The sequence below is a fragment of the Micromonospora reichwaldensis genome (genome assembly GCF_031845925.1).
GTDB lineage: Bacteria > Actinomycetota > Actinomycetes > Mycobacteriales > Micromonosporaceae > Micromonospora > Micromonospora reichwaldensis.
In genome coordinates, this window is the sequence record NZ_JAVRFL010000042.1 from 1 (window position 1) to 57671 (window position 57671).

The window sequence follows — 57671 nt, forward strand, 5'->3', positions numbered from 1 at the left end:
CCGCCCCGCCCCGCCCCGCCCCGCCCCGCCCCGGCGATCATGCAGTTGTGGCGGGCGGAATGCCAATATTTGCCCCTTTCGTCAGGCACCACAAGTGCATGATCGACCCGTCCTGCCAGGTGCCGCTGCCTTGCTACGGGCCACGAGTCGGCATTCTTGGGGAGTGCCCGTTCCTACCTCCAAACTGGACACAGTCGTCTCGGCGTCGTACATGATGTTCTGCCTGCACTCCCACGGTGCGAACGCGCAGCGGGATCATTCGGAAGCAGGGCGACTGGCCTTCGCTGACGGAGTCGGGTTCGCCGCCAGCGCCGTCGGGGTGCGTACAGCAACCGAGGTCAGCCGGGCTTTCGTGTCGGTGGAGGCCTGGTCACGGATGCCGTGGATCCTGCCGGAGCAGCGCCCGTTCGACTTCGCCTTCGAGGGGGTCCTGGACTTCCCGGATAACTGTTGGCGCATCCACGAGTCGCACGACCACCCTGTCGTGCGCGGCATCGAACTGCCGTCGGGTGCGGGCCGATACGGCGCGCGGGTGATCGCCTACAACCACAACGAGGTCCTCGACCGGTTCGAGATGGCGCAGGCTGGCACGGAGAAGTTCGCCGCCGCATTGGACAAGATGGGACGGCTCATTCCCGAGGCGGCGGAGCGGTACCAGATCCAGCTGTGGCCGCTAGGGCGGCAGGGTTAGACCCACCGCGGGTACCGCCAAGGCTGCCCTGACCACGAACTACGCCCCCGTCGAGCACCCCGGTCCAGATCAGGAGGCGAAGAGCGCCGCGATCGTGGAGATGATGTAGGCAGGGCGGCGGTACAGGTCCAGGTCGGTGAAGTAACGCATGCGCCAGCCATGGGCGGCGAGCCAGTTCATGCGGGAGCGGTCGTGGCGGAGGCGCTCACGGTCGAGGTGCGAACTCCCGTCGTACTCGATGCCGATGCGACGCTTCCGATAGCCGAGGTCCAGCCGGTAGAGGCAGATGCCGTCTTCGTCCCGCACCCACAGTTGGGGATCCGGAGCGGGCAATCCGCCGTCGACCAGCAGGAGCCGGAGCTGACTCTCCTGGCGGCATTCCGCCCTGGGGTCCGCGAGGTCGATCAACTGTCGCGCCTGGCACACGGCTCGGAGCCGGGCATGCCGCGTCACCTCGGCCCGGAGTTGGTCAGGCCGACAGGCACCCACGCGCAGGCACCGATCGAGCAGCGGCAGGGCGTTCATCCGATGCAGCGACCTGGCCAGATCGACAGCGCATCGGGCCGCAGGCGCGCAAGGTACCCCTTCCAGCAGAACCGGCTCCTGGACCGGCAGCACGGACTCGTGCGTCACGACGCCCCGGATACGAGGTACGACGAGCCCGGCCGGCACGATCACGTGGACGTCGTCGCTGGTCTCGGCTCCGAAGCCGTGCAGCCGGGCGCCGGTCTGAAAGCCGACCACGACCCCGTTCGGCAGCCTCCTGAAGATCGCCGTCAGTTGCTGGCCTCGGTCGACCGTTGGACCGTAGACGCCCCTCGACAGCCGGTGGATACGCCCCGTGTCGACGCTCCGTCTCACCTGCGCCCGACTCAGCCCCACGGAGATCAGCTCCGGATACCGGTACAGCCCCTCTGCCATGACAAGTCACCCTGCCGAGCGCGCCCCACTCGCACCACCCGCCCTGATGCCCCCTGTGGACAACGCCCCCTCTGTGGAAAACCCCCACCTCACCCCTGGTGCGTGCTAGCCCGAGCGGCCCCGGCTCCACGACCGACGTGACGGCAACGCCACTCGCCCCTCGTACGGCGGGCTGCACGCGCACACAGCTCCGTCGATCATGCACTTGTGGTGACCAGAACGCCCGCATTCACACCTTTCGCGGGGCACCACAACTGCATGATCGACCGCGCGGGGCAGGGCGGGCGGGGCGGGGCGGGCGGGGCGGGGGTTATGGGGTTCTTTTGGGTCGGCGCGTTCGTAGGGTGGCGGGGAGCACCAGGAGCAGCGCGAGCAGGAACATGGCGGTGCCGATGACGTTGACCTGCGGCGGGATGCCCCGCTGGGCGGCGCCCCAGACGTACATGGGGAACGTGACGGTGGTGCCGGCGTTGAAGTTCGTGACGATGAAGTCGTCGAAGGAGAGCGAGAACGCGAGCAGCGCGGCGGCCACGATGCCGGGCAGCGCCAGCGGCAGGGTGACCCGCCGGAAGGTCTGCCACTCGCTCGCGTAGAGGTCCATGGCGGCCTCCTCCAGCCGGGGGTCCATCCCGGCCAGCCGCGCCCTGACGGTGACCACCACGAACGACAGGCAGAACATGACGTGCGCGACGACGACGGTCCAGAAGCCCTGCGGCACCCCGGCGGAGACGAAGAGGGCCAGCAGCGAGGTGCCCATCACCAGTTCGGGGGTGGCCATCGGCAGGAAGATCAGCACGTCGATCGCGGAACGGCCACGGAACCGGTGCCGCGCCAGCGCGAACGCCATCAGGGTGCCGAGCACCGTGGCGACCACGGTCGCGATGAAGCCGATCTGGACGCTGCGCACCACCGCGTCGCACATGTCGGAGGTGGCGCACGGGTTGCGCCAGTTGTCGAGGGTGAACTCGTCGAAGTCGTACGACAGGCGGCTGGAGGGGCGGTTGAAGGAGAGCGCGGCGACCACGGCGATCGGCAGGAGAAGATAGCCGAGCACCAGCAGCGCCACGCCCACCATCCAACGATCGGCCAGCCAGCGGAAGATCCGCGCACTCACGGTGCCAACCTCTCGCTCGCGACTGCGGGGCTCCGCTGCGCTGCACTCCTCGCGCTCACAGGACCTTCTCCGGGCCGGTCCGGCGCAGGTAGCCGAAGACCACCGCGAGGATCGCCGCCATCAGCAGGAACGACAGCGCCGCGCCCTGCGGGTGGTCCAGCCGGACCAGGAACGCCGAGTCGATGACGTTGCCGATCATGTACTCGTTGGGGGTGCCGAGCAGTTCGGCGTTGATGTAGTCGCCGCTGGCCGGGATGAAGAACAGCAGCGTGCCGGCGACCAGGCCGGGCGCGGACAGCGGCAGGGTGACCCGGCGGAAGGTCCGCAGCGGGCCGGCGTAGAGGTCGCCGGCCGCCTCCAGCAGCCGGGGGTCGAGCCGCTCCAGGCTCGCGTAGAGGGGCAGCACCAGGAAGGGCAGGAAGTTGTACGTCAGGCCGAGCACCACCGCGACGGGGGTGGCCAGCAGCCGGCCGTCGGGGGCGAGCAGGTGCACGTCGCGTAGCAGCCCGACGAGCCAGCCGTTGTCCGACAGGATGGTCTTCCACGCCAGCGTGCGCACCAGGAAGCTGGTGAACATCGGCGCGACCACGCAGACCAGCAGCAGGTTCTTCCACCGGCCGGCCTTGCGGGCGATGGCGTACGCGAGCGGGTAGCCGGCCAGCAGCGCCAGCACCAGCGCGGCGCCCGCGTAGCCGAAGGACCGCCCGAACTGCGGCCAGTACGCGGCGAGCGCGTCCGGGTAGTTGCCGAAGGCCCACGTCATGGCGTACCCGGTGGCGAGCGAGCCGGCGGGGTCGTAGAGGCTGGCGGCGGCGAGTTGGAGCAGCGGCACCGCGAAGAAGACGAGCAGCCACGCCGCCGCCGGCAGCAGCAGCAGGTACGGCAGGAGCCGGTGCCGCCCGGGCGGGCGGGGTGGCCCGGGTGCCGACGGCTGGGCGGCACCGGTGGGCGGGCGCGCGGGGGCGCTCACGAGGGTGCGCCGACCGGCTCGTCCCGCGCCGGCGCGCTCCGGTCCTGCCCACCGGCTTCCCGGGGCAGCAGGAAGGCGTGCCGTGGCTCCCAGTACGCCGCCGCCTCCGCGCCCACCGGCAGCGGACGGGCGGCGCCGCTGTTGGCCACGAACGCGGTCAGCTCGCCGCCCCAGCCGGTGCGCAGCAGGTACTGGGTGCTCACCCCCACGTAGGAGGCGTCGGTGACGATCCCGGTGACGTGCTGGCATCCGGCGGGGACCTGGTCGACGGAGTCGACCAGGTGCAGCTTCTCCGGGCGTACGCCCAGGTGGACCGGCCCCCGGTCGACCCGGGCCCGGCCGGCGGGCACCGAGAAGCGACGGCCGTGCGCCGACACCGCCACCTCGTCCCCGGTCGCGCCGGCCGCCTCGCCGGCGAGCAGGTTGGACTGGCCGAGGAAGTTCGCCACGAACGCCGTGGCCGGGTACTCGTAGAGGTCGGCGGGGGCACCGAGCTGCTCGATCCGCCCGGCGTTCAGCACCGCGACGGTGTCGGCCATCGTCATGGCCTCCTCCTGGTCGTGGGTGACGTGCACGAACGTGAGGCCGACCTCGGTCTGGATCCGCTTGAGTTCGAGCTGCATCCGCCGGCGCAGCTTCAGGTCGAGCGCGCCGAGCGGCTCGTCCAGCAGCAGCACCTGCGGGCGGTTGACGAGGGCGCGGGCCAGCGCGACCCGCTGCTGCTGCCCGCCGGACAGCTCGGCGGGCCGGCGGTGGCCGTGGTCGTCGAGCTGCACCAGCGCGAGCATGCCCATGACCTCGTCGTCGACGGAGCGGATGCCCCGCCGGCGCAGGCCGAACGCCACGTTCTCGAAGACGTCCAGGTGCGGGAAGAGCGCGTAGCTCTGGAAGACGGTGTTCACCGGCCGCTTGTACGGGCGCAGCCGGGTGACGTCCCGTTCGCCCAGCAGCACCTGCCCGCCGGTCGGCTCCTCCAGGCCGGCGATCATCCGCAGCGTGGTGGTCTTGCCGCAGCCGGACGGGCCGAGCAGGGCGAAGAACGAGCCCTGCGGGACGGTCAGGCTGAGGTCGTCCACCGCGGTGACGCCGCCGAACCGCTTGGTGAGGTGCGCCAGCCGCAGGTCGCCGGCCGGGGTCCCATGTCCCGCAGTCGTGGCACCCATCCCGCTCACGCCCCGATGACCCGCTGGAACTTGCTCTCGTACTCGCGTTCCTGCTTCTCGTCCAGCGCCATGAAGACCGCCGTCCTGGCGAGCATGGCGGCGTCGGGGAAGATGAGCGGGTGGGCGGCCAGCGCCGGGTCGATCTTCTCCATCTCGGCCTGCGCCCCCTGGACGGGGCAGATGTAGTTGACGTACGCCGCGAGCCGGGCGGCGACCGCCGGCTGGTAGTAGTAGTCGACGAGTTGCTCGGCGTTGCCCTTGTGGGTGGCCCTGTTCGGCACCAGCATGTTGTCCGACCAGAGCATCGCCCCGGACTCGGGCACCACGAATTTGATCTTGTCGTCTTCGAAGCCGAGCTGGATGGCGTCGCCGGACCAGCCGATGCAGGCCGCGATGTCGCCCTTGGCGAGTGCCGGCGCGTAGTCGTTGCCGGTGAACCGACGGATCTGGCCCGAGTCGACGGCCTTCTTCAGCTTGGCGAGCGCTTCGTCGAACTGGGCGTTGCTGAAGTACGCCGGATCGTGGCCGTTCGACTGGAGCAGCAGGCCCATGGTGTCGCTCATCTCGGCCAGCGCGGTCACCCTGCCCTTGAGGTCGGGGCGGATGAGCAGCTCGTCGACCGTACGGATCTCCTTGGTGACCCGGCCGTTGTAGGCGAGACCGGCCAGGCCGGACTGCCACGGGACGGCGAGGTGGTCGGAGGGGTCGAAGGAGCGGTTGCGCAGCGAGGGCAGCAGGTTGGCCTGGACGTTGGGCAGCTTCGACTTGTCCAGCTTCTGGATCCAGCCGAGCCGGATCATCCGCGCCGCCAGCCAGTCGCTGAGGACCATGATGTCCCGCCCGGTGGGCTGGCACCCCGCGAGCTGGTGCTGCACCTTGCCGAAGAACTCCCTGTTGTCGTTGATGTCCTCGGTGTAGGTGACCCGGATGCCGCTCTTGGCGACGAACGCGTCCAGGGTGGGCCGCTTGGCGGTGTCGGCGTCGTCCACGTCCATGTACTGCGGCCAGTTGGAGAACGTCAGCGTCTTCTCGGTGCCGGACAGGTCCTCGCTGACGCAGCCGGCCTCCGTCTGGGTGGCGGCCCTGGTGCCGCAGCCGGCCAGGGAGCCGCCCGCCGCCAGCAGTGCCGCCGAGCCGAGGGCGCCGGTCAGCAGCCCACGCCGGGTGAGGGGCCGGAGGGGAGTTCGCATGTGACGACTCCTCTGGGTCATCGTCGGCGGGCAGGTGGGAGTGGCGCGCCGACGGGACGTCAGGTGCGGTGAACGACAGATAGTGGCATGGGCCGACGGCGACGACGGACGGCGGGTATCAGCGTGCGCGAAGGGCGATGACGCGACCACATCCTGCTCGACCACGGGAGCGATGCGGATCGTCGCGGGAGCGGTGCGGACCGTCGCGGTGACGGCCCTGTCCCGCCAGTGCGGCGTCCGTCTGCCTCCCGCTGCGGCAGGCGTACGCCTGGGGCACCGCCCCGATCAGCCGGCGCGCCCGTGCCGGCCGGCGGACCCGACGAACGCCCGCCAGGCGTCCGGCGCGAAGGTGAGCACGCCCCCGGCGCGGTCCTTGCTGTCCCGCACGAGCACCCGACCGGGCAGGTTGTCGGCCACCTCGACGCAGTTTCCACCGTTGTTGCTGCTGCGGGTCGCGGTGCGCCAGCGGGCGTCGGTCATGTCCATGTCGTCGCCACTTCCCCGATCAGCTCGATCGACTGCCGTCGCGGCAGCGCCTCACCCGCGACGCTCTCCCATCTCGTGCCCAGGCTAGCAACGTCGGCACTCTCGGTCACCACCTGACCGCGAAGCTGGTTGTCCACATAGGCCGTCTCAGCACCGTCGGGGAGGCGAATGAGGGCGAACGGCCCGGCGAGCCCCGTGTGCCACGGCGTCCCGGCGGGGATCACCCGCACCTGCACGTGCTCCTGCGCGGCGATTGCCAGCAGGTGGGCCAGCTGCCCGGCCATCACCGCCCGCTCCCCCACCCGCCGGCGCAGCACCACCTCGTCGATCACGGCGACGAGCTGGGGCGGGGCGTCCCGGGCCAGGATCGCCTGCCGGGCCAGCCGGCCGCCCACGATCTCGTCCACCTCGGCCGCCGGGAGCAGGCCGCCGGTCGCCAGCACCGCGCGGGCGTACCCCTCGGTCTGGAGCAGGCCCGGCACCAGCGATGGTTCGTAGGACCTGATCGAGACGGCGTCCTGCTCCAGCTCGGCCCACGGCCGGAACCACGGCAGGTCACGGCGGCGGAACGGCTCGGGCCACAGCTCGGCGGCGTCGCGCCCGAGGACCTCGGCGACGGCGATCCGGGTCCTGGGGTGCGGGATCCGCCCCGAGGCGAGCCACCGCCCCGCCGTCTTCGGGTCGACGCCCACCTTCTCCGCCAGCGACTCGGCGGTCTCGCCGTTCTCGGCCATCGCCACCCGAAGTACCTCGTTCACCATCCGACCTCCCGCGCCCGCGATCACACTGGGGCGCACGGTAGCCACGCAGCGTGCCCTTGTCGTGGCGCTGCCGGCGTGTCGCGGCGGGATCTGTTTCGCGCATCCGAGGTGGCCGACGACCGCCCGGAAAAGGCCCTGGACATGCCTGCGCGGCTGCACACGGAACGGGTGGGGCGCAACGGTCCGGTCCCTGCCGCCCGCACCTCGGCCGGCAGGCGGCCGAGTCAGCGCGGACGCCTCGGCGCCCCGCGACCTCGGCCGGAGCGGCGGGTCAGTGGTTCGGGGGGATGACGCGGAGGTGGCCCCGGCGGCCCGTCTGGGGGGTCGAGTTGACGGTCTGGTCGTCCTCGGGCGGGCGCGGAGCCACCGGGCGGGCGGCCTCGCGGACGGCCTCGGCGAGGGCGACCAGATCGTCGGTGGTGGGCGGCGGGGGCTCGAACTCGCCCTCGTGCCGGACCACGTCCCAGCCGCGCGGCGCCGTCAGGCTCCGGGCGTGCGGTTCACAGAGGTCGTACGTGTGCGGCTCGGCGAACGCCGCCAGGGGGCCGACCACCGCTGTCGACTCGTTGTAGACATAGGTCAGCGTGGCGACCGCTTGCCGGGGGCAGCCGTTACGGGAGCAGCGCCGTGGTGACCTCACGGCGGCAGGGTATCTCCATTACCGGGTCCGGCGCACTGCTTCGCGTTGCGACACGCCCGTCACGGTGATCACAATTCGGCCGGTTGCGCGCCGGCCGGCCGCCGGGCGGGCGAGCGCCACCCCGCGGATGCCGACCGCGCCGCGCCGCGCCAGCGGCGCTGCCGCAGGCCAGGTCGGTGCGGGCGCTAACCTTTCCTCATGACGAGCCCGGAACACCGCCGCCCCGGCCCCGGCCGGCGCGCCCACCGCGACCGGCACGGGCGCGGCCTGCGCGGGCGGCTGGTGCCGGCGACGGTGCCGTTGGCGCGGACGAAGGCGGAGATCTTCGACGACCTGGTGCTGGACACGGTCGAGACCCTCGAACGGCGGTTCGCCAAGGAACTGGCCGGGGTCGAGTTCGCTGTGGAGGACGTTCCGCCGGACCTCAACGTCTACGACTCCGATGTGCTGGAGGACGGCGAGGTGCCGCTCGCCCGGCTGCTGCCGGGTCGCCCCGGCCGGCAGGAGGTGCCCCCGCGGATCGTGCTCTACCGCCGGCCGTTGGAGTTCCGTGCGATGGACCGCGAGGACCTCGCGGATCTCGTGCACGACGTGATCATCGAACAGGTGGCCAATCTGCTCGGGATGGACCCCGACGAGTTGGCCTGAGCCGGGCGGCCCCCACCGCCCCGGCCCGGCAAGGCTCAGGCGACCCGCCGCTTGAGCTTGCGCCGCTCCCGCTCGGAGAGCCCGCCCCAGATCCCGAACCGCTCGTCGTGGCCGAGAGCGTATTCGAGGCATTCCGTCTTCACCTCGCAGCGCGAGCAGATCCGCTTCGCCTCGCGGGTCGAGCCGCCCTTCTCGGGAAAGAACGCCTCCGGATCGGTCTGGGAGCAAAGCGCCCGCTCCTGCCACTCCGGCGCGTTTCCGAGCAGGTCGGCCACCTCAAGCTGGCCGTCCATCAGATGCCTCCTTGTCGCGCACCGGCGTCATCGCCGCTGCAACCCCCCACGCGGAAGGCGTGCTTGTCCGTACGGTCCCGATTTGTTGCGTTCCGTGCGAACAACCCCATTCAAATTACACGCGTGTAATGCGTGCGCCGTCAAGCTGAACTTGATAATGGAGTCGTCCTCCCGACAACACTCCGGACGGCCACCCGACCACCCGGCCCCGCAACCTGCCCTATCGATTCAGACCCCGGCCGAGTAACGCCCTCTCCGGCGAGTTGCCCGAGTTTTCTCCCGTGGCGCCTCCCCGCCGACCCGACTGGGAAGGCCGATGAGGACCCTCGGAAGTGACCAACCATGATTCGTTGATCTTGGTGGGGCACAGGTTAACCCGAGTTGGCCCGGACCGCCCGTCGAGCCGGGAACGTCGACGGCGCCGAGCCCACGATGTGGACGCGGCACGGCGGGGCGACCGCGTATCCCGGATCGCGGCGGGCCACCGACACGCTGCTGTGCCGGACGGATCCGGCCGTCCCTCCACTTGCGACAGAAATCCCGCCCACCGATGGCCGCTCGTCCCACCAGGCGGTACAGGCGAGGCGGACGAGTCAGGCCGGTGGCGTGCCGCGCGACGTCCGCTATGGACGAGCGCTGCCGTACGCCGTCGTGCGCCTGCGGGCCGGCCGTCCGGCGGCCGTCGCGATGGCGATCAACTGCTCCTCGGTACGGGCCGAGCCGTTGCCGGAGCCGGCCATCCGGGAGATCGTCTCCTCCATCAGCGTGCCGCCCAGGTCGTTGCAGCCGCCCCGCAGCATCGCCGCCGTGCCCTCGTCGCCGAGCTTCACCCACGAGCACTGGATGTTGTCGATCCGGCCGTGCAGCAGCAGCCGGGCCATCGCGTGCACGACCCGGTTCTCGCGCCACGTCGGCCCCGGGCGGGCGATGCCGGCCAGGTAGATCGGCGCGTTCGTGTGCACGAACGGCAGCGCCACGAACTCGGTGAACCCACCCGTACGGTCCTGCAACCCGGCCAGCACCCGGAAGTGCGCGAGCCACTGGGCGGGGTGGTCCACGTGGCCGTACATCATGGTCGAGCTGGACCGGATGCCCAGCTCGTGGGCCGTGCCGACCACGTCGACCCAGGCGGCGGCCGGCAGTTTGCCCTTGGTGAGCACCCAGCGCACGTCGTCGTCGAGGATCTCGGCGGCGGTGCCCGGGATGGTGTCCAGCCCCGCCTCGCGCAGCCCGGTCAGCCACTCCCGCACGGACACACCGGCCTTCGCGGCGGCGGTGACGATCTCCATCGGCGAGAACGCGTGCACGTGCATCCCCGGCACCCGCGCCTTGATGGCCCGGACCAGGTCGGCGTAGACGGTCACCGGCAGCTTCGGGTCGATCCCGCCCTGGAGACAGACCTCGCTGGCACCGGCCGCCCACGCCTCCTCGGCCCGGTCGGCGACCTGGTCCACCGAGAGCCGGTACGCGTCGGCGTCACGCTCGCGTTGGGCGAAGGCGCAGAACCGGCAGCCGACGTAGCAGACGTTACTGAAGTTGATGTTGCGGTTGACCACGTACGTCACGTCGTCGCCGACGGCCGCCCGGCGGACGTCGTCGGCGAGCCGGCACAGCTCGTCGAGCGCCGGTCCGTCGGCGGCGAACAGCGCCAGCGCGGCGTCGGCGTGCCGGGGCTCCAGCAGCGCCGCCGGGTCGTCGGCCGCGAGCCGCAACCCCGCCCGCAGGTCGCCGTCGGTCCCGCCCCCGGCCCCGGCGGTGACCTTGCCGGCCACCTCGGACCAGTCGCCGTAGACGTGGTCGAAGTCGCCGCGCCGGTCACCGGTGCGCCCGGTGGTGTCGATGGTGGCGTGCAGGTCGGTCCGGCCGCCGTACATCTCGTCGGGCTCCTGCCAGGGCCGGCCCACCGGTCGGGCCGCCTCGACGGCCAGCCCGGTCGCCGGGTCGGCCAGCGCGCCGACGTGCGGCAGCAGGCGCGGGTCCAGCCACGGGTCGCCGGCCCGCACGTACTCGGGGTAGATCGTCAGCCGCTCGCGCAGGGTGAAGCCGGACTTCTCCGTGTGCCGGGCCAGCTCGTCGATCTGCGGCCAGGGGCGCTCCGGGTTGACGTGGTCCGGAGTCAGCGGGGACACCCCGCCCCAGTCGTCGATGCCGGCGCGCAGCAGCAGGTCGTACTCGCCCGCGATGAGGTTCGGCGGGGCCTGGATCCGGGCCTTCGGCCCGAGCAGCACCCGGGCCACCGCCACCGTGGCGGCCAGGTCGTGCAGCTCCGCGTCGGGCATCCCGCGCATCGCCGTGTCCGGCTTCGCGCGGAAGTTCTGCACGATCACCTCCTGGAGGTGGCCGTACTCGCGGTGCGCCCGGCGGATCGCGAAGATCGCGTCGACCCGCTCGGCCGGGGTCTCGCCGATGCCGATCAGGATGCCGGTGGTGAACGGCACGCCGACCCGGCCCGCGTCGTCGAGCACCCGCAGCCGTACCGCCGGCTCCTTGTCCGGGGAGCCGAAGTGCGGGCCGCCCGGCTCCGACCAGAGCCGCGTCGCCGTGGTCTCCAGCATCATCCCCATGCTGGGCGCGACGGGCTTGAGCCGCTGCAACTCCGACCAGGAGAGCACGCCCGGGTTCAGGTGCGGCAGCAGCCCGGTCTCCTCCAGCACCGCCACCGCGCAGGCGCGCAGGTAGTCCAGGGTGGAGTCGTAGCCGCGCTCGTCCAGCCACTGCCGGGCCGCCGGCCAGCGTTCCTCCGGCCGGTCGCCGAGCGTGAACAGGGCCTCCTTGCAGCCCTGCGCCGCGCCCGCCCGGGCGATGGCGAGGACCTCGTCCCGGTCGAGGAAGGCCGCCGGCAGCCGGTGCGGCACGGTCGCGAAGGTGCAGTAGTGGCACCGGTCCCGGCACAGCCGGGTGAGAGGAATGAAGACCTTCTTCGAGTACGTGACCACGCCCGGCCGCCCGGCCTCGCGCAGGCCGGCGTCGCGCACGGCGCCCGCCACGTCGAGCAGTTCGTCCAGCGCCCCGCCCCGGGCGGCCAGCAGCGCGGTGGCCTCGTCGACGTCGAGCGCCCGCCCGCTCGCGGCCCGGTGCAGTGCCCGCCGCACGCTCGCATCGGTCGGGCCGGGCACGGTGCGATCAACCATCCGCCCAGCCTAGGCGCTCATCCGCCCCGTCCCACCTCACCCACCCGGCCCACACGGTGACCCAGCGCACCTCATCCCCCGCGCCGGTCCCTCGGCACCCGCTCCCCGCCGCGCCCCCGGGACAGCTCCCGGGCGCGCCTCCGGGACGACTCCCGGGCGGCCTACGGCGCGACTCCGGGGCGGCCTTCGGCGCGGCTCCGGGGCGTTGATCAAGAGGTTTTGGCCCCAGGGAGCGCCTTTGCAGGCCAGAACCTCTTGATCGACACGGCCTTGGGGGCGCGGTGGAGCGGGGCAGTTGGGGTGGGACGGCGAGCGCCCCGCACGGGAGCCGTGCGGGGCGCTCGGGTGGGGCGGGATCGCGGTCAGCGCGGGGCGTCGGGGCTCTCGCCGGGGTTGATGCGCTGGGTCCGGTCGGTCTCGTCGGCGGCGGGACGCGGAATCGCCTGGGTGGGCTCCGCCGGCTCGACGGGCTGGCGCGGGATCGCCTGGGTGGGGTCGGCCGAGGGCGGCTGGCCGAACGGCGGGGCGCTCTGCGGCTGGCCGAACGGGGGCGCGGACTGCGGGGCCGGGGGCGCCGACTGCGGGGCCGGGGCGAACGGCGAGCCCGGCTGCGGGCCGCCGGCGTACGGCGCGGGCTGCTGACCGTACGGGGCGCCGTAGGGGCCCGGCGCCTGCCAGCCGCCCTGCTGGCCGGGGACCTGCTGACCCGGGACCTGCTGGCCGGGGACCTGCTGACCGGGGACCTGCTGGCCCGGGGCGGGGTAGCCGCCCTGCTGCTGGGGCCAGCCGGGCTGCGGCTGGCCGTACACGCCGGGCTGCGGCTTCGGCTTCGGCACGTAGTAGAGGGTGCGCCAGACCTTGAACACGACGTACGCGGCGACGGCGAACAGCGCCAGCCAGGCCACGCGGCTCAGCAGGCCCAGGAAGGCGTCGAGGATCTCGCCCTCGGCCAGCCGGTCGACCGTCCAGAAGAGGAAGGTCAGCCCGCCGAACAGCGCGCTGACGGCGTACTCGCCCAGGGCGACCTGGGTGATCAGCTTCGCCTTCGGCACCGGGGGCTTCACGTGCGTGGCGAGCAGCACGGCCAGCAGCGGCAGGAACACCGACTCCACGCCGACGAAGGCGAAGAAGGCGCTGCCCGCCCGCCCGCCGATCGTGCTGTACTCGGTCGGCGTCACCAGCCGGATCAGGCCGACGAAGAGGAACACGGCGTTCGCGCCGAGGAGCACGAACGCGGCGAGTTCACGCAGCGGCTTGGTCAGTTGGCTGGCCTGCGTCGCGTCGGTGGACGCGGGCTCGGCGGGGCTGGTCACGGGATCCCCCTCGGGGCGAATGCGGACAGTTGCCGACGTGAGCCTAGTCTCCCGGCCCACACGCGGACCGGAGGCGGCCCGTGCGCGAGGATGGCGGCATGCGCATCGTGGTTCTGACGGGCGGCATCGGAGGTGCTCGCTTCCTGGTCGGCGTACGGGCGTACGCCCGCGAGGTCGGCGCCGAGGTGACCGCCGTCGTCAACGTCGGCGACGATCTTCTCCTGCACGGGCTCAAGGTCTGCCCCGACCTGGACAGCGTGATGTACACGCTGGGTGGCGGCGCGGATCCGGAGCGGGGCTGGGGGCGCGTCGGCGAGAGCTGGACGGTCAAGCAGGAACTGGCCGCGTACGGCGCCGAGCCGAGCTGGTTCGGGCTCGGCGACAGGGACATCGCCACCCACCTGGTGCGGACCACGATGGTCAACGCCGGCTACCCGCTGCACGCCGTCACCGAGGCGCTCGCCGCCCGCTGGCAGCCCGGCGTACGCATGCTGCCGGCGACCGACGACCGGCTGGAGACGCACGTGGTGGTGGACCTCGACGGCGGCCAGCGGGCGATCCACTTCCAGGAGTGGTGGGTACGCCACCGCGGCGACGTCCCCACCCACCGGTTCGTCTTCGTCGGCGCGGAGGCCGCCCGCCCGGCGCCCGGCGTGCTGGAGGCCGTCGCCGGGGCCGACGTGGTGCTGATCGCGCCGAGCAACCCGGTCGTGAGCGTCGCCCCGATCCTGGCCGTGCCCGGGCTGCGCGAGGCGGTCGCCGACGGCCCCGCGCCGGTGGTCGGCGTGTCGCCGATCATCGGCGGCGCGCCGGTGCGTGGCATGGCCGACCGCTGCCTGGCGGTGCTCGGGGTGGAGTGCAGCGCCGCCGGCGTGGGCCGGCTCTACGGCGGCCGGTCGGCCGGCGGGCTGCTCGACGGCTGGCTGGTCGCCGAGGAGGACGCCGGAACGGTGGTGCCGGAGGTGACGGTCCGCGCGGCACCGCTGCGGATGACCGACGAGGCGGCGACGGCGGCCATGGTCCGCGCCGCGCTGGAGCTGACGTGAGGCTTGAGATCCTGCCGGTGCCGGGCATCGGCCACGTGTCCGAGGGCGACGACCTGGCGGCCCTGATCGCCACCGCCGCGCCCTGGCTGCGCGACGGCGACGTGCTGGTGGTGACCAGCAAGATCGTCTCGAAGGCGGAGGGGCGCCTCGTCGACGTCCCGGCGGACGGGCCCGAGCGGCTCGCCGCGCGGGACGAGGTGCTGGCCGCCGAGACGGCGCGGGTGGTGGCCACCCGGGGCGCGACCCGGATCGTGCAGACCCACCACGGCTTCGTGATGGCGTCGGCGGGCATCGACGCCTCGAACGTCGACAAGACCCGGCTGGTGCTGCTCCCCGAGGACCCGGACGCCTCGGCCCGGGCCCTGCGCGCCGCCCTGCGCGAGCGCCACGGCGTGGACGTCGCGGTGATCGTCAGCGACACGATGGGCCGGCCCTGGCGCAACGGGCTCACCGACGTGGCGCTCGGCGTCGCCGGGATGGACGCGATCCGCGACCACCGGGGCGAGGTCGACCCGTACGGCAACGAGCTCCAGCTCACCCAGATGGCGGTGGTGGACGAGCTGGCCGGCGCAGGCGAGCTGATCAAGGGCAAGTGTGACCAGATGCCCGTCGCGGTGGTGCGCGGCTACCTCACCGCGCCCCGGCCCGACGACGGCGTCGGCGCGTCGGCGCTGGTCCGGGACGCGTCGATGGACCTCTTCTCGCTGGGCACCGCCGAGGCGAGGGCCGCCGGGCTGGCCGCCGCCGCCACCCTGGCGGACGGCCTCAACCCGACCCCGCCCGCCCCGGAGGCCGTACGCCGGGCGATCGGCACGGTCGCGGGCGTGGTCGCGCCCGGCACGGTCTTCAGCCTGGTCCCCGACGAGGAGGCCCGCGCCGGGCTGACCTCCCGGGTGCCCGGCTGGCCGGCGGAGGCGACGACGTTGGTGCTCGGATCCCCGGCCACCCCGGCCGGCCCGGTCGACCTGGTCCGCTTCGGCGCCGACCTGCAACGCCTCCGCGCCGCCCTGGCGGCCGAGGGCGTCGCCTCCCTGCTACTCCCCCCGCCCCCGGGCACCACCGCCAGCGCCGCGCTCGCCCTCTGACGGCACCCGGGCGGAGTCACCAGCCGCCCCCGCCCGGGACTGGCTGACGGCACCGGGCGCTCAGGAGTTGAGCATCGCCCGCCCCAACGGGGTCAGGGTGTGCAGGACGGTGTTGCGGTCACGCTGGCTCACCAGGAGGCCGGCGTTGCGCAGCACGGTGGTGTGCTGGCTCGCGGCGGCGGCCGAGATGTTCAGCCGGCGGGCCACCTCGCCGGTGGTGCAGCCGTCGTCGCTGGCCGCCAGCACGGCGGCCCGGGTCCGGCCGAGCAGTGCGGCCAGCGCCTCCCGACCCGGATCCGACGCACCGGGGCCGCCACCCTCGCCGGGGGCCGGCAGCAGGCCGCCGAGCCGGTCCACCGGATAGACGAGGACCGGGGGCAGCGCCGGATCGAGCAGGGCGACCGGCGTGGCCGCGCAGAAGAACGACGGCACCAGCAGCAGGCCGCGCCCGCCCAGGTGCAGCTCCCGGCTGTGCGGGTAGTCGCGGATCTCCAGCATGCCGGCCTCCCAGCGCATGGCGGGCCGCATGCTGGCCAGCAGCCCTTCCACCCCGCCGTCGAGCAGGGCGCGGGCCCGCCGGGACCGGTCGGCCTCCACCGCGGCCTGGATCCGGGTCCAGTACGGGTCGATCGCCAGGCCCCGGTAACGCTCCATCGCGCCGGTCAGACCGCGCAGGATGTCCGGCTCCCCCCGGGCCAGCGCCCCGGCGCCGACGGGCAGGGCGCTGTTGGCGGCGAGCAGCGCCAGGTCGCGTTGCAGCAGGGCCGTGGGGGTGCTGCGGACCGCCTCCATGCCGGCGTCGAACCCCGACACGCTGTCGTACGGGGTGAGGAAGTCGGGGAAGTAGCCGCGGGGCGGGTTGAGCGTCAGCAGGAGGCGCAGTCCCGCCGAGTCACTGACCTCGCGCAGCCCCCGCGTGACGCTACGCCGCCAGCCCGCCAGCAGCGGATCCCGGCCACGGCCGGGCAGCAGGTGCAGGCTGAGAACCAGCTCCCACACCGGATCCGCCGCCGGAGCCACCCGGGTCCGGAGGATATCCTCGGCGGAAAAGTAGATCTTCAGCATGGACGGCTCCCGCGTCGCCCGGCAGAGGGGATGCCTGGCAACCGTTTGCACTGTACCTGGCCGGCACTTATCTCCGTCTTTAAGCGTGGACTGAAAGACCTCGACGCCTCCGGGGGCCGTTCGGCATGCTCTCACTGCCCGTACACGGGGGCGGGCACGTCACCCGGCGCGCCTGGAACCGGGCACCCGGGGGACGGGGAGAGACCGGCGACCGGGCGGCACCACGAGGGTCTGCGGCCGTGTTCCGCGGAGGTGTCGTCCGGCCGCCGGTCCACCTCAACTCAGGCGACCCAGAGCGCCACCCGATGGTCCTCGTCGGTGACGTAGAAGCTCTGCCCGTCCCACTCGGCCACTCCCTCCACGTGGTGGAACGGCGCCAGGTCGGCCACCAGCTCGCCGGGGACCAGGTGCTCGTCGCCGGGTGCGGGAAACCGCACGTGCCGGGAGGTGACCTCGCCGCCGGCCGGATGGTCGTCGAGCAGCACCGAGCCCTTGCCCAGCGCGTCGATCGACCCGACGATGGCCGCGTAGCCGCCGTCGTCCGTGGGCGTGATCGCCCGGAAGCCGGCCAGCGCGCCGGGCGGCGTCACCCCCGTCAGGACGTACGCCCCCGCCGCCCGCGGCCAGTTCGGCGCCGGGTCGAACATCTCCGGCACACCGGTCAGCTCGACCAGGATCGGCTCGCCGTCGGCGGTGACCGGGAACCGCAGTCCGAGCAGGACCCCGCCGGCCGGCGTGAAGGCCGCCGCCTCCACGTTCAGCGGCAGGTCGTCGGGGACGAGCCGGCTGACCCAGCCCTTCGACCGGGCGGCGCCCCGGGCGACGGTCTCCCCGATGAACCGGGCCCGCACCCGCTCGCCCGGCGGCAGCGGGGTGAACGCCGCCGCGAGCAGGGCGTCGTTGACCGCCCGGTGCAGCCGGAACCGGTTGCGCACCACCTGCACCGGCAGGGGGCCCGCCGCCGCGTCGTCCTCGCGGAACCGGGCCACGAAGGCGCGTCGCGGGCGCAGCGGTCCCGCCTTGGAACCGAAGTGGGACCCGAAGACGTACACCCAGCCGTCGTGGTGGGCGAGCGCCTCGCCGTCCTCCGTGCGGCCGTTCTCGGCGCCGGCGTCGGCGGCCACGTGGTGGGCGACCCAGCGGCCGTCGTCCAGCTCCAGCAGCAGGGCCAGGCAGTGCTCCACCGGCCCCTCGTCGAGCACGGTCCAGAAGCCCCGCCGGGCACCGTGCGCCCGCAGCAGCGGCACGGAGCGCACCGGCAGCAGGTCGCTGGCCTCGTTGCCGGCCACGACGAACTCCAACAGTCGCAGGGTCACCGGGCCAGGGTACGAAGCGTCGGCTCGTACAGTGTCGACATGGTCGACTCCCCCACCGCCGCCTCCCGACCGTCGTCGGACGCGGAGCCGCACCCGGCCGCGCCCGCCGAGCCGGACGAGGCGCGGCACGCCGAGGTGTACGCGGCGCTGCACGCCGACGCCGTCGCGACGCTGAGCCGGTGGGAGCCGACCGGCCCGGCCGCCGCCGAGGCCCGCGACCGTACGGTCGCGCTGCTGGCCGCCGGGCCGGTGGCGATGAGCCGGGCGCACCGGCCGGGGCACGTCACGGCGAGCGCGCTGGTGCTCGACGCCACCGGGTCGCGGGTGCTGCTCTGCCTGCACGGCAAGTTCCGGCGGTGGGTGCAGCTCGGCGGCCACTGCGAGCCGGCCGACCGGACCCTCGCCGCCGCCGCCCTGCGCGAGGCCGGCGAGGAGTCCGGCATCGTCGGCCTGCGGATCGACCCCGTCCCGATCGACGTCGACATCCACCCGGTGAGCTGCCAGGGCGGCTCGCTGCACCACGACGTGCGCTTCGCCGTGCTCGCCCCGCCCGGGGCCGTGGAGCGGGTCAGCGAGGAGTCCGAGGCGCTGGGGTGGTTCCCGCCGGACCGGCTGCCGGAGCCGCTGGCCGGCGGGACGGCGCACCTGGTCGCCCCGGCCCTGGCGACGCTCAGACGAGCCCCTCTTCGCCCCGTTCCTTGAGCTCGTCGACGACCTTCTTCACGTCCTGCGCCCGGTCGCGGGGGCAGACCAGCAGCGCGTCCGGGGTGTCGACGATGACCAGGTCGCGCACGCCGATGGCGGCCACCAGCCGCCCGGAGTGGGGCACCACCACCAGTCCGGCGCTGTCCCGCAGCAGCACCCCCGGCTTGGCGTCGGCACCGAGCACCACGTTGCCGTCCGCGTCGGCGGGCAGCACCTCGCCCAGGGTGTGGAAGTCGCCGACGTCGTTCCAGCCGAAGTCGCCCGGCACGGTCGCCACCCGGCCGGCCGTCGCCGCGCCCTCCATCACCGCGTAGTCGACGGAGATCTTCGGCAGCGTCGGCCAGACCGTGCCGAGCACGTCGTCCTGCTCCTCGGTGCCCCACGCCTCGGCGATCGCGACGATCCCGGCGTGCAGGGCGGGCTGCTGGCGGGCCAGCTCGGCGAGGAACACGTCGACCCGCCAGACGAACATGCTGGCGTTCCAGAGGTGCCGCCCGGAGCGGAGGTACGCCTCGGCCACCTCGGCGCTCGGCTTCTCCTTGAACTCGGCCACCGGCCGCAGCGGGCCACCGTCGACCGGGTCGCCGGTCTGGAGGTAGCCGTAGCCGGTCTCGGCCCGCGTCGGGGTGATGCCGACCGTCATCAGCAGGCCCTGCTCGGCGCCGCGTACCGCCTCCCGGACGACCTCCCGCCAGCGCTCCGGGTCACCGATCAGGTGGTCCGCGGCGAAGGAGCCCATCACCGCCTCCGGGTCGCGCCGCGCGATGACCGCGGCGGCCAGGGCGATCGCCGCGCACGAGTCCCGGGGCGAGGGCTCGACCAGGATGTTCTCCTCCGGCAGCCCGGCGAGCTGGCGCGCCACCGCCGTCACGTGCGCGGTCCCGGTGACCACCAGGGTGCGTTCGGCGGTGGTCAGCGGACCCAGCCGGTCCACCGTCGCCTGGAGCAGCGAGGCGGCGGAGCCGGTCAGCGGGTGGAGGAACTTGGGATGGCCGGCGCGGGACAGTGGCCACAATCTCGTGCCACTGCCACCCGCCGGGATCACGGCGTAGATCACCCGCACATCATGCCCGATTCGCCTGACCGGGGACGCCTTCTCGCGCCGCCGGCCACGGCGGTCAGGCCCGGGCCCGGCTCCAGGCGGCGATGTGCACCTCGGCGCTGGACTCCCAGGTGAACTCCTTGGCCCGGTCGAAACCGGCCTTCGCCAGGGACAACCGCCGCTGCTCGTCGTCGAGCAACGCGGCCAGGTCCGTGGCGATCTGGTCGGGCGCCTCGCTGGTGTACGCGACCGCGTCGCCGCCCACCTCCGGCAGCGACAGCCGGGGCGTGGTGAGCACCGGGGCGGCGCACGCCATCGCCTCCAGGATCGGCAGGCCGAAACCCTCCCCGTAGGACGGGTAGGCGGCCACCAGCGCCCCGCCGAGGAAGCCGGGCAGGTCCGCGTAGCGGAGATAGCCGGGGCGGAGCAGCCGCAGGTGCGACGGGACCTCCGCCACCGCACGGTCGATGTCGTCGTCGTGCCCTTGGCCGCCGGCGATCACCAGGGCCGGCGGATCCGCCCGCTCGGCCACCGCGCGGGCCCAGCCGCGGATCAGGTTCGGCACGTTCTTGCGCGGCTCCTTGGCCCCGAGGAAGGCCACGTAGTTGGTGCCGCCGAGCCCCAGCCGGGCCCGGACCCGGGCCTTCTCCTCGTCGCTGGGCGCGTGGAAGGCCGCGTGGTCGACGCCGTGGTAGGCCACGTCGATCCGGGTGGGGTCCGCGTCGAGCAGCCGGATCAGCTCGTCGCGGGTGGCCTTGCTCGGCACGATCACCCGGTTGGCGCGGCGCAGCGACGTCTTGATCGCGCTGCGGAAGAAGGTGCGCCGCGACTTGTCGTAGTGCTCCGGCTCGGTGAAGAACGTCGCGTCGTGCACGGTCACCGTGACGGGGCAGCCGGCGCGCAGCGGGCAGGTGTAGAAGGGCGAGTGCAGCACCTGCGCGCCCACCTGCTGGGCGAGCAGCGGCAGGCCGGTCTGCTCCCAGGCGAGCCGGGCGGGGCGGTGCGCGACGGCCGCCGGGGCCGGGACGATCTCCGCACCGGGCAGCATCCGGGTGTAGCGCTCCAGGTCGGTACGCAGGCAGACGACGGCCAACTCCACCCCCGATCCGCACACCTTGCCGAGGGCACCGAGCAGGCCGTCGACGTATCGACCGACACCACCACGGTCGACGGGGACACTCGTGGCGTCGATGAGCACGCGGGGCGGGCGGCCGGCGGTCACGGGGCGACTCCTTGAACTGATGGAACTGTGGGGAACAACACTCCGGCAAGCCTACGCCGGAGCCCGGCGCCGACGCTGACTGCGACCCGACGGTACGCCGACTTCTCGCTGTCATCGAGTACGGCCACCGGGGGCGTATCGTTCGCGCCGATGGCCGACAACATTGCCCGGGTCTTCGCCGACGCGATCGCGACCGACCCGACCCGACCGCTGCTGACCTGGTACGACGACGCCACAGGCGAACGGACCGAGCTCTCCGGTGCCACGCTGGCGAACTGGGTGGCCAAGACGGCCAACCTGCTCGTCGACGAGGTGGCCGTGGGCCCCGGCGACGTCGCCGGGGTGTTGCTGCCCCCGCACTGGCAGACCGCCGCGGTGCTGCTCGGCTGCTGGTCGGCCGGGCTGACCGTCGCCGACACGCCGGGCGACGTGGACGTGCTCTTCACCGCCGCGACCCGGGTGGCCGAGGCGGACGCCTGGTCGGCGGGCGAGCGGTACGTCCTCGCCCTCGACCCGTTCGCCCTGCCGATGCGCCAGGTGCCACCCGGCTTCGCCGACTACGTGTCGGAGGTACGCGCCCACGGCGACCACTTCAGCCCGTACGCCCCCGGCGGCCCGGGCGAGGCGGCGCTGCTGGGCCGCGCGACCGCCCGCGCCACGGAACTGGGCATCGCGTCCGGCGACCGGGTCCTGATCGACACGGGGAAGTATCCCGATCCGGTGGACTGGCTGCTCGCCCCGCTGACCGCCACCGCCACCACGGTCCTCTGCGCCAACCTGGACCCGTCCACCCTCCCCACCCGCACCACGACGGAACGGGTGACCCACCCCCTCCCCTGACGCCCCACCCCATCTCGGCGTCGATCATGGAGTTGTGGTGGACGGAAGGTGCCGTTACGCCCCTTTTGCGGGGCACCACAACTGCATGATCGACGCGCCGGCGCGATGACGCGCGCTCCGCACTGCGACCCGGCGCAGCGACGCGCACCGGGGCAGCGACGCGCGGGCCGGGGCGGGGGCGGGGTGGAACAGGGTGAGGTGGGAGGGGTGCAGTGGGAGGGGTGCGGGTCAGGGGCGGGGGGTGCGGGTCCGGGCGAGGGTGGCGAAGGCCGTGAGGGACTCCGGGTTGGCCAGGGCACCCCGGGCCGCCGCTGAATCCACCGGGGTGCCCGTGAGGATCTTCTTCACCGGGACCTCCAGCTTCTTCGCCGACAGGGTGCGCGGCACGGCCCACACCTGGTGGATCTCGTCCGGGACGTGCCGGGGCGACAGGGCCGTACGCAGCTCGCGGCAGATCTTCTTCCGCATCGCGTCGTCCAGCTCCAAGCCCTCGGCGAGCACCACGAACAGCAGCAGCTCACCGGCGCCGCCCTCGTCGTCCTCCAGGTGCACCACCACCGAGTCGACGACCTCGTCGAGCCCCTCGACCACCGAGTAGAACTCGGCGGTGCCGAGCCGCACGCCGCCCCGGTTGAGGGTGGCGTCGGAGCGGCCCGTGATCACGCAGCCGCCCCGGTCGTTGATGGTGATCCAGTCACCGTGCCGCCAGACGCCCGGGTAGAGGTCGAAGTACGCCTCCCGGTAGCGGGTGCCGTCCGCGTCGTTCCAGAAGCCGACCGGCATGCTCGGCATCGGCTCGGTGATCACCAGCTCGCCCAGCTCGCCGACGACCGGCGTGCCGTCGGCCGAACGGGCCTCCACCTTGGCGCCGAGCGCCCGGCAGGTGATCTCACCGGCGTGCACCGCCAGCAGGGGCACGCCGCCGACGAAACCGGTGCAGACGTCCGTGCCGCCGGAGAGCGACTGGAGTTGGAGGTCGTCGCCGACCGTCTCGTACACCCAGGTGAAGCCCTCGGCGGGCAGCGGCGCGCCGGTCGAGCCGACCCCACGCAGCGCGGAGAGGTCGGCGGTCTCCTTCGGCACCAGCCCGGCCTTGCGGCAGGCCAGCAGGAACGGCGCGGACGTGCCGAAGTACGTGGTGCCGGTCTCCCCGGCCAGCCGCCACAGGGCGCCCAGGTCGGGGTGGCCCGGGTTGCCGTCGAAGAGCACGATCGCCGCACCCACCGCCGGCCCGGAGACCAGGAAGTTCCACATCATCCAGCCGGTGGTGGTGAACCAGAAGAACCGGTCCGCCGGGCCCAGGTCGTGGTGCAGGGCGAGCATCTTCAGGTGCTCCAGCAGGATGCCGCCGTGGCCGTGCACGATCGGCTTCGGCAGCCCCGTGGTGCCGGAGGAGTAGAGCACGTAGAGCGGGTGGTCGAAGGGGACCGGGGTGAAGGTCAGCGGCTCGTCGGTGTCGGCGGCCAGCTCCGACCAGGCCAGCGCGCCCTCGAACGCGCCCGCCGGCCGGTCCGGAGCGCCGCCGGACGGCGCGGTGGCCGGATCCCCGGCCGGGTCGAGGTAGGCGATGCCGACGGTGTGCTTCACCGACGGCAGGGCGGCCCGGATCGCGGCCACCTCGCCGCGCCGGTCGACCGGCTTGTCGCCGTAGCGGTAGCCGTCCACCGCGACGAGCACCTTCGGCTCGATCTGCTGCCACCGGTCGGTGACGCTGCGGGTGCCGAACTCCGGCGCGCAGGAGGAGAAGATCGCGCCCAGGCTGCTGGTGGCGAGCAGCAGCACGTACGTCTCGGGGATGTTGGGCGCGTAGGCGGCGACCCGGTCGCCGGCGGTGACGCCGAGCCGGCGCAGCCCGGCGGCCACCCGGCGGACCTGTTCGCGCAGTTCGGCGGCGGTGAGGGTGACCGGCGCCCGGGTCTGGCCGTGCGCGATGACCACCGGGTCGTCGTCGGCCAGGCCCGGCATCCGCAGCACGTTCTCGGCGTAGTTGAGGGTGGCGCCGGGGAACCACCTGGTCCCGGGCATCCCCCGGCCGCTCAGCGTGGCGGTCGGCGGGGTGTGCGCGACCACCTCGAAGTGGTCCCAGACCGACCGCCAGAACGCGTCCAGGTCCGTGACCGACCAGCGCCACAGCTCGTCGTAGTCGGCGAAGTCCAGCCCCCGGTGCTCGCGCAGCCAGCGCAGGTAGCTTCCGATCCGGGACCGCTCGCGTACGTCCGCCGGCGGCGTCCACAGCACGTCACCCACAGCTCAACCTCCCCTGGCCCCGCACGACACTGTGAAATGGGCCGTGGCGCCATCTTGCCCTACCTCAGAGCGCCATTCTCCGCACCCGACCTCCGTCGGCGCACGTGCGGAACCCACATGCCCTACCGCCCTGCTGTGTGTGCCGCGTTAGGAAGGGCACCTTCCTAGCGCTTTTTGTAGAGGAAGGTGCCCTTCCTTACACCCGGTCAGCCGGCGCGGTGGGCCTGGATGGCGCGACGGCGGGCCAGCCGGTGGGCGCGGCGGATCTCCGCCTCCCGGAACCGGCGCTCGTCCTCCGGGCCCTCCGGCAGCACCGGCCGGACCGCCCGCGGGGCGCCGCCGAGGTCGACCCCCACGAAGACCAGGTACGCCGTGGCCACCCGCACCGGCTCGTCCTCGGCCGAGTCCCACCGCTCGGCCACCACCCGGACGCCGACCTCCATCGAGGTCTGCCCCGTCCAGTTCACCTGGGCGTGCGCGTGCAGCAGGTCACCGACCCGGACCGCCTCGGTGAAGACGATCTCGTCGATGGCCGCGGTGACCGCCGTGCCGCCGCTGTGCCGGGCCGCGGCGGCCCCCGCCACGTCGTCGATGAACTTCATCAGCACCCCGCCGTGCACGGTGCCGTAGAGGTTGACGTCGACCGCGGTCATGATCCGGCTCAGGGTGACCCGGGAGTAGGAGGTCGGCTTGCCGGCCGGCGCGGTGGAGGGGTGCTCGGTCATGTCGGAAACGGTACGGTGCGCGGATGCGACATCTCTGGAGCTTCCTCGCGGGGTTGGTGGTGGCGCCCGTCACGTGGGTGCTGGTCACCCTCGGGCAGGACGGGTCGGCGGGCACCGTCGACCGTTGGGTCGAGATCGGCACGTCGAACTCGGCCAATCTCATCGAGCCCGCCGTCTACCTCGCCGTCGGCGGGGTCCTGCTCGGCCTGCTCGGCACGCTGCGCACGTCACCGCTCGGCCCGCTCGTGGCCGGGCTGCTGCTCGCCACCCCGTACGTGGCGATGTTCGTCGCGCCCTTCGAGGTGCGGGACCGCATCCCGGACGGCTGGAAGGTCTTCGGCGACCCCCTGCCGCTGCACCAGCCGGTGGAGAACGGCACGCTCTTCCTGATCGGCCTGCTGCTGGTCGTGGCCACCTTCAGCGGGCAGCGCTGGCGGCGGTGGCCCCGGCCGGCGGTCGAGCCGACGCCGGCGCCAGCCGAGGGCCCGGAGCGCAACGACTTCACCCTGACCGACTGGCCGCCGGCGGAGTCGACCGACCGGGACACCGCCCCGCCGAGCCTCGGCTACCCGGACCCGACGCCGACGGAGCCGCTGCCGCGCCGCACCGGCGGGGGTTCGCCGTGGTCGGCGCCGCCGCGCACCGGCAACCGGCCGGAAGAGGACACGACGACCGAGATCCGGTGACGCCCCGGCCGGGACACGGGCGGGCCGGGAGCCGGGTGAGGACACGGCCGGGCCGGGAGCCGGGAAGGACACCGGCGGGCCGGGAGCCGGGTGGGGATGCGGGCGGGCCGGACGACCGGCCCGCCCGCCGACCGGCTCAGCCCTTGAGGAGCTGGCGGGCCATCACGATGCGCTGCACCTGGTTGGTGCCCTCGTAGATCTGCGTGATCTTGGCGTCCCGCATCATCCGCTCGACCGGGTAGTCCCGGGTGTAGCCGTAGCCGCCGAGCAGCTGCACGGCGTCGGTGGTGATCTCCATGGCCGCGTCCGAGGCGAAGCACTTGGCCGCCGCGCCGAAGTAGGTCAGGTCGGCGTCGCCCCGCTCGGACTTGCCGGCCGCGGCGTACGTCAACTGCCGGGCCGCCTCCAGCTTCATGCCCATGTCGGCGAGCATGAACTGCACGCCCTGGAACTCGGCGACCGCCTTGCCGAACTGCTTGCGCTCCTGGACGTACCCCTTGGCGTAGTCGAGCGCGCCCTGGGCGATGCCGATGGCCTGCGCGGCGATGGTGACCCGGGTGTGGTCCAGGGTCTTCATCGCGGTGCCGAAGCCGGTGCCCTCGGCGCCGATCATGCGGTCCGCGGGGATCCGGACGTTGTCCAGGTAGACCTCGCGGGTCGGCGAGCCCTTGACGCCGAGCTTCTTCTCCGGGGCGCCGAAGCTGACCCCGGCGTCGGACTTCTCGACCACGAAGGCGGAGATGCCCCGGGACCGGGCGGACGGGTCGGTGACCGCGAAGACGGTGTAGAACTCCGACACCCCGGCGTTGGTGATCCAGCGCTTCACGCCGTTGAGCACCCAGTGATCGCCGTCACGCACCGCGCGGGTGGTCATCGACGCCGCGTCGCTGCCGGCCTCCGGCTCGGAGAGGCAGTACGAGAACATCGCCTCGCCCGCCGCAACCGGCGTCAGGTAGCGCCGCTTGAGCTCCTCGGAACCGGCCAGCAGCAGCGGCATCGTGCCGAGCTTGTTGACCGCCGGGATCAGCGAGGACGAGGCGCAGGCCCGCGCCACCTCCTCGATCACGATGGCCGTGGCCAGGGCGTCCGCGCCCGCGCCGCCGTACTCGACGGGGACGTGCGGGGCGTGGAAGTCGGCGGCCCGCAGCGCGTCGTAGGACGCCTTCGGGAACTCGCCGGTCTCGTCCGCCTCGGCGGCGTGCGGCGCCACCTTGGCCGCACAGACCTCACGGACCGCCTCCCGGATCGCCTCGTGTTCCTCGGGCAACCGGTAGACGTCGAACGACTGCTCTGCGGCCATGTCGGCCCCTCCCCTTCACCGCTATCATGCGCAGTCTGTAGCGTCTCCTGACCGCCGACGGCGCAGACTGAAGGATAGCGACCCGGTCCGGGGTCATGTTACCGCCGCGTAGCCTTGGACGTGGCGGAGCGCCGACGCCGCCCGGCGACGATGGAACAGACAGACGTTAGAGTCCCTCCGGTGCCCGCCCAGGCGCCGCAGCAGAACGCGACGCGACGATGCGACGCCAGCGCGAGCGGAGAAGACAGGCGTGACGATCCCGTACCCCAACACCCAGCCGATGCCCGCCATCGCTGCGGTGACGCCCCCCTCCGGCGCGCAGCGACCGCGGGTGACCTTCCTGGGCACCGGCTATCTCGGCGCGACCTACGCCATCTGCTACGCGGAACTCGGCTACGAGGTCCTCGGCTTCGACGTCGACGCCGACAAGATCGCCATGCTCAACGCCGGCGAGGTGCCGATCCACGAGCCCGGGCTCGACGAGCTGCTCAAGCGCAACCTGGCGGCCGGGCGGCTGCGGTTCAGCACGGACATCGCCGAGGTCGCCGACTTCGGTGACGTGCACTTCATCTGCGTCGGCACGCCGCAGCGCGCCGACGGGATGGGCGCCGACCTGTCGTACGTCGAGGCGTCGGTCACCAGCCTGGCCCAGCACCTGACCCGCAAGGCGCTGATCGTCGGCAAGTCGACCGTGCCGGTCGGCACCGCCGAGTGGGTGGAGCAGCTGGTCAGCAAGCACAGCCCCGCCGACCTGGGCGTCGAGGTGGCGTGGAGCCCGGAGTTCCTCCAGGAGGGCTTCGCCGTCGACGACGTGCTGCGGCCCAACCGGATCGTCGTCGGCGTCAAGAGCGAGTGGGCCAACGGCATGCTCTACGCCGCCCACAAGGGCGTCTTCGACCTGGCCGCCACCGAGGACCGCGAGGTGCCCCTGGTGGTCACCGACTTCGCCACCGCCGAGCTGGTCAAGGTCGCCGCGAACGCCTTCCTCGCCACCAAGATCTCCTTCATCAACGCGATGGCCGAGGTCTGCGAGGCCTCCGGCGGCGACGTCACCCACCTCGCCCGGGCCATCGGCTTCGACCCGCGCATCGGCAACCGGTTCCTCCAGGCCGGGCTCGGCTTCGGCGGCGCCTGCCTGCCCAAGGACATCCGCGCGTTCCAGGCCCGCGCCCAGGAGCTGGGCGCCGGGGAGGCGCTGCGCTTCCTGCACGAGGTCGACCTGATCAACCTGCGCCGCCGGACCCGGGTGGTCCAGCTCGCCGCCGAGCTGCTCGGCCGCCGCTCCGGGCCCGCCGGACCGGATCTCTCCGGCACGCGCGTGGCCGTGCTCGGCGCGACCTTCAAGCCCAACACCGACGACGTACGCGACGCGCCGGCGCTCTCCGTCGCCTCGCTGCTGCGCAAGGCGGGCGCCGACGTGCACGTCTACGACCCGCAGGGCATGGAGCGGGCGCGTGCCGTGGCGCCCGAGCTGGTCTACGAGCCCGGCATCAACGAGGCCGTGACCGGGGCGGACCTGGTCTGCGTACTCACCGAGTGGGCCGACTTCCGTAACGCCGACCCGGTCGCCCTCGGCGAGTTGGCCGCCGGACGCAAGGTGGTCGACGGCCGCAACTGCCTGGATTCGGCACTGTGGACGCAGGCCGGCTGGGAGTACCGCGGCATGGGCCGCCCCTGACGATCGACGACCGACGGCCGGTCGCGGAGCACGCTCCGCGACCGGCCGTTCGCCGTACGCGTGGACGATCTTTGCCCCGGACCCGCCGACAACTGTCGAAATCCGCGCCCACATTGGGCATGCTGCCAAGGTGGGAGTCCACAGTGCGGGTGGAGGGGTGTCGTGGCGACCTTTCAGTGCTCCTCGTGCGGCCGGGAGATCAAACCGGCCGCCAGCTGCCCGCACTGCGGTGCGCACCAGCCACAGTGGGTCGAGCACCTGGCGGAGATCGAGCGGTCCATCGCGGAGATGAAGGCCCGCGAGGCCGCCATCGCCAGCGAGCAGCGGCAGATCGCCGCCAAGATGCAGGCCGCGCTCTTCCAGCGGGACATCCTCGCCCACGCCGGTGAGGAACGTCTCAAGCAGGCCACCCGCCCCCGTCGGGTGCTGCGCCGCAGGCCGGGCCGCCGGCCGCCCACGGCCGCCACCGGCGCCCCGCCCCGGGTCCCCCGGCAGGGCACCCCGGCCGCCCCCGAGGACCCGCCGCCGCCCCCGCCGTCGACCGCCACCTGGCTCGACGCCGACGACCCGGAGCACCCGCCGGAGGCGTCCTCCCGCGAGGTACAGAACATCCCCCTCGGCCTCGGCGCGCTGCTGCTCGGGGTCGCCGCCGTGGTCTTCGCCGCGGTGGCCACCAGCTCGATGGACGCGCTGGCCCGGCTGGGCATCCTGCTGCTCGCGACCGTGCTGATGCTGCTCGCCCCGCCGGTGCTGGCCCGGCGCGGGCTCACCTCGACCGCCGAGACCATCTCCGCGGTCGGCCTGCTCCTGGTGCCGCTCGCCGGCTACGCGCTGTGGGCGGTGGACCGGATCGGCAACGGCGGCGCCTCGGGCGCGATCTTCGCCGGCGTCATCTTCGCCGTCACCGCCGGCGTCTCCTTCGGCTACGCGGGCTGGACGGGGCTGCGCGCGCCCCGGTTCGCCACGGTGCTGGCCGCGCAGCCGGTGCTGCCGCTGCTGGCGTCCGACCGGATCACCGGCCCGGCCGGCTGGGCGCTCGTGCTGACCGCGGTGGCCCTGCTCGACCTCTGGCTGGCGCGGTCCGCGGTCACCGTGGAGCGGCCGGTCCGCCGGGACCTCCCCGGGCCCTCGGCGGCACCCGCCGGTTCCCCGGCCACGCCCCGGCAGCGCCGCGCCGACAGCCGGCCGGAGGGGGCGCCCGAGGAGGCCGGCGAGGTGGTCGACGGCGGGCTGCCGGCGCAGGAACGGGTGCCGGCCACCCGCCCGGTGCCGTGGCTGCGCGAGCTGACCTGGGTGCTGCACGGGGTGGCGGTCGCCCTCGCCCTCGCGTACGCCGTCTCCGCCCTGCTCCGCGCGAGCACCGTGCCGGCCGCCACCGGGGCCGGCGTGGTGCTGCTGCTGGCCGCCGCGGTGGGGCTGGCCGGGACGCTGGTGCTGCGCCGGCCGCCACTGCCCGACCTCGGCGCCGGGATCTTCACCCTCGCCGTGATCGGCGCGCTGAGCCGGATCGCCTCGGTGGCGTTCCCCGGGCGGGCGCTGCTGCTGATCGCGGCGGTCATCACGCTGACCGGGCTGGCCGTGCGGGCGGTGCCGGAGGCGGCCCGACGCGGGCCGCAGCTCGCCTCGGCGGTGGCGCTCACGGTCAGCGGGGTGGTGGTCGCCGGGGGCGCCCTGCGCGCCGGGGTCGCCCCCGTCCGGGCCGCGCTGCCGGCCTGGGCGGCCGACCTGGACCGCTACCCGGCCGAACTGTCGGCGGCCGTGGGACCGGCAGCCTGGCAGCTCGCCGCGAGCGCCTTCCTGCTGACCGTCGCCGCGGTGCTGGCCCTGCCGCCCGAGATCCGCCGGGAGTTCGCCGTGGTCGGTGCGGCGCTGACCGCGCTCGCCGTACCGGCGTCGTTCGGTCTCGGCTGGGCGGTGGCGCCCTGGCCGATGGTGCTGACGGCGGTCGGCATCGGGGTGGTCGGGCTCTCCGCCCGCACCGAACGCGCGGCGCTGGCACACGCGGCGACCGCCGCCGGCGTCGGCCTGTTCGGCGCGGGTGCGGGACTGGCCCGACCGGCGCTGACCACCGCCGTCCTGCTCACGCTGTTCGCCGCCGGGGTCCTGGTCGCCGTGGCGCCCCGGATGCGGCTCGCCCCGGCGGCGGCCGACACCGTCTCCGCCTGGGCCGCCGGGGGCGCGGCGTTCGCGCTGCCGGGCGCGGTGGCCGCCTTCGTCGCCGCGACCGTGCCGGTCGACCCGACGCCCACCCCGGCGAGCCTGCGCGAGGTCACCGTCCCGGTGCTCGCGGCCAGCTTCCTGGCGGTCTGCGTCACCCTCGGACACGCCGCCATCGTGCAGGTCTCCCAGCGTCGCATCCCGACGCCGCTGGCGGTGGGTACCGCCCTCGGCGCGGTCACGGTCACCGCCGCCGCCTTCGGGGCCCCGGGCGCCACCGCCGCCGACGCCTGGGTCGGCGGCCTGCTGCTCGTCGCCGCCGCGATGGTGGTGTTCGCCGGTCCCATCGACGCCGGCCGGCGCTCCGACCTCACCCTGGACGGCTCCGACCTGGCCGCCGCGGCGGTGACCGCCGCACTGATCGCCACCCTGGCCCGGATCGCGGCCGTTCTCGCCCCCGGCGGGCAGCTCGCCGTCGCCGCCGCGCTGGTGCTGGTGGTGGCCGTGGCCGCCCGGGCCATGCCGGAGGAGTGGCGACGGGGGCCGATCGTCGGCCTCGCCGTCGGCGGCGTGCTGATCGGGCTGCTGGCCGGCTGGAGCGCGCTACGGGGCGGGCTGGGGGTGCTCGCCACCCCGGGCCCGATCTGGGCCGGTGACCTGACCGGTTGGCCGGCCGGGCCGACCGGTGGGTCGACATGGCAGGCCCCGGTCGCGCTGGCCCTGCTCGGCGTCGCCGCCGCCGTCCTGCTGCCGCCACCGTGGAAGTACGACGTGTCGGGCGCGGCGGCCGTGCTCGCCACGATCGGCGCGCCGGCCGCGTTCGACCTGCCGTGGTGGTCGCCCGTCCTGGTCGGCGGCATGGTCGCCACCGTCTTCGGGGCCGCCGCCGTGGCCGCGGTCGACCCCCGCGCCGGCCTGTCCCGGGCGGTCGTGGCCGGTGTCGTCGCCCTGCACGCCGCCGGGGCGGGACTGGTCCGGCCGTGGACCACCGCGCTGGCGCTGGGCAGCATCGCGCTGATCGGCATCGTGGTGGCGGCGCTGGCCCGGTCGCTGGCCGTGCCGCTGGTGGAGGACATCGAGACCGAGGGGATGCCCCCGCACCTCGCCCAGATCGGGGGTGCCGCGGCCGGTGCCGCCCTGCTCGCGTTCCCGGGCGCCGTCGCGGCGCTGGCGGCCGAGTTCGGGCGCCCGCCGGAGGTGGTGCTCACCGCCGCGTTGGCCGCGTCGAGCCTGGGTCTGGCGGCGGTGGCCGCCGCCCGGCGACGGATCCCGCAGTACCTGCCCTGGGCGAGCGCGGCGGTGGTCGGCGGCGCCACGGTGAGCGCCCTGGCCGCCGTCCCCGCCGGCATGCCCGTCGGCGTCTACGCCGCCGCGGCGGCCCTGCTCGGGGTGCTCGCCGAGCTGGTGCGGGGCGCGACGGAACCTCCGGTCGGCGCGGCCCAGCCGGTCCGGCGCTGGTCGGTGCTGCTCGACGGCGCGCTGCGGCGGCTGCCGGACGACGGTACGCGGCGCCGCTGGCGGGTCAGCCCCGCCGTCGGTGCGCTCGCCGCCGCCGCGCTGCCCACCGCCCTGGCGCTGGTGTCGATCGCGCCGTCCCTGGTCGTCGCCCTGGTCGACCCGCACCGCAGTCTCGGCCGGGTCTGGCAGGGGCCACCGCCGGAGCTGCTCACCCCGCCACCCGACGCGGTCGACGCGACCCACGTGCTGACCGCGCTGCTGCTCACCGCGACCGCCGCGCTGGCCGCCACCGGCTTCAGCGGCGGGCGGCGTTCCCGGGCCGTGCCGGTGGTGCTGCCCGGCGCCGCCGTCACCCTGCTGATCACCCCGGTGTCGCTCGGCAACGGCTGGCCGGCGAGCACCCTGGCGGCGCTGTCCGTGTTCACCATCTCGATGCTGGGCCTGGCGCTCACCCCGCCCCCGCCGCTGGCCGAGCGGGCCCGCTCGCTGCGCCTGACCCGGGTGCTCGTCTTCGCCATCGGCCTGGCCGCCGGGAGCGCGGGCCTGGTCGGCGGCCTGGCGACGCGGGAGCTGACCCTGTTCACCCTGGGCGGCGCGGTCGGCGTCGGCGCGGTGGCCGCGCTCTTCGGCACCACCCAGCGGGCGCGCATCCTCGGCTGGCTGTTCGCCTCCCTGATGGCGCAGCTCTTCGTGCTCACCGCCGGCCTGGTGGCCGGCCTCGCGGCCGTCTGGTCCGCGTTCGGCGTACTGGCGGTCGGCGCCGCCCTCCAGGTGTTCGCCGCGACCCTGCCCCGGCTGCGTCGCCCCGAGGCCCAGCGGGAGGCGGCCACCGTCGAGTGGAGCGGGTACGCTGCCGCCCTGATCGCCCTGGCGTTGGCCTTCGACTCGCCCCGGCACATCGCCGCGCTGCTGGCCGCCTGGGGCGCGGTGCTGGGCGTGGCGGCGACCCGACCGGGCCGCCGGCCGGTGGAGCGGCGCATCCTGTTCTGGGCGGTGGTGGTCTGCGAGATCGCGGCCTGGTGGATCCTGATGCGGGTCGCCGACGTGGCGCTGCCGGAGGCCTACACGCTGCCCTTCGCGGCACTCGCCCTGCTCGTCGGCGTGCTGGAGTTGCGGCACCGGCCCGACCTGAGCAGTTGGGTCGCGTACGGGCCCGCGCTGGTCGCCGCGTTCGTGCCGACCCTGGCGATCGTGCTGGCCACCGACTCCAGCACGCTGCGCCAGGTGCTGCTGCTGCTGGGTGCCGTGGCCGTCCTCGTCTTCGGGTCGATGAGCCAGCAGCAGGCGCCGGTGATCGTGGGCGCCGCCGTGACGGCGATCGCGGCGGTGCACGCCCTGTTCAGCCTGGGCCCGTGGCTGGCCCTGATCCCCGTCGGCATCCTGCTGCTGGCGCTCGGCGCGAGCAACGAGCGCCGGCGCCGGGCCCAGGAACGCCTCCAGACGGCCCTGCGCGGCATGCGATGAGATCGGCGGGGCCCGTCCCCGGCGACCGCCAGGGTCGGTCCGGCGGGGAAGGTCAGGCGAGGGAGGCGCGCAGGGCCGCGTCCTTCTCGGCGACCAACTGCTCCAGGTCGGCCTGGTAGGCCGACATCCGGTCGAGCAGGGCGCGGTCGGCGGCGGCCAGGATGCGGACGGCGAGCAGCCCGGCGTTGCGGGCGTTGCCGATCGACACGGTGGCCACCGGCACGCCGGCCGGCATCTGCACGATGGAGAGCAGCGAGTCCATCCCGTCGAGGTGCTTCAACGGCACCGGTACGCCGATCACGGGCAGCGGGGTGACCGAGGCGACCATGCCGGGCAGGGCGGCGGCGCCACCCGCCCCGGCGATGATGACCTTCAGGCCCCGGTCGGCTGCGGCGCGTCCATAGTCGATCATCTTGATCGGGGTACGGTGCGCCGACACGACCTCGACCTCGTACGGCACCTCGAACTCGTCCAGCACCTCGGCGGCGGCCTTCATGGTCGGCCAGTCCGAGTCGCTGCCCATGATCAACCCAACGACGCTCACGCGTGCCTGCCTCTCGTTCGCGACTGCGGGGCTCGCGAGCTGACGCTCACGCGTGCCCCTCGCGCAACCAGCGGGCGGCCCGCGCGGCCCGCGTCCGTACGTCGTCCAGGTCGTCACCGAGCACCGTGACGTGCCCGATCTTGCGGCCGGGTCGCACCTGCTTGCCGTAGAGGTGCACCTTGGCGCCCGGCTCGGCCGCGAAGAGGTGGTGCAGCCGCTCGTCGATCGACATCCCGCCCGGCTCGCCACCGAGGACGTTCGCCATCACCACCACGGGAGCGGCCAGCGAGGTGTCGCCCATCGGGTAGTCGAGCACCGCCCGCAGGTGCTGCTCGAACTGCGACGTGCGTGCACCCTCGATGGTCCAGTGCCCCGAGTTGTGCGGCCGCATCGCCAGCTCGTTCACCACGATCCGGCTGCCCCCCGGCGCGGCCGGGTCGGCGACCTCGAACAGCTCCACGGCGAGCAGGCCCACCACGCCGAGCGCGGTGGCCAGGTCGATGGCGAGCTGCTGGGCGGCGACCGCCAGCTCCTCCGGCAGGCCCGGTGCGGGGGCGAGCACCTCGACGCAGATCCCGTCGCGCTGCACCGTCTCGACCACCGGGTACGCGGCGACCTGCCCGAACGGCGAGCGCGCCACCTGCACGGCGAGTTCCCGGCGCAGCGGCACCCGCTCCTCGACGATCAGCCGGGTGCCACCGGCCAGCAGGGTCGCGGCCAGCTCCTCGGCCTGCGCCGCGTCGTCGACCATCCACACGCCCCGGCCGTCGTACCCGCCGCGGGCCGCCTTGAGCACCACCGGCCAACCGATCTCGTCGCCGAACGCCACCAGGTCGGCGGGCTCGGCGACTCCTCGCCACGCCGGGTTCGGCGCGCCCAGCTCGCCGAGCCGCTCCCGCATGACCCGCTTGTCCTGGGCGTGCAGCAGCGCGTCGGCCGGCGGGAAGAGCTTCACGCCCTCGGCGGCCAGCGTGCGGATGTGCTCGGTGGGGACGTGCTCGTGGTCGAAGGTGACCACGTCGCAGGCCTTGGCGAAGGTGCGCAGCGCGGCGAGGTCGGTGTGGTCGCCGTACTGGACGTCGGCGGCGACCAGCGCGGCGCCGTCGTCGGGGGCCAGCGCGAGCACGCGCAGCGACTGGCCGAGGGCGATCGCGGACTGGTGGGTCATCCGGGCCAGCTGGCCGCCGCCCACCATGCCGACAACGGGCAGACCGGTACGGGAATCCATAGCGGCGCCAGCCTATCGGCACGCCCCGCCACCTGCGCCGCCGGATGGCGCATCGGCCCCGACCGCGGGCGCGCTGCGCGCAGCCGGGAGCGTGCGCCGACCGGAGGCGTCAGCGCCGGGCGAGCTGGCCGACCAGGTCGTCCACCGTCGTCACCGGGCGCTCACAGACGAAACCCCGGCAGGCGTACGCGGTGGGTCGCCCGCCGACCATCGGCCGCTCGGCGAGCAGCGGCACCCCGGGCTGGCCGGACCGGCCCGCCACGATCACCGCGCCGGGCGGGGCGTGCCGGTGTGCCGCCGCGACCAGCGGGTCCCCGGTCGGCTCGTCGGTGACCACCGCGACCTCGTACGGCCCCGAGAGCAGCGCCTCCCCGACGGTGGCCGCGTAGCCGGTGAACCGGGCGTGCCGGCCGACGATGGGCGCCACGGTCGACAGCGCCGCCTCGGCGGCCTCCCGGTAGCGGGTCTCCCCGGTCAGCGCCGCGTACGCGACCAGCGCCGCGACGATCGCCGAGCGCCCGGACGGGGTGGCGTTGTCGGTGGGGTCGGCGGGGCGGCTGACCAGGCGTTCGGCGTCGTCGGCGGTGTCGTAGAAGGCGCCGCCCGGCGCGGCGAACCGCTCCAGCGCGACGTCGAGCAGGCCACCGGCCAGGGTCAGCCAGCGGCCCTCCCCGGTGAGCTGGTGCAGGGCGCAGAACGCCTCGGCCACGCAGCCGTGGTCCTCCAGCACGCCGGCCGGCTCGCCGACGGTCCCACCGCGCGAGACGCGGCGCAGCCGCCCGGCCACGATGTGGCGGTCGGCCAGCACCTCGCCGATCCGGACCGCCGCGGCGGCGGTGACGGGATCCCCGGTGAGCGCGGCGTGCTCGACCAGCGCGGTGACCGCGAGCCCGTTCCAGGCGGCGACCACCTTGTCGTCGCGGGCCGGTTGGGGCCGGGCGTCGCGGACCTCGCGCAGCCGGGCCCGGATCCGCTCCCACCGGGCAGCCACCTCCGGGGCGACGTCGTCGACGTCCCGGGCCAGCCGCAGCACGCTCGTGCCGTGCTCGAACGTGCCCTCGTCGGTGACCGCGAACAGGTCGGCGGCGAAGCGGCCGTCGTCCTCCCCCAGCACCTCGACGAGCTGGGCCGGCGTCCAGGAGTAGGTGAGCCCCTCGACGCCCTCGGTGTCGGCGTCGAGGGCGGAGGCCAGGCCGCCCTCGGGGGTGCCCAGGTCGTCGATCATGAACGCGGCGGTCTCGGCGGCGACCCGGGCGGCGAGGGGATCGCCGGTCAGGCGCCAGAGCTGGGTGTACGCCCGCAGCAGCAGCGCGTTGTCGTAGAGCATCTTCTCGAAGTGCGGCACGGTCCAGTGCCCGTCGACCGAGTAGCGGGCGAAGCCGCCGGCGAGCTGGTCGTAGATGCCGCCCCGGGCCATCGCCTCGCAGGTGTGCCGGGCGATCTCCAGGCTGCGCGGCGAGCCGGTGCGCTGGTGGTGCCGGAGCAGGAAGAGCAGGTTCATGTGCGGCGGGAACTTCGGCGCGCCGCCGAAACCGCCGTTCACCTCGTCGTACTCCTTGGCGAGCTGGTCGGCCGCGGCGTCGAGCAGCGCGGCGTCCAGCGGCGCGGTGGGCCCGCCCACGGCCTGCGCGCCGCCGATCGCCTCGACCACGGCGGCGCCCTGCTGGACGACGGCGTCGCGCTGGTCCCGCCAGGCCGCGGCGACCGACTGGAGCAGCCGGACGAAGTTCGCCCGGGGGAAGTAGGTGCCGCAGAAGAACGGGGTGCCGTCGGGCGTGGCGAAGACGGTCATCGGCCACCCGCCCTGCCCGGTCATCGCCTGGGTGGCGGTCATGTAGACGGCGTCGACGTCGGGGCGTTCCTCGCGGTCCACCTTGACGCAGACGAAGTCGTCGTTCATGAGGGCGCCGACCTGCTCGTTCTCGAACGACTCGTGGGCCATCACGTGGCACCAGTGGCAGGCGGCGTAGCCGACCGAGATGAGCACCGGCACGTCCCGGCGCTTCGCCTCGGCGAACGCCTCGTCGCACCACGGCCACCAGTCGACCGGGTTGTCGGCGTGCTGGAGCAGGTACGGGCTCGTGGCGTCAGCGAGTCGGTTCACCCGACGACCATAACCACCCGGTGACGCGCCCGCCCGCGCTCCGACGTGGACCGGCCTTCCCCCGGCCGTACGGCGGGTGGGGTCAGGAGGCGCCGTCGGCGCGCAGCGGGAAGACGTTGGGGCGGGCCTCGTCGAGCAGGGTGCCGAGGACCGCGCCGATCTTGTCGGCCGGCATCGGCTTGAAGAAGTGGTAGCCCTGGGCGGCCGTGCAGCCCAACTCGGCCAGCGCGAGGCGCTGCTCGGCGGTCTCCACGCCCTCGGCGACCACCCGCAGCCCCAGCTCGTGGGCGAGGCCGACGGTGGTCCGTACGATCGCCGCCGCCTCCGGGGAGTCGGCCATCCGGATCACGAAGGAACGGTCCACCTTGAGCTCGTCCACCGCGATCCGGGTGAGGAACGTCAGCGAGGAGAAGCCCGTGCCGAAGTCGTCGACGGCGAGCTGCACGCCCATCGACCGCAGGGTGGCGAGCACCTCGTCGATGACCTCCAGCTCGCTCATCACCACCGTCTCGGTGATCTCCAGCACCAGCCGGTCCGGCGGCACCTGGTGCCGGCGCAGGGCATCGGCGATCTCGGTGGGCAGGCGGGGGTCGAGCAGGCTGCGCGCCGACAGGTTGACCGAGATCGGCACGTCGAGCCCGTCGCGGGCCCAGCCGGCGGCGACCGCGAGCGCCTTGTCCAGCACGTAGCGGGTGAAGGTGCCGAGCTGCTCGCTGTTCTCCACCGGGCGGATGAAGTCGTGCGGCCCGAGCCAGCCCCGGCGCGGGTGCCGCCAGCGGATCAGCGCCTCCACCCCCGTCGGGGCGCCGGTGGTCAGGTCGACCGCCGGCTGCAACGCCAGCACGAGCTGGTCGTCGGTCTTCAGCGCCTCGCGCAGCTCGGCCAGCAGGGCCAGCTGGTCGGTGCTGGCGGCGTCCCGGGCGGAGTCGTACGCGGCGACGCTGCCGCCGCCCTCCTTGGCCTGGTACATGGCGATGTCGGCCCGGCGCAGCAGCTCGGTCAGGTCGGCGGTGCCGGCGTCGGCGACCACCACCCCGACGGAGACCTCGACGGACATCCGCACCCCGGCCACCTCGGTCGGCGCGGCGAGCCGCTCGGCGATCTCGCGGGCCTGCCGCAGTGCGTACGCCATCGGGGCGGCCCGGTCGCCGATCACCGGGACCGACGTGAGCAGCAGCGCGAACTCGTCGCCGCCGAGGCGGGCGAGCAGGTCCCCGGGGCGGGCGAGGGCACCCAGCCGGTTGGCGGTCAACCGCAGCAGCTGGTCGCCGGCCGCGTGCCCGAGGGTGTCGTTGACCCCCTTGAACTGGTCGATGTCGAGCAGCAGCAGCGCCACCGGGTGGTCGTGGGCGAGCTGGCGCAGCGCCTGGTCGCCCTTGCTGAGCAGGGCCGACCGGTTCACCAGGCCGGTGAGCTGGTCGTGCACCGCCTCGTACGACGAGCGGGCGGTGACCAGGCGCAGCTCGCGGTGGGTCGCGGCGTCGTGCAGCGCGGCGGCGAGCGCGTCGCCGAACGCGGCCACGGCGTCGCGTTCCCGGGCGTTGGGGGGCGCGCAGCGCGGGAACCGGACCCGCAGCTCACCCACGCGGGCGGCCCCCACGGAGAGGGTACGCACCAGCTCGTGGTCCTCCGGCTCGGTCCGGCCGGGCGGTGCGACCTCCCGGTCGACCAGCTGGCCGCCCGGGTCGCCGCGGTAGCGCCGCCACCGGCCGTCGCCCCGGGCCACGTCGACGTCGACGAGTTCGGCGTTGAACAGGGTCAGCGCGCCCGTCACGGCGGCCGTGGCGACGCCCCGCTCGTCGAGCTGGTTGAGCGCGGCGGTGGCCTCGGCGAAGGCCCGCCAGGTGCGCCGCTCCTGGTCGGCGCGGAGCCGGTGCCGGTAGGTCTGCTGGAGCAGCCAGAGCGGCGGCGGGAGCAGCAGCAGCCAGCGCGCGTCGAGTTCCAGCAGCGCCACCACGACCAGGCCGACGGCCACGTTCCCGACGAACATCAGCAGCTTGCCCCGCAGCGCGGCGAGCAGCGGCGGCGCGACGGGGATGCCGTGCCGCAGCGCCAGGGTGGCGCCGCCGAGCCAGGCGGTGGCGAGAAGGTAGGTGACCGAGCCCGCGAGCACGGCCAGGGCGAGCGCCGGGGTCGGCGTCGCCAGCAGCGGCTCGCCGAGCACGGTGGTGACGGAGACGGCCAGGGCGGTGGCGGCGGTCAGCGACGCCGTGATCCGGACGACCTCCAGCACCGGCCGCCGGTCGCCGAGCAGCGACATGGCCGACCAGGCGAGCGCGGCGCCGAGGAGCGCGGCGGAGGGGAGCCAGCCGGTGGGCGTCAGGTAGAGGCAGATGATCAGCGCGGCCTCGCCCCAGGTGATGCTCACCATCCCGGCGCCGGTGCGGAAGCGCAGCCGGGCCAGCTGGGCGACGGCGAACACGGCGACGGCGAGGCCGAAGCGGGCCGGCCCGCCGAGCGGGTCGTCGGCGGGAAGATGGGTCGGGGCGGTCCACCCCAGCCCGGCGGCGATCAGCGCGGTCAGCGCGACGGCGGCGGTGAGCAGGAGCAGTCGCGCGGGGGTGCTGCGGGCTCCGACCCGGTCGGTCGACTCGCCGGCCCTGCCGGAGGTCACCGGGCCGCTCCGCCCGCGGGCCGCTCGCCGGTACGACGGGCGGCCGCTGGTGTGGTGGTCATCGGCGCCCCCTCCCGCGCACGGCTCGGGAACTCTTGGTCCCCCCGGCGAGAGGCTAAGGCAAACCCGGTGGCCGCAACAGGGGGCGACGACCGGGTTCGACGTGAATCATGGGCGGACTAGCCGTTGCGACGCTGCTGACGCCCGGTGGGAGCGGCGGAGGATGAATCCTGCGTCAGCGCACCATCTGTCGGATCGACGACTGCCGCATCCGCCTGGTCGGGGGTCGCCGGCGGACCCTGCTGGGGGAACCGGTCGGGCAGCCGACGCAGCCGGGAGTTCATGTTGCGGATCAGCAGGACGGTGGCGGTGGCCAGAACGAGGATGAGGAAGAGGCCCATGGGCCCGGCCAGGCCACCCGTGCGGGTGTCCCCGAAGTTGTTCTGGGCGAGCACCTCTGCGGCGGTCAGCATGGCGTTCCTCCGGTGTGCGGTTGGTGACCAGGGTAGCCCCGGCCCGGATCAGCGGGCATGGGCCGTCTCGCGCACCCCGGCGAAGAGGTCCGACTCGGGCAGCGGGCTGTCGACCAGCGAGCGCACCAGCTCGAAGTCCTCCGTCGGCCACGCCCGCCGTTGCAGCTCCATCGGCACCTGGAACCAGAAGCCGTCCGGGTCGATCTGGGTGGCGTGGGCGCGCAGCGCGTCGTCGCGGACCGGGAAGTAGTCGGCGCACTCGACCCGGGTCGTGATCCGGGGGCCCTTGTCGGGGCGGTCCTCCCAGCGCTTGATCCACTCCTCGTAGGGCGACGTCAGGTCGGCGGCGAGCAGCGTCTCGTGCAGCGCCATGATCTTGCCCTTGGAGAAGCCGATGTCGTAGTAGAGCTTGAGCGGCTGCCACGGCTCGCCCAGCTCCGGATAGCGCTCCGGGTCGCCGGCGGCCTCGAACGCGGCCACGCTGACCTTGTGGGTCATGATGTGGTCGGGGTGCGGGTAGCCGCCCTCCTCGTCGTACGTCGTGACGACGTGCGGACGGAACTGGCGCATCAGCCGCACCAGCGGGCCGGCCGCCACCTCGACGTCCTGGAGGGCGAAGCAGCCCTCGGGCAGCGGCGGCAGCGGGTCGCCCTCGGGCAGGCCGGAGTCGACGAAGCCGAGCCACGCCTGCTCGACGCCGAGGATCGCCCGCGCGGCGTCCATCTCCGCCCGGCGGACGTCGGCGATGTTGGCCCAGACGTCCGGTCGGTCCATCTTCGGGTTCAGCACGCTGCCGCGCTCGCCGCCGGTGCACGTGACCACCAGGACGTCCACGCCCTCGGCGACGTACTTCGCCATGGTCGCGGCGCCCTTGCTCGACTCGTCGTCGGGGTGTGCGTGGACGGCCATCAGTCGCAGTTGCTCTGCCAACGTCGGCGCTCCTCGTCTCTGGCCCCGGCGGACCCCCCGCGGGACCGCCCGGCTGACCTGCCGGAATCTTCCCCCCGCGCCGGGACCTGCCGGTGCCGACCTGTCATATTTGACGACGGGACGGGCTGGGAAGATGGAACTCTGCCATTCTTGCCGATGCCCCCGACAACGACGCCAGGAGATACCCGCCGGTGACCGAGACGCACGCCACACTTCCGCCCGGCGCGCCGGCCTTCCCGCCCGGCCGGTACGGCCGCCGCCGGGAGCCCGGGCGTCGCCGGCCGCTGCTGGTGGCGTTGCTGGTGGTCGCCCTGGTGGCGGTCATGACCCTGGTCGCCGTGCGGCTCTACCGGCAGTACGGCGACCCGAACTACGACGCCGAGGTGATCACCTACACGGGGATCACCGACAGCCAGGTGCTTGTCGACTTCCGGGTCACCGTCCCGAAGGGCGGCTCGGCGGTCTGCCTGCTGCGCGCCCGGGACCGCGACGGCGCCGAGGTGGGCCGGGAAGAGGTGACGGTGACCGCCCGACCCGACCAGCGGCAGGTGACCGCGCAGCACCGGCTGGCCACCACCGCCCGCCCCTTCGTCGGCGAGGTGATGCGCTGCCGGCCCGCGGGCTGAGCGGCCACGGCGCGGGCCGGGCGCGCGGCCCGGACAGCCTCGGCGGCCCGGGCACCCGGGGGTACCGCCGGTGTTCGAGCGCGCCCTGTGTCGTACCGCACTGGTAGCTTGGAAGTTCACCTGTCAGCCAGCACGCACGAACGAGGAGAACGCCTGTGTCCACTGGCAACGAGGCGCCCGCCACCTGGCTGTCCCAGGACGCGTTCGACCGGCTCCAGGGCGAGCTCGACGAGTTGATCGCCAACCGGCCGGTCATCGCCGCCGAGATCAACGCCCGCCGCGAGGAGGGCGACCTGCGGGAGAACGGTGGCTACCACGCCGCCCGCGAGGAGCAGGGCAAGGCCGAGGGGCGCATCCTCTACCTCAAGGAGCTGCTCCGCACCGCCAAGGTGGGCGGGGCGCAGGCCGCCGACGTGGTGTCGCCCGGCATGGTCGTGACGATCTACTTCGACGACGACAAGGACGACACCGAGACCTTCCTGCTCGGCTCCCGGGAGATCGCGTCGACCACCGAGCTGACGGTCTACAGCCCGGAGTCGGCGCTGGGCCAGGCGATCCTGGGCGGCCGGGCCGGCCAGACCTGCACCTACACCGCCCCCAGCGGGGCCGACATCAAGGTGACCGTGGTCAGCTTCGAGCCGTTCTCCGGCTGAGCCCCCGCCGCCGGGCCGGGTCGGCCCGGGCTGGCGACACGGCCGCCCGGGTGCCGATCCGGCCAGGCAGCGACGACGAGCGACCCCGCGAGGCGTGGCACCGGTCCCGGTGTCACGCCTCGCCGGCGAAGACCACCTGGTAGCCGCTGGCCCGCAACGCGCTGATCAGCGTGTCGGAGTGCTCGACCCCCCGGGTCTCCACCGACAGGGCCACCTCCACCTCGCCCAGGCGCAGGTGCGGATTGGCCCGCTGGTGCTCCACGTCCACCACGTTCGCCCGGTGCTCGGCGATCTCCCCGAGCAGCGACGCGAGCTGGCCGGGGCGGTCCGAGCAGCGCACCGTCACCCGCAGGTAGCGCCCGGCGGCAGCGAGGCCGTGCTCGATCACCCGCAGCATCAGCAGCGGGTCGATGTTGCCGCCGGAGAGCACCGCCACCACCGGCGCCTGCACCTCGACGACGCCCGCCAGCAGCGCGGCCACGCCCACCGCGCCGGCCGGCTCGACCACCTGCTTGCCCCGCTCCAGCAGCATCAGCAGCGCCCGGGAGATGTCCTCCTCGGAGACCGTGACGATCTCGTCCACCAGCTTGCGGACGTGGGTGAAGGTGAGTTCCCCCGGCCGGCCGACGGCGATGCCGTCCGCGATGGTGCCGAAGGACGGGAGGCGTACCGGCTCGCCGGCCACCAGGGAGGGCGGGAAGGCGGCGGCGCCGGCGGCCTGCACGCCGATGATCCGCACGTCGGGCCGCAGCGCCTTGGCCACCACCGCCATGCCGGAGACCAGCCCGCCGCCGCCCACCCCCGTGATGATCGTCCTGACCTCGGGGCACTGTTCGAGGATCTCCAGGGCCACCGTGCCCTGGCCGGCGATCACGTCCCGGTGGTCGAACGGATGGATCAGCGTCGCGCCCGTCCGCTCGGCGTAGGTCTGCGCCGCGACCAGGGACTCGTCGACGGTGTTGCCGACCAGCTCGACCTGTGCGCCGTAGCCCTTCGTGGCGGCGACCTTCGGCAGCGGCGCGTTCACCGGCATGAAGACCGTGGCGTGCGTACCGACCAGGCCGGCGGCGAGCGCCACCCCCTGGGCGTGGTTGCCGGCGCTCGCCGCGACCACCCCGTCGGCCCGCTCCGCCTCCGACAGCCGGGAGATCCGCACGTACGCGCCGCGCACCTTGTACGAGCCGGCGCGTTGCAGGTTCTCGCACTTGAGCCACGTCGGCCCGCCCAGCGCCGCGCTGAGCGGCCGGGAGGGCTCCAGCGGGGTGGTGCGGACGACGCCGGCGAGGAGTTCCCGCGCGGCCCGTACGTCGGCGAGACCGACCAGTTCCGTCATGCCCTGATCGTGCCACCCGCCACCCGCGCCGACGCGCGGCACGCCACCTGTCAGACGGGGGCGGGGATGCGCGGGTAGCCGGGGGCGTGGCGGGACCAGGGGGCCTGCATCTCGAACTGGCCGGCGACGCCGAGGAGCAGCAGCTCGCTGCCGGGCGGGCCGATCAGCTGCACCGCGACCGGCAGCCCGTCCGGGCGGCGGCCGACCGGCACCACCAGCGCGGGCAGGCCGGCGATGTTCCACGGCGCGGCGAACGGGGCGTACCGGACGTTGGCCAGCATGTTGGCCCGCCAGGACCGGCCGGACCAACCGCCGGCCTCCGGCGGCGCGGTGGCCAGGGCGGGCGTGAGCAGCAGGTCGACCGAGTGGTCGGCGAAGAAGCCGATCGAGCGCTCGCGCCAGGCGGCCCGGTCGGCCTCCCGGACGTACCCCCGCCGCTGCGCCCACTCGCCGAGGGCGACGTGCCGGCGGCTGCGCCGCTGGAGACCGCGCCGGTCCACGCCGGCGGCGCGGACGTCGGCCGCCGCCGCGGCGAACCAGGTGGCGATGCCCTGCAGGCCCAGGGCCGTCGGGTAGACCGGATCGGCCGGCACGGTGTCGTGGCCCGCGCCCGCGAGCAGCCGCCCGGCGGCGGCGACCGCGTCCCGGTTGGGCGCGTCGGCGTGCACGCCCCGCACGGGCGAGCGGAGCGAGACGCCCACCCGCAGTCGCTGCGGCGGCACCAGCTTGTCCGGGCGGCGGCCGGCCAGCACCGAGAAGCCGACGGCCGCGTCGGCGACCGTGCTGGTCAGCATGCCGTGCTCGGTGAGCCCGAACCAGTCGTCCGCGCCGAGCTGGCACGGGACCACACCCCGGCCCGGCTTGAGCCCGACCAGGCCGCAGCAGGCCGCCGGGATGCGGATCGAGCCGAGGCCGTCGTTGCCGTGGGCGATCGGCACCAGGCCGGCGGCCACGGCCGCGGCCGCGCCCCCGGACGAGCCGCCGGGGGTACGCCGGGTGTCCCAGGGGTTGCGGGTCACGGCCGTCTCGTCGTCGGTGAGGCCCCAGAGGCCGAGCTCCGGCATCCGGGTCACCCCGAGGATCACCGCGCCGGCACCACGCAGCCGCCGGACCACCTCGTGGTCGGCCTCGGCCACCGGCGTACGCACCGCCGCCGACCCGTTCCAGGTGGGCAGCCCGGCGACGGGGGTGTTCTCCTTGACCGCCACCGGCACCCCGGCCAGCGGAAGGTTGGCCAGGTCCTCCTGCTCGTCGACCTTCTCCGCCTCGGTGATCGCCTCCCCGCCGCGTACCGTGCGGAACGCGGCGAGGTCGGCGTCGACCCGGGCGATGTGGTCCAGGTGGTCGGCGACGACCTGGGTGGCCGTGACGTCGCCCCGGCGTACGCCCCGGGCGATCTGCTTGGCGGTCGCCCCCACCCAGGTCGGCATGATGTCCTGCACGGCCACCCTCCCAGCCAGCGGTCAGCCCAGCGCCTGCTCCAGATCGGCGAGCAGGTCGTCGACCGTCTCGATGCCGACAGACAGTCGCACGAGATCGCCGGGAACTTCAAGCGGCGAGCCGGCAGCACTTGCGTGTGTCATCCGGCCCGGGTGCTCGATCAGGGATTCCACCCCGCCGAGCGACTCGGCGAGGATGAAGAGCTTCGTCCGGTTGCAGATCTCGACGGCGTGGTCCTCGCCGCCAGCGGCCCGGAACGAGATCATGCCGCCGAAGCGGCGCATCTGCTTCGCGGCCACCTCGTGGCCCGGGTGCGCGGGCAGCCCCGGGTAGATGACCTGACCGACCTTGGCGTGCCCGTCCAGGTAGGCCGCGATCCGCTCGGCGTTGTCGCAGTGCCGGTCCATGCGTACGCCCAGGGTCTTGATGCCGCGCAGGGTCAGCCACGCGTCGAAGGGCCCGTTGATCGCGCCCATCGCGTTCTGGTGGTAGCGCAGCTCCTCGCCGAGCCCGGCGTCGGCCGCGACGAGCGCGCCACCGACCACGTCGGAGTGGCCGCCGATGTACTTGGTGGTCGAGTGCACCACCACGTCCGCGCCGTGCGCGATCGGCTGCTGGAGGTACGGCGAGGCGAACGTGTTGTCGACGACCAGCAGGGCGCCCGCGTCGTGCGCGACGCCGGCCAGCGCGGCGATGTCGGCGATGCCGAGCAGCGGGTTGGTGGGCGTCTCCACCCAGACGATCCGGGTCCGGCCCGGCTCGACGGCGGCCCGGATCGCGTCGGGGTCGGAGACCTTAGCCGGGGTGAAGTCCAGCCCCCAGCGCTCGGCCACCCGGGCGAAGAGCCGGTACGTGCCGCCGTACGCGTCGTCGGGGATCACCACGTGGTCGCCCGGCTTGCAGACGGTACGCAGCAGGGTGTCCTCGGCGGCCAGGCCGCTGGCGAAGGCGAGCCCGACGGGGCCGCCCTCCAGCGCGGCGAGGCACTCCTGGAGGGCGTCGCGGGTCGGGTTGCCGGAGCGGCTGTACTCGTAGCCCAGCCGGGGCGCGCCGACGGCGTCCTGGGCGTAGGTGCTGGTCTGGTAGATCGGTGGGATCACCGCGCCGGTGCGGGCCTCGGGGTCCTGGCCGGCGTGGATGGCGAGCGTGTCGAAGCCGTGACTCATCCCGTGAGGCTAATCCCCCGTCCCGAAGGCTGGAACGGAACGGTGCTGTCGGGTCCGCGCCCACGCCGGCGGGCCGGCGCGGGGATGTCTCCCATCCGGGCGGCCGGCATAGCCTGGACGGATGAGCGGGTGCGTGTTCTGCGGGATCGTGGCCGACGAGACTCCCGCCTTCCGGGTCGCCGACGAGCCCGACGGGGTGGCGTTCCTGGACACCCGGCCGGTCTTCAAGGGGCACGTGCTGGTGGTGCCGCGCACGCACCTGGTCGCCCTGGCCGACTTGCCCGGCGAGTCGCTGGCCGGCTACTTCGGCCTGGTGCGGCGGCTCGCGGTCGCCGTGGAGGCCGGCACGGAGGCCGGGGGCACGTTCGTGGCGATGAACAACAAGGTGTCCCAGTCCGTCCCGCACCTGCACACCCACGTGGTGCCGCGCACGAAGGGCGACGGCCTACGCGGCTTCTTCTGGCCGCGCACCCGCTACGCCGACGACGCCGAGGCCGAGACCTACGCCGCCCGCATCACCGCAGCCCTCTGACGCGCCCCCAGCCGTCCGGAGGCGGGCGGAGGCCGGCGGGCCGCCGGAGCCAAGCAGGGCCGGCGGAGGCAAGCGGAGCGGGCGGAGGCAAGCGGAGCGGGCGGAGCGGGGGCGAACGCGACAGCCCACGCGAAGCGGGGCAGGCGTGGCGAGCGACGGGGAGCGAGTCGGGGCGGCAGGACCCTTTGGTGCGCGCCTCTCGACACCCTTTGTCACACACCGTAGCAATGGTCACGCGTCACGCTCTGCTACGAGCGCGCGGGGCGCTCCGGGTGCCATCTCACGCCCTTTGCTCTGCAGCCATATCCGCACCAAGTCGCTGACCTGCCACGACACGAAACGCCCGCGCCGCCAGGACGGGACCGGTCACCACCTAGCGTGACTGTTGCATATAGGGATGCAGAGCAAAGCGGGTGAGACGAGGTCGGCGCGGCCGGCGACCTATGTCACCGCGAGTGATGGGGCGTGCGGCAGACGTGACCGGTCCGAGCGGGCCGCCGCTGCCCGGCGGACGACTGTGACCTTCTCCCGCGCGGCGGTCGCCTGAGTGTGGGTGGAGCGGGTAAGGAAGGCGGATCCGGCGGTGTTGCACGCTGGGAGAGTGACGAGAGGAGTCCCACCGTGTTCCTGCGCCGCATGAAGGCCGAACTGCCCACCTCCGACCAGGCCCTGCCGGGTCGCCTGATCGCGATGCCGATCGCGGACCGGCACGAGGTGCTGGGCACCCCGCTCAAGGGTCCGTTCCCGGAGGGCGCACAGATGGCCGTGTTCGGCATGGGCTGCTTCTGGGGGGCCGAGCGGCTGTTCTGGACGCTGCCGGGTGTGATCACCACGTCCGCCGGCTACGCGGGCGGCATCACGCCGAACCCGACGTACGAGGAGGTGTGCTCGGGGATGACGGGGCACGCCGAGGTGGTCCAGGTGGTCTACGACCCCGCCACGATCAGCTACGAGGACCTGCTGAAGGTCTTCTGGGAGAACCACGACCCGACCCAGGGCATGCGTCAGGGCAACGACGTGGGCACCCAGTACCGGTCGACGATCTACGTGACCACGGACGAGCAGCTCGCCACCGCCCAGGCGTCCCGGGACGCGTTCGCACCAATCGTGGCGCGGGCCGGCAAGGGCGAGATCACCACCGAGATCGACCGGCTCGGCCAGTACTACTTCGCCGAGGACATGCACCAGCAGTATTTGGCGCCCACCAAGAACCCGAACGGGTACTGCAACCACGGCCCGAACGGGCTGAGCTGCCCGGTCGGCGTCGCCCGGGTGCCGTCCGACCTTCACTAGTCTCTCGGGACAGAGCCGGTCTCTCGGGACAGAGCCGGCCGCCACACCGCTCCCCCGCCGGCATCGGCGTGGAAATTTCCTGCCTGAGGTGTCGTATCCGCCTGACGCCGTTCGTAGCGGAGTTGTAGGCAGACAAGGGTCCGCCCGAGACGAGGGAGCAGACATGGCCGAGTACCTCATCTACTTCAACCAGCAGTGGGTGGGTGACCACACTGAGGAGTGGTTTCGCTCGCGCGGACCACTCGCCATGGCGGTCGTGGAGGAGATGAAGGCAGCCGGGGCGTACGTGTTCGCCGGGGGCCTGGAGGGAGGGGACACCCCCGTCTTCAGTGCCGACGCCACGAGCGGCACGTTGGTGTTCACCGACGGGCCGTACGCCGAGACCAAGGAGTGGCTGGGTGGGCTGACCGTGGTGGACGTGGCCGACGTGGAAACGGCCCGGATGTGGGCCGGCAAGCTCGCGGAGGCATGCGGCTGGCCCCAGGAGGTCCGACGGTTCGGCCGCGTCCCGCAATCCGGTGATGAGTGAGGGGGAGTCGGCACGGCAACCCCGGCACAGTCACGGAGGCCGGCGCGGCATCGGTCGCGCCGGCCTCCGCGCTCCCGAACTGAGCAATCGATCACATCCGCCGCCGGGCGGAAACCGCCCCATCCGCCACTCCTGACGCGGTCCGCCACCGGAGCCGACACGTGCCGTGACGGAATCGCGTAGTGTAGCAAAACTTCAAGAAACTGTTATCAGCTCAACGGGCAATCCTCGCCGCCCTCTGGCAGCATTGCCTGGCATGTGCGGACTTGCGGGAGAGTTCCGCCGTGACGGCTCACGCGCCGACGTAGCGGCGGTGGAGCGCATGGCGGCCACGATGAGCGACCGGGGGCCCGACGACAGCGGCGTCTGGGCCCAGGGCCCGACGGCCCTCGGACACCGCCGTTTGAAGATCATCGACCTCTCCGCCGCGAGCGGGCAACCGCTGGTCGACCCCGGTGCGGGACTGACCGGCGTCTTCAACGGGTGCATCTACAACTACCGCGAGCTGCGCGAGGAACTCCAGGCCAAGGGCCACCGGTTCTTCTCCTCCGGCGACAGCGAGGTCGTGCTCAAGGCGTACGCCGAGTGGGGGCTCGACTTCGTCGACCACCTGATCGGCATGTTCGCCGTGGCGATCAGCGAGCGGGACACCGGCCGGCTGGTGCTGGCCCGGGACCGGCTCGGCATCAAGCCGCTCTACCTGGCCGAGACGCCCGGCGCGGTGCGCTTCGCCAGCACCCTGCCCGCGCTGCTGGCCGGGGGCGGCGTCGACACCGGCATCGACCCGGTCGCGCTCGCGCACTACCTGAGCTTCCACAGCATCGTGCCGCCGCCGCGCACCATCCTGCGCGGCGTCACCAAGCTGCCCCCGGCGACCGTACGGGTCTACGAGGCGGACGGCCGCACCTCCGAGCGGGTCTACTGGGACCCGGCCTTCACCCGCTCCGCCGAGCGGGCCGGCTGGTCCGAGAAGGACTGGCAGGACGCCCTGCTGGAGTCGCTGACCACCGCCGTACGCCGACGGATGGTGGCCGACGTGCCGGTGGGCGTGCTGCTCTCCGGCGGGCTGGACTCCAGCCTGGTGGTCGCCCTGCTCGCCGGGGAGGGCCAGCGCGGGCTGTCCACCTTCTCCATCGGCTTCGACGCGGTCGGCGGCCGGGAGGGCGACGAGTTCCGCTACTCCGACCTCGTCGCGAAGACGTTCGACACCGACCACCACCAGATCCGGGTGGCCGCCGCCGACCTGGTGCCGCCGCTGGAGGCGGCCGTCGCCGCGATGTCCGAGCCGATGGTCAGCCACGACTGCGTGGCGTTCTACCTGCTCAGCGAGGTGGTGTCGCAGCACGTCAAGGTCGTCCAGTCCGGCCAGGGCGCGGACGAGATCCTCGGCGGCTACCACTGGTACCCGCCGCTGGCGAAGGTCGGCCGGGACCGGGCGCTCGACACGTACGCCGGGGCCTTCTTCGACCGGGACGCGGCCGGGCTGGCCCGGGTGCTGAACCCGGCCTGGCTGACCGACGGCGACCCGGCGCGGGAGTTCGTGGCCGCGCACCTCGGCCGGGCCGGCGCCGAGACCGCCGTCGACGCCGGCCTGCGCATCGACACCCAGGTCATGCTGACCGACGACCCGGTCAAGCGGGTGGACAACATGACGATGGCGCACGGGCTGGAGGCCCGCGTGCCGTTCCTCGACCACGAGTTCGTCGAGCTCGCCGCGAGCTGCCCGCCGGAGCTGAAGCTGGCGCAGGGCGGCAAGGGCGTGCTCAAGGAGATCGGCCGCCGGGTACTGCCGCACGAGGTCATCGACCGGCCGAAGGGCTACTTCCCGGTGCCGGGCCTCACCCACCTGGAGGGCAAGCTCCTCGACCGGGTACGCGACGCGCTCTCCGCGCCCGAGGCCCGCCGCCGCGACCTGTTCCGCGCCGACTACGTCGACGCCCTGCTTGCCGACCCGAACGCCGAACTGACCCCGTTGAACGGAAACAAGCTGTGGCAACTCGGACTCCTGGAAATGTGGCTCCAGAGCCACGGAATCGACTCACCGTGACCGACACCCTGGCGACCGGCGCGGCCCGGACCGACCGGTCGCGCAACAGCCGGCGACGGGAGCGGGTGGGCCCCGGCGGCGATCCGATGGCGCCGGAGCCGGCGGAGCCGCCGACCCGGGAGGGCCACACCGACGTGGTGCTGGACTGCGGCTGGGGGCGGCTCGTCTTCGGGCAGACCTTCGCCGACCAGGCCGCCGTCGCCGCCGTGCTGCGCTCCGAGGCCGCCGGCTCCCGGGACATCTGCATCTACCTGCGCGACCCGCACGTGCTGGTGTCCCGGCTGCCCGACGAGCTGTTCATCGACCCGTCGCTGACCTACCGGCTGCCGCTCGACGGTGACCGTCCGACCGGCGACGGCGACGTGCCGGGGCTGACCATCCGCCCGCTGGCCGACGCCGCCGACGCGGACGCCGTGAACCGGATCTACGCTCGCAACGGCATGGTCACCGCCGGGGTCGACGTGCTCGTCGCCAACGCGCGTACCGACCGGTTCCTGCACCTGGTCGCCGAGGACGCCACCGGCGAGGTCGTCGGCACCATCACCGGCGTCGACCACGTCGCGGTCTTCGACGACCCGGAGAACGGCGCCAGCCTGTGGTGCCTCACCGTCGACTTCAACACCGCGCCGCCGGGCACCGGCCAGGCGCTGATCACCGCGCTGGCCGCCCGGCTGGTCGAGCGGGGCCGGGCGTACGTGGACCTGTCCGTGCTCGCCGAGAACGGCGGGGCGATCCGGCTCTACGAGCGGCTCGGCTTCTACCGCACGGCGACGCTCTGCGTGAAGCGGAAGAACCCGATCAACGAACGGCTCTTCCTGCCCGCCATGCCCGAAGGGTACGACCAGCTCAACCCGTACGCCAGGATCGTCGCCGACGAGGCGATGCGGCGCGGCATCCGGGTGGAGGTCACCGACCCCGCCTGGGGTGAGCTGCGGCTGAGCAGCGGCGGGCGGACCGTGCTGACCCGCGAGTCGCTGTCGGAGCTGACCTCGGCGGTGGCGATGAGCCGCTGCGACGACAAGCGGGTCACCCGCCGGATCCTCACCGAGGCGGGGCTCTCCGTGCCGCGCGGCCGGACCGCCACCGGCGACGACCGCGACACCGCCTTCCTCGCCGAGGTTGGCCGGGTGGTGGTCAAGCCGGCGCGCGGCGAGCAGGGCAACGGCATCACGGTGGGCGTACGGACCCCCGAGGCGCTGGCCGCCGCCGTCGAGCTGGCCGCCCGGTTCTGCCCGGACGTGCTGATCGAGGAGATGCGCGCCGGCGAGGACCTGCGCGTCGTCGTCATCGACCACGAGGTGGTGGCCGCCGCGGTCCGGCGCCCCGCCTCGATCACCGGCGACGGGGTGCACGACATCGCCGAGCTGATCGAGCGGCAGAGCCGCCGCCGGGCCGCCGCCACCGGTGGCGAGTCCCGCATCCCGCTCGACGACATGACCCGCGACGTGCTCGCCGAGGCCGGCCACGAGCTGCACGACGTGCTGCCCGAGGGGCAGGTGCTGGCCGTACGCCGGACCGCGAACCTGCACACCGGCGGCACCATCCACGACGTCACCGCCGAGCTGCACCCGGCGATCGCCGAGGCGTGCGTGGCGGCCAGCCGGGCCCTGGACATCCCGGTCACCGGGCTGGACCTGCTGGTCGGTGCCCCGGACCGCCCGGAGCACGTGTTCATCGAGGCCAACGAGCGGCCCGGCCTGGCCAACCACGAGCCGCAGCCGACCGCCGAGCGCTTCGTGGACCTGCTCTTCCCCGGCACCCGGGCGCCGCAGCGGCTCTGGACCCCGGCCGGTCCGGGAGGTGCCGCGTGAGCCCGAGGCCCCTGGAGATCGACCTGGACTACCTGCGCCAGGTGCTGGTGGAGCTGCTGGAGATCCCGAGCCCGTCGGGGCGTACGGACCACGTGCAGCAGTACGTCGGCGAGCGGCTCTCCGCGCTCGGCATCCCCTCCACGCTGACCCGGCGCGGCGCGCTCAGCGCCTGCCTGCCCGGCCCCCGCTCGACGGGCGCGGACCGGGCGATCGTGGTGCACACCGACACCATCGGCGGCATGGTGAAGCGGCTGAAGGAGAACGGCCGGCTGGAGCTGAAGACGATCGGTACGCACAGCGCCCGGTTCGCCGAGGGCGCGCACGTGCGGATCTTCACCGACGACCTGGAGCGGGTGATCACCGGCCAGGTGCTGCCGCTGAAGGCCAGCGGCCATCGCTACAACGACGACGTGGACCTCCAGGGCGTCGGCTGGCAGCACGTCGAGGTCCGGGTCGACGAGCCGGTCGAGGACATCGCCGGGCTGCGCGCCCTCGGCATCGACGCGGGCGACTTCGTGGCGTTCCTGCCGAACCCGACGATCGCCCCCAGCGGGTACGTCAAGTCCCGGCACCTGGACGACAAGGCCGGCGTGGCGGCGGTCCTCACCGCGCTCAAGGCGATGGTCGACGCCGGCGTACGCCCGGCGGTCACCGCGCACCTGCTGGTCACCGTGACCGAGGAGATCGGGCACGGGGCGTCGCACGGGCTCGACCCCGACGTGGCGGAGATCGTCTCCGTCGACGCGGCGGTGGTGGCGCCCGGCCAGCAGTCCCGCGAGGACGCGGCCACGCTGGCCATGGGCGACGGCGTGGGCCCGTTCGACTACCACCTGACCCGCAACCTGGCCTCGATCGCCGCCGAGCACGGGGTGGACCTGGTCCGGGACGTCTTCGAGTACTACCGCTCGGACGTGGCGGCGGCGGTGGAGGCCGGCGCGCACGCCCGGGTGGCGCTGCTCGGCTTCGGCGTGGACGCCACCCACGGGCACGAACGCACCCACCTGGAGGGCCTGCGCCAGCTCACCCAGCTGCTCTGCCTCTACCTCCAGAGCGACCTGGTCTTCCCCGAGTGGGACGCCGAGCCGGAGGGCGACCTGGCCGACTTCCCGTCGCTGGCCGTGCAGCCGGCCAGCGAGGAGGGCCCCCGCGAGGGCCCGATCGGCATCGCCGAGAACACCTGACCGCCGGCCCGCCATTCCCCGGCGCCGTGTGATCGAAATCCGTTGCCGGCGGCGCGCGGGCTGGATAGCGTGGCGGTACACGGGAAAGGAGGTGGTCCAGACTTGTATAGCAATCGGACTCGTGAGGTGGCTGTCCGCTAGCCGCTGTCCTCGACAGTGAAACCGTCCGCCGCGAGGCGGGCAACACAGCACCAATCGTCGAGACCGTGTGGCAGCGGTGCGGCGAAACCACGACAGCCACCCGACCCCCGGGGTGCCGGCCCAGTCCAGCCGGCCCGTGCGCGAGCACGGAAGCCCCGGGGGTCGACCCTTTTCCGCAGGCCGGGTGGCCGACGCAGCCGGAGGTCACCGTGTCGATGCGCGAGCTGGTGGTGCTCGGCACGGCCAGCCAGACCCCCACCCGGCAGCGCAACCACAACGGCTACGTGCTGCGCTGGGACGGCGAGGTGATCCTCTTCGACCCGGGCGAGGGCAGCCAGCGGCAGCTCCTGCACACCACGGTCACCGCCACCGACCTGACCCGGATCTGCGTCACCCACTTCCACGGCGACCACTGCCTCGGCCTGCCCGGCACCATCCAGCGGCTCTCCCTCGACCGGGTGCCGCACCCGGTGGCGGTGCACTTCCCGGCCGGCGGCGCCGAATACTTCGCGCGGCTGCGGCACGCCGCCAGCTTCCACGAGACCGCCGAGCTGCGCGTCGAGCCCATCGAGGCCGACGGGCAGCGGATCGCGCTGGGCGTCGGCACGCTGGAGGCCCGCCGGCTGCGGCACCCCATCGAGACGTACGGCTACCGGCTCGTCGAGCCGGACGGCTGCCGGATGCTGCCGGAGCGGCTGGCCGCGTACGGCATCGCCGGGCCGGCGGTCGGGGAGCTGATCCGCGTCGGCCACCTCGACGTCGACGGGCGCCGCGTCACCCGCGAGGAGGTGAGCGTGCCCCGGCCCGGGCAGCGGTTCGCCTTCGTCATGGACACCGGCCTCTGCGACGGGGTGTACGCCCTCGCCGAGCACGCCGACCTGCTGGTCATCGAGTCGACGTTCCTCGACTCGGAGGCCGCGCTGGCCGCCGAGGTCGGCCACCTCACGGCGGGCCAGGCCGCGCGGGTGGCGGCCGAGTCGGGCGTACGCCGGCTCGTGCTCACCCACTTCTCCCAGCGGTACGCCGACCCGGCCCGCTTCGCCGACGAGGCCCGCGCGCACTTCGACGGCGACCTGGTGATCGCCGAGGACCTGACGACCGTGCAGGTCCCGCCCCGACGGGTAGCCTCGGCCGGGTGACGGTCACCCTGCGCCCCGCCACCGTCGACGACCTGATGGCGGTGGGCGCGCTGCACCAGCGTTCCCGGGTCGCCGCCTACGCGTCCTTCCTGCCGGCGCGGGCGCTGGCCGACCCGACGCCCGAGGCGATGGGCGCGTACTGGACCGAGCGGTGGACGTGGGAGCGGGACGAGCACCGGATGACGGTGGCCGAGCGCGCCGGCCGGCTGGTCGGCTTCAGCTATCTCGGCCCGGACGACGAGGGCGACCCGGTGACCGGCCTGCTCAACGCCATCCACCTCGAGCCCGCCGAACGCGGCCGGGGCACCGGGCGCACCCTGATGGTCGATGCCCTGGACGCCATGCGCGCCCGCGGCTGGTCCCGCGCGGTGCTCTGGGTGCTGCGGGACAACGCGCACGCCCGGCGCTTCTACGAGCGCGGCGGCTGGACCCCCACCGGCACCGAACGCGACGAGCACATCGGCGGGCTGCTCACCCCCCAGCTCCGCTACGCCCGCCAGGTGTAAGGAAGGGCCCCTTGTTAACGCTATGCGTTAACAAGGGGCCCTTCCTAACACGTCAGCGCGCGCCGAGGTGGGCCAGCAGGTCCTGGCGGGTGAGGACGCCCTTCGGCTTGCCGTCGACCAGCACCAGGGCGGCGTCGGACTTCTCCAGCAGGCCGACCGCCTCGCTCACCGGCTGCCCGCCGCCGATCATCGGCAGCGGCTCGGCCATGTGCCGCTCGATGGTGTCGTGCAGGTGCGCCTGGCCGGTGAAGAGCGCGTCCAGCAGGTCCTTCTCGGCGATCGAGCCGGCCACCTCGCCGGTCACCACCGGGGGCTCGGCCTTGAGCACCGGGAGCTGCGAGACGCCGTACTCGCGCATGTAGTCGATCGCGTCGCGGACCGTCTCGGTCGGGTGCACGTGCACCAGCTCGGGCAGGCCGCCCGGCTTGCCGGCGAGCGCGTCGGCGACCGTCGGCTCGGTGCCCGAGTTGTCCAGGAAGCCGTACCGGGCCATCCACGTGTCGTTGAAGATCTTGGACAGGTAGCCCTTGCCGCTGTCCGGCAGCAGCACCACGACCACGTCGTCCGGGCCGGCCTTGCGGGCCACCTCCAGGGCGGCCACGACGGCCATCCCGCAGGAGCCGCCGACCAGCAGCCCCTCCTCGCGCGCCAACCGCCGGGTCATCTCGAAGGACGCCTTGTCGGAGACCTCGATGATCTCGTCGGCGACGCCCCGGTCGTACGTCTCCGGCCAGAAGTCCTCGCCGACGCCCTCGACCAGGTACGGCCGGCCGGTGCCGCCGGAGTAGACGGAACCCTCCGGGTCGGCGCCGACGACCTTGACCCGCCCCTCCGACGCCTCCTTCAGGTAGCGCCCGATGCCGGAGATGGTGCCGCCGGTGCCGACGCCCGCCACGAAGTGGGTGAGCTCGCCCCCGGTCTGCTCCCACAGCTCGGGGCCGGTGGTCTCGTAGTGCGAGCGCGGGTTGGCCGGGTTGCTGTACTGGTTGGGCTTCCACGCGCCGGGGATCTCCCGGGCCAGCCGGTCGGAGACGTTGTAGTAGGAGCGCGGGTCCTCCGGCGCGACGGCGGTCGGGCAGACCACCACCTCCGCGCCGTACGCGCGCAGCACGTCCTGCTTGTCCTGGCTGACCTTGTCGGGGCAGACGAAGACGCACCTGTAGCCCCGCAGTTGCGCCACCAGCGCCAGCCCGACGCCGGTGTTTCCGCTGGTCGGCTCGACGATCGTGCCGCCCGGCTGGAGGATGCCCGCCTTCTCGGCGTCCTCCACCATCCGCAGCGCGATCCGGTCCTTCACCGAGCCGCCCGGGTTGAGGTACTCCACCTTCGCCAGCACGGTGGCCTGGATCCCGGCCGTGACGTTGCGCAGCCGTACCAGCGGGGTGTTGCCGATCAGCTCGACGACGTTGTCGTAGTACCGCACCTCGTTGTGCCCTTCTCCTCCGGCGCCGCCGGCGGCGGCCGGGCAGACGTCTTCTCGACGCCCCAGGGTACGTGGGTTCAGGACGCCACGTGTCCGGGGATCACCGAGCTGCGCCGGGCCTCCCACTCCAGGAACCGCTCGGTCTCGGCCAGCACGCTGCCGGCCAGCCAGGTCACCATGACCGCGTCGTCGGCCAGCCCGAAGATCGCCAGCGGAATCTCGGGAAGCAGGTCGACCGGCGAGACGATGTACGCCGTCGCCGCGGTCATCAGGGCCAGCCGCAGGCCGCCGTCGTACTCCCCCCGGGTGGTGGCCCGGATCATCCGCGGCAACGCGCCCAGCCGTGCCCCGAGCGACGGCCCGCCCCGCGACCCGGCCGCGAGTGCCCGGGCCAGCGCGCTGAACGCCGCGGTGCGCTTCAAAGTCTTCCCCATGTTCGGCCCCTCTCCACGTGCCAGGATGGCGTGCCCGCGCAACCGTCCCGGTCACCCGTACAGGTACCCAGGACCGTCGCCTTCCAGGCACCCGCGAGCCGTCACGACGACAGCGGTGTGTCGTGCCGGCGCGATAATGTCGCTGTATGGGGGTCGCTGGTTCCGTC

The 57671-nt window shown here is 73.8% G+C and carries 47 protein-coding genes and 3 pseudogenes (1 of these 50 running past the window's edge); 20 read left to right on the plus strand and 30 right to left on the minus strand.

The window, feature by feature from the left end; all coding sequences use genetic code 11:
- Window positions 1-163 precede the first annotated feature (163 nt).
- On the plus strand, window positions 164-691 hold the full coding sequence (locus RM555_RS26595) for a hypothetical protein (protein ID WP_311414308.1): 528 nt from the start codon (window positions 164-166) through the stop codon (window positions 689-691).
- A gap of 69 nt (window positions 692-760) precedes the next feature.
- On the opposite strand, the gene RM555_RS26600 is transcribed toward RM555_RS26595, so the two are convergent.
- The 8 genes from RM555_RS26600 to RM555_RS26635 form a co-directional block, all read right to left on the minus strand.
- On the minus strand, window positions 761-1612 hold the full coding sequence (locus RM555_RS26600; RefSeq protein ID WP_311414309.1) for a type IV toxin-antitoxin system AbiEi family antitoxin domain-containing protein: 852 nt from the start codon (window positions 1610-1612) through the stop codon (window positions 761-763).
- A gap of 310 nt (window positions 1613-1922) precedes the next feature.
- On the minus strand, window positions 1923-2726 hold the full coding sequence (locus tag RM555_RS26605) for an ABC transporter permease (protein ID WP_311414310.1): 804 nt from the start codon (window positions 2724-2726) through the stop codon (window positions 1923-1925).
- A gap of 55 nt (window positions 2727-2781) precedes the next feature.
- The gene (locus tag RM555_RS26610; RefSeq protein WP_311414311.1) at window positions 2782-3696 is read right to left on the minus strand and encodes an ABC transporter permease; all 915 of its coding nucleotides are present in this window, start codon (window positions 3694-3696) and stop codon (window positions 2782-2784) included.
- Complete coding sequence (locus RM555_RS26615; protein ID WP_311414312.1) at window positions 3693-4859, minus strand: ABC transporter ATP-binding protein; 1167 nt, start codon at window positions 4857-4859, stop codon at window positions 3693-3695. The genes RM555_RS26610 and RM555_RS26615 overlap by 4 nt, the downstream gene beginning before the upstream one ends.
- A 5-nt stretch (window positions 4860-4864) precedes the next feature.
- Window positions 4865-6049 carry a polyamine ABC transporter substrate-binding protein gene (locus tag RM555_RS26620; RefSeq protein ID WP_311414313.1) on the minus strand — a complete coding sequence of 395 codons (1185 nt, stop codon included), beginning with the start codon at window positions 6047-6049 and terminating at the stop codon, window positions 4865-4867.
- A 285-nt stretch (window positions 6050-6334) separates the two neighbouring features.
- Window positions 6335-6535, minus strand: coding sequence for a DUF397 domain-containing protein (locus tag RM555_RS26625; RefSeq protein ID WP_311414314.1), 201 nt, complete (start codon window positions 6533-6535; stop codon window positions 6335-6337).
- On the minus strand, window positions 6526-7293 hold the full coding sequence (locus RM555_RS26630; RefSeq protein ID WP_311414315.1) for a helix-turn-helix domain-containing protein: 768 nt from the start codon (window positions 7291-7293) through the stop codon (window positions 6526-6528). Before RM555_RS26630 ends, RM555_RS26625 begins: the two co-directional genes overlap by 10 nt.
- A gap of 274 nt (window positions 7294-7567) precedes the next feature.
- The gene (locus RM555_RS26635) at window positions 7568-7936 is read right to left on the minus strand and encodes a DUF3499 domain-containing protein (protein ID WP_132233538.1); all 369 of its coding nucleotides are present in this window, start codon (window positions 7934-7936) and stop codon (window positions 7568-7570) included.
- Window positions 7937-8134: 198 nt separating this feature from the next.
- Here RM555_RS26635 and RM555_RS26640 point away from each other — a divergent pair, with 198 nt between their 5' ends.
- The gene (locus tag RM555_RS26640; RefSeq protein ID WP_311414316.1) at window positions 8135-8584 is read left to right on the plus strand and encodes a metallopeptidase family protein; all 450 of its coding nucleotides are present in this window, start codon (window positions 8135-8137) and stop codon (window positions 8582-8584) included.
- Window positions 8585-8619: 35 nt separating this feature from the next.
- Here RM555_RS26640 and RM555_RS26645 read toward each other — a convergent pair whose 3' ends face one another.
- From RM555_RS26645 to RM555_RS26655, 3 genes are all read right to left on the minus strand, one after another.
- The gene (locus tag RM555_RS26645; protein ID WP_088980572.1) at window positions 8620-8877 is read right to left on the minus strand and encodes a WhiB family transcriptional regulator; all 258 of its coding nucleotides are present in this window, start codon (window positions 8875-8877) and stop codon (window positions 8620-8622) included.
- A 623-nt stretch (window positions 8878-9500) separates the two neighbouring features.
- Window positions 9501-12008, minus strand: coding sequence for a bifunctional FO biosynthesis protein CofGH (locus RM555_RS26650; protein ID WP_311414317.1), 2508 nt, complete (start codon window positions 12006-12008; stop codon window positions 9501-9503).
- Between the two features lie 362 nt (window positions 12009-12370).
- The gene (locus RM555_RS26655) at window positions 12371-13321 is read right to left on the minus strand and encodes a hypothetical protein (protein WP_311414318.1); all 951 of its coding nucleotides are present in this window, start codon (window positions 13319-13321) and stop codon (window positions 12371-12373) included.
- Between the two features lie 98 nt (window positions 13322-13419).
- On the opposite strand from RM555_RS26655, the gene cofD reads away from it, so the two are divergent.
- Window positions 13420-14367 (plus strand): 2-phospho-L-lactate transferase, encoded by a 948-nt coding sequence (cofD, locus tag RM555_RS26660; protein ID WP_311414319.1) that lies wholly within the window; start codon window positions 13420-13422, stop codon window positions 14365-14367.
- Window positions 14364-15452, plus strand: coding sequence for a coenzyme F420-0:L-glutamate ligase (locus RM555_RS26665; protein ID WP_311414320.1), 1089 nt, complete (start codon window positions 14364-14366; stop codon window positions 15450-15452). Before cofD ends, RM555_RS26665 begins: the two co-directional genes overlap by 4 nt.
- A 60-nt stretch (window positions 15453-15512) precedes the next feature.
- Here the strand turns inward: RM555_RS26665 and RM555_RS26670 are convergent, their stop codons facing one another.
- Complete coding sequence (locus RM555_RS26670) at window positions 15513-16517, minus strand: ArsR/SmtB family transcription factor (RefSeq protein ID WP_311414321.1); 1005 nt, start codon at window positions 16515-16517, stop codon at window positions 15513-15515.
- A gap of 281 nt (window positions 16518-16798) precedes the next feature.
- On the minus strand, window positions 16799-17833 hold the full coding sequence (locus tag RM555_RS26675; protein ID WP_311414322.1) for a hypothetical protein: 1035 nt from the start codon (window positions 17831-17833) through the stop codon (window positions 16799-16801).
- A gap of 39 nt (window positions 17834-17872) precedes the next feature.
- Between RM555_RS26675 and RM555_RS26680 the strand changes: the two genes are divergently transcribed.
- A complete protein-coding gene (locus RM555_RS26680) occupies window positions 17873-18535 on the plus strand; it encodes an NUDIX hydrolase (protein WP_311414323.1) in 663 nt (220 codons plus the stop codon).
- Here the strand turns inward: RM555_RS26680 and RM555_RS26685 are convergent.
- Together RM555_RS26685 and RM555_RS26690 are read right to left on the minus strand one after the other, a co-directional pair.
- Window positions 18504-19595 (minus strand): mannose-1-phosphate guanylyltransferase, encoded by a 1092-nt coding sequence (locus RM555_RS26685; RefSeq protein ID WP_311414324.1) that lies wholly within the window; start codon window positions 19593-19595, stop codon window positions 18504-18506. The genes RM555_RS26680 and RM555_RS26685 overlap by 32 nt on opposite strands.
- Window positions 19596-19656: 61 nt before the next feature.
- The gene (locus RM555_RS26690; protein ID WP_311414325.1) at window positions 19657-20802 is read right to left on the minus strand and encodes a glycosyltransferase family 4 protein; all 1146 of its coding nucleotides are present in this window, start codon (window positions 20800-20802) and stop codon (window positions 19657-19659) included.
- A gap of 150 nt (window positions 20803-20952) precedes the next feature.
- Between RM555_RS26690 and RM555_RS26695 the strand changes: the two genes are divergently transcribed.
- Window positions 20953-21642: a TIGR03089 family protein gene (locus RM555_RS26695; RefSeq protein ID WP_311414326.1), complete on the plus strand. Its 690-nt coding sequence runs from the start codon at window positions 20953-20955 to the stop codon at window positions 21640-21642.
- A 228-nt stretch (window positions 21643-21870) separates the two neighbouring features.
- Here RM555_RS26695 and RM555_RS26700 read toward each other — a convergent pair whose 3' ends face one another.
- Both RM555_RS26700 and RM555_RS26705 read right to left on the minus strand, forming a co-directional pair.
- Complete coding sequence (locus tag RM555_RS26700) at window positions 21871-23889, minus strand: acetoacetate--CoA ligase (protein ID WP_311414327.1); 2019 nt, start codon at window positions 23887-23889, stop codon at window positions 21871-21873.
- Between the two features lie 206 nt (window positions 23890-24095).
- Complete coding sequence (locus RM555_RS26705) at window positions 24096-24614, minus strand: acyl-CoA thioesterase (protein ID WP_132233514.1); 519 nt, start codon at window positions 24612-24614, stop codon at window positions 24096-24098.
- Window positions 24615-24637: 23 nt separating this feature from the next.
- Here RM555_RS26705 and RM555_RS26710 point away from each other — a divergent pair, with 23 nt between their 5' ends.
- Window positions 24638-25300 (plus strand): hypothetical protein, encoded by a 663-nt coding sequence (locus RM555_RS26710; protein ID WP_311414328.1) that lies wholly within the window; start codon window positions 24638-24640, stop codon window positions 25298-25300.
- Between the two features lie 136 nt (window positions 25301-25436).
- On the opposite strand, the gene RM555_RS26715 is transcribed toward RM555_RS26710, so the two are convergent.
- Window positions 25437-26600: an acyl-CoA dehydrogenase family protein gene (locus RM555_RS26715; RefSeq protein WP_132233510.1), complete on the minus strand. Its 1164-nt coding sequence runs from the start codon at window positions 26598-26600 to the stop codon at window positions 25437-25439.
- Between the two features lie 250 nt (window positions 26601-26850).
- Between RM555_RS26715 and RM555_RS26720 the strand changes: the two genes are divergently transcribed.
- Entirely contained in the window at window positions 26851-28278 is a 1428-nt protein-coding gene (locus RM555_RS26720; RefSeq protein WP_311414329.1) for a UDP-glucose dehydrogenase family protein, read from the plus strand.
- A 162-nt stretch (window positions 28279-28440) separates the two neighbouring features.
- Complete coding sequence (locus RM555_RS26725) at window positions 28441-33357, plus strand: SCO7613 C-terminal domain-containing membrane protein (protein ID WP_311414330.1); 4917 nt, start codon at window positions 28441-28443, stop codon at window positions 33355-33357.
- A gap of 52 nt (window positions 33358-33409) precedes the next feature.
- Here RM555_RS26725 and purE read toward each other — a convergent pair whose 3' ends face one another.
- The 7 genes and pseudogenes from purE to mca all read right to left on the minus strand — a co-directional run bounded on the left by purE (window position 33410) and on the right by mca (window position 41250).
- Window positions 33410-33901 carry a 5-(carboxyamino)imidazole ribonucleotide mutase gene (gene purE, locus RM555_RS26730; RefSeq protein ID WP_311414331.1) on the minus strand — a complete coding sequence of 164 codons (492 nt, stop codon included), beginning with the start codon at window positions 33899-33901 and terminating at the stop codon, window positions 33410-33412.
- A 46-nt stretch (window positions 33902-33947) separates the two neighbouring features.
- A complete protein-coding gene (locus tag RM555_RS26735) occupies window positions 33948-35129 on the minus strand; it encodes a 5-(carboxyamino)imidazole ribonucleotide synthase (protein ID WP_311414332.1) in 1182 nt (393 codons plus the stop codon).
- 109 nt (window positions 35130-35238) lie between these two features.
- Window positions 35239-35943: pseudogene (locus RM555_RS31085) on the minus strand (hypothetical protein); the annotation flags it as partial.
- Between the two features lie 59 nt (window positions 35944-36002).
- Window positions 36003-37233 (minus strand): annotated as a pseudogene (locus tag RM555_RS31090) (thioredoxin domain-containing protein); the annotation flags it as partial.
- Window positions 37234-37315: 82 nt separating this feature from the next.
- The gene (locus RM555_RS26745; protein WP_311414347.1) at window positions 37316-39784 is read right to left on the minus strand and encodes a putative bifunctional diguanylate cyclase/phosphodiesterase; all 2469 of its coding nucleotides are present in this window, start codon (window positions 39782-39784) and stop codon (window positions 37316-37318) included.
- Between the two features lie 242 nt (window positions 39785-40026).
- Window positions 40027-40320 carry a hypothetical protein gene (locus RM555_RS26750; RefSeq protein ID WP_132233496.1) on the minus strand — a complete coding sequence of 98 codons (294 nt, stop codon included), beginning with the start codon at window positions 40318-40320 and terminating at the stop codon, window positions 40027-40029.
- A 48-nt stretch (window positions 40321-40368) separates the two neighbouring features.
- A complete protein-coding gene (mca, locus tag RM555_RS26755; protein WP_132233494.1) occupies window positions 40369-41250 on the minus strand; it encodes a mycothiol conjugate amidase Mca in 882 nt (293 codons plus the stop codon).
- A 191-nt stretch (window positions 41251-41441) separates the two neighbouring features.
- Between mca and RM555_RS26760 the strand changes: the two genes are divergently transcribed.
- Window positions 41442-41876: a DUF4307 domain-containing protein gene (locus RM555_RS26760; RefSeq protein WP_311414334.1), complete on the plus strand. Its 435-nt coding sequence runs from the start codon at window positions 41442-41444 to the stop codon at window positions 41874-41876.
- A gap of 155 nt (window positions 41877-42031) precedes the next feature.
- Window positions 42032-42529, plus strand: coding sequence for a transcription elongation factor GreA (greA, locus tag RM555_RS26765; RefSeq protein WP_210835422.1), 498 nt, complete (start codon window positions 42032-42034; stop codon window positions 42527-42529).
- 112 nt (window positions 42530-42641) lie between these two features.
- Here the strand turns inward: greA and ilvA are convergent, their stop codons facing one another.
- From ilvA to RM555_RS26780, 3 genes are read right to left on the minus strand one after another with little or no spacing between them, the layout of a single operon-like run.
- A complete protein-coding gene (gene ilvA, locus RM555_RS26770; RefSeq protein ID WP_311414335.1) occupies window positions 42642-43862 on the minus strand; it encodes a threonine ammonia-lyase in 1221 nt (406 codons plus the stop codon).
- Between the two features lie 50 nt (window positions 43863-43912).
- A complete protein-coding gene (locus RM555_RS26775) occupies window positions 43913-45310 on the minus strand; it encodes an amidase (RefSeq protein ID WP_311414336.1) in 1398 nt (465 codons plus the stop codon).
- Window positions 45311-45325: 15 nt separating this feature from the next.
- A complete protein-coding gene (locus RM555_RS26780) occupies window positions 45326-46468 on the minus strand; it encodes a cystathionine gamma-synthase (protein ID WP_311414337.1) in 1143 nt (380 codons plus the stop codon).
- A gap of 121 nt (window positions 46469-46589) precedes the next feature.
- On the opposite strand from RM555_RS26780, the gene RM555_RS26785 reads away from it, so the two are divergent.
- The 8 genes from RM555_RS26785 (at window position 46590) to RM555_RS26820 (ending at window position 55647) form a co-directional block, all read left to right on the plus strand.
- A complete protein-coding gene (locus RM555_RS26785) occupies window positions 46590-47000 on the plus strand; it encodes an HIT family protein (protein WP_311414338.1) in 411 nt (136 codons plus the stop codon).
- 621 nt (window positions 47001-47621) lie between these two features.
- Window positions 47622-48293 (plus strand): peptide-methionine (S)-S-oxide reductase MsrA, encoded by a 672-nt coding sequence (gene msrA / locus RM555_RS26790; protein ID WP_311414339.1) that lies wholly within the window; start codon window positions 47622-47624, stop codon window positions 48291-48293.
- Between the two features lie 163 nt (window positions 48294-48456).
- Window positions 48457-48822, plus strand: coding sequence for a YciI family protein (locus RM555_RS26795; protein WP_311414340.1), 366 nt, complete (start codon window positions 48457-48459; stop codon window positions 48820-48822).
- 256 nt (window positions 48823-49078) lie between these two features.
- A complete protein-coding gene (locus tag RM555_RS26800; RefSeq protein ID WP_311414341.1) occupies window positions 49079-50869 on the plus strand; it encodes an N-acetylglutaminylglutamine amidotransferase in 1791 nt (596 codons plus the stop codon).
- Window positions 50866-52680 carry an N-acetylglutaminylglutamine synthetase gene (gene ngg, locus RM555_RS26805; protein ID WP_311414342.1) on the plus strand — a complete coding sequence of 605 codons (1815 nt, stop codon included), beginning with the start codon at window positions 50866-50868 and terminating at the stop codon, window positions 52678-52680. The genes RM555_RS26800 and ngg overlap by 4 nt, the downstream gene beginning before the upstream one ends.
- The gene (locus RM555_RS26810; RefSeq protein WP_311414343.1) at window positions 52677-53861 is read left to right on the plus strand and encodes an osmoprotectant NAGGN system M42 family peptidase; all 1185 of its coding nucleotides are present in this window, start codon (window positions 52677-52679) and stop codon (window positions 53859-53861) included. Before ngg ends, RM555_RS26810 begins: the two co-directional genes overlap by 4 nt.
- A 350-nt stretch (window positions 53862-54211) precedes the next feature.
- A complete protein-coding gene (locus tag RM555_RS26815) occupies window positions 54212-55141 on the plus strand; it encodes a ribonuclease Z (protein WP_311414344.1) in 930 nt (309 codons plus the stop codon).
- A complete protein-coding gene (locus tag RM555_RS26820; protein ID WP_311414345.1) occupies window positions 55138-55647 on the plus strand; it encodes a GNAT family N-acetyltransferase in 510 nt (169 codons plus the stop codon). The genes RM555_RS26815 and RM555_RS26820 overlap by 4 nt, the downstream gene beginning before the upstream one ends.
- Before the next feature lie 52 nt (window positions 55648-55699).
- Here the strand turns inward: RM555_RS26820 and RM555_RS26825 are convergent, their stop codons facing one another.
- A complete protein-coding gene (locus RM555_RS26825) occupies window positions 55700-57070 on the minus strand; it encodes a cystathionine beta-synthase (protein ID WP_132233468.1) in 1371 nt (456 codons plus the stop codon).
- A gap of 77 nt (window positions 57071-57147) precedes the next feature.
- The gene (locus RM555_RS26830; protein WP_101414212.1) at window positions 57148-57504 is read right to left on the minus strand and encodes a YkvA family protein; all 357 of its coding nucleotides are present in this window, start codon (window positions 57502-57504) and stop codon (window positions 57148-57150) included.
- 146 nt (window positions 57505-57650) lie between these two features.
- Between RM555_RS26830 and RM555_RS26835 the strand changes: the two are divergent.
- Window positions 57651-57671 (plus strand): annotated as a pseudogene (locus RM555_RS26835) (SGNH/GDSL hydrolase family protein); its annotated part runs 1040 nt beyond the window's last position; the annotation flags it as partial.

Bases quoted from the DNA above. Each gene is read 5' to 3' on its own strand.
- RM555_RS26600 (WP_311414309.1), bottom strand. From the start codon at position 1,612: ATGGCAGAGGGGCTGTACCGGTATCCGGAGCTGATCTCCGTGGGGCTG.
- RM555_RS26615 (WP_311414312.1), bottom strand. From the start codon at position 4,859: ATGGGTGCCACGACTGCGGGACATGGGACCCCGGCCGGCGACCTGCGG.
- RM555_RS26620 (WP_311414313.1), bottom strand. From the start codon at position 6,049: ATGCGAACTCCCCTCCGGCCCCTCACCCGGCGTGGGCTGCTGACCGGC.
- RM555_RS26625 (WP_311414314.1), bottom strand. From the start codon at position 6,535: ATGGACATGACCGACGCCCGCTGGCGCACCGCGACCCGCAGCAGCAAC.
- RM555_RS26640 (WP_311414316.1), top strand. From the start codon at position 8,135: ATGACGAGCCCGGAACACCGCCGCCCCGGCCCCGGCCGGCGCGCCCAC.
- RM555_RS26645 (WP_088980572.1), bottom strand. From the start codon at position 8,877: ATGGACGGCCAGCTTGAGGTGGCCGACCTGCTCGGAAACGCGCCGGAG.
- RM555_RS26650 (WP_311414317.1), bottom strand. From the start codon at position 12,008: ATGGTTGATCGCACCGTGCCCGGCCCGACCGATGCGAGCGTGCGGCGG.
- cofD (WP_311414319.1), top strand. From the start codon at position 13,420: ATGCGCATCGTGGTTCTGACGGGCGGCATCGGAGGTGCTCGCTTCCTG.
- RM555_RS26670 (WP_311414321.1), bottom strand. From the start codon at position 16,517: ATGCTGAAGATCTACTTTTCCGCCGAGGATATCCTCCGGACCCGGGTG.
- RM555_RS26680 (WP_311414323.1), top strand. From the start codon at position 17,873: ATGGTCGACTCCCCCACCGCCGCCTCCCGACCGTCGTCGGACGCGGAG.
- RM555_RS26695 (WP_311414326.1), top strand. From the start codon at position 20,953: ATGGCCGACAACATTGCCCGGGTCTTCGCCGACGCGATCGCGACCGAC.
- RM555_RS26705 (WP_132233514.1), bottom strand. From the start codon at position 24,614: ATGACCGAGCACCCCTCCACCGCGCCGGCCGGCAAGCCGACCTCCTAC.
- RM555_RS26710 (WP_311414328.1), top strand. From the start codon at position 24,638: ATGCGACATCTCTGGAGCTTCCTCGCGGGGTTGGTGGTGGCGCCCGTC.
- RM555_RS26715 (WP_132233510.1), bottom strand. From the start codon at position 26,600: ATGGCCGCAGAGCAGTCGTTCGACGTCTACCGGTTGCCCGAGGAACAC.
- RM555_RS26735 (WP_311414332.1), bottom strand. From the start codon at position 35,129: ATGGATTCCCGTACCGGTCTGCCCGTTGTCGGCATGGTGGGCGGCGGC.
- RM555_RS26750 (WP_132233496.1), bottom strand. From the start codon at position 40,320: ATGCTGACCGCCGCAGAGGTGCTCGCCCAGAACAACTTCGGGGACACC.
- ilvA (WP_311414335.1), bottom strand. From the start codon at position 43,862: ATGACGGAACTGGTCGGTCTCGCCGACGTACGGGCCGCGCGGGAACTC.
- RM555_RS26780 (WP_311414337.1), bottom strand. From the start codon at position 46,468: ATGAGTCACGGCTTCGACACGCTCGCCATCCACGCCGGCCAGGACCCC.
- RM555_RS26785 (WP_311414338.1), top strand. From the start codon at position 46,590: ATGAGCGGGTGCGTGTTCTGCGGGATCGTGGCCGACGAGACTCCCGCC.
- RM555_RS26795 (WP_311414340.1), top strand. From the start codon at position 48,457: ATGGCCGAGTACCTCATCTACTTCAACCAGCAGTGGGTGGGTGACCAC.
- RM555_RS26800 (WP_311414341.1), top strand. From the start codon at position 49,079: ATGTGCGGACTTGCGGGAGAGTTCCGCCGTGACGGCTCACGCGCCGAC.
- RM555_RS26830 (WP_101414212.1), bottom strand. From the start codon at position 57,504: ATGGGGAAGACTTTGAAGCGCACCGCGGCGTTCAGCGCGCTGGCCCGG.